Genomic DNA, 56,927 nt, shown 5'->3' with positions numbered 1-56,927 from the left:
ATTTTATTCGGAGGCGAGGCATATGAAAGACCCCATCCGCTGGACACTCAACCACATGCCCAAGAGCGATGACAAGGAGCTGTCCATCATGGCTCTGGACAACGTGGCCAAGGCCCGTTCTTTCCACAGCAGCTTCCCCCAGTACTCCATCACCCCCCTGGCCAAGCTGGACGGCATGGCCAAATACCTGGGTCTTGGCGGCGTGTACGTCAAGGACGAGAGCTACCGCTTCGGGCTCAACGCCTTCAAGGTGCTGGGCGGCTCCTTCGCCATGGCGCGGTACATCGCCAAGGAGATGGGCCGGGACGTGTCCGACATGACCTACGACTATCTCACCAGCGAAGCCTTCCGCAAGGAGTTCGGACAGGCCACCTTCTTCACCGCCACCGACGGCAACCACGGCCGGGGCGTGGCCTGGGCGGCCAACAAGCTGGGCCAGAAGGCCGTGGTCCATATGCCCAAGGGCTCCAGCCAGTCCCGGTATGACAACATCGCCAAGGAGGGAGCCAAGGTCACCATCGAGGACGTCAACTACGACGACTGCGTCCGCATGGCCGCCGCCGAGGCCGAGCAGACCGAGCACGGCGTCATCGTCCAGGATACCGCCTGGGAGGGCTACGAGGAGATCCCCTCCTGGATCATGCAGGGCTACGGCACCATGGCCAGCGAGGCCGCCGAGCAGCTGCGCCAGTGCGAGGTGAACCGCCCCACCCACGTGTTCGTCCAGGCCGGCGTGGGCTCCCTGGCCGGCGCCGTGGTGGGCTACTTCACCAACCTGTTCCCCAACAACCCGCCCAAATTCGTGGTCATGGAGGCCGCTGCCGCTGCCTGCCTGTATAAGGGCGCTGTGGCCGGGGACGGCAAGCCCCGCATCGTCACCGGCGACCTCCAGACCATTATGGCCGGTCTGGCCTGCGGCGAGCCCAACACCCTGTCCTGGGACATCCTGCGCAACCACGTCACCGCCTTTGTCTCCTGCCCCGACTGGGTGAGCGCCAAGGGCATGCGGATGCTGGGCGTGCCCGTGAAGGGCGACCCGGTGGTCATCTCCGGCGAGTCGGGCGCCGTGGGCATGGGCGTGCTGGACGCCATCATGTCCGACGACACCTACAAGGACCTGCGGGAGGCCCTGGAGCTGGACCGCTTCAGCCAGGTGCTCATGTTCTCCACCGAGGGCAACACCGACCCGCTGAAGTTCCGCCGCGTCATTTGGGACGGCGAGTACCCCACCACCGATTCTCCCCAGCGCGCATACTGAGAAGAGAAACCGTTTGTGATGGAACATACTGAAATGGAGGACGAATACCATGGATTTTGAGCAGATCAAGAAGGTTTCCGAGGGCTACCGTGCCGACATGAGCCGTTTCCTGCGGGAGATGATCTCCTACCCCAGCGAGAGCTGCGAGGAGAAGGAGGTCGTGGCCTGCATCAAGCGGGAGATGGAGAAGCTGGGCTACGACGCGGTGGAAGTGGACGGCCTGGGCAACGTCATCGGCTGGATGGGCGAGGGCGACAAGATCATCGCCATTGACTCCCACATCGACACCGTGGGCATCGGCAACATCAACAACTGGACCGCCGACCCCTACAAGGGCTGGGAGGACGACGCCATCATCTTCGGCCGCGGCGGCTCCGACCAGGAGGGCGGCATGGCCTCCGCCGTGTACGGCGCTAAGATCATGAAGGAGCTGGGCCTGATCCCCGCCGGCTACAAGATCATGGTGGTGGGCTCCGTCCAGGAAGAGGACTGCGACGGTATGTGCTGGCAGTACATCGTCAACAAGTTCTTCCCCGCCAAGGGCATCAAGAAGGAGCAGGTGGAGTTCGTCATCTCCACCGAGCCCACCGACGGCGGCATCTACCGCGGCCACCGCGGCCGCATGGAGATCCGCGTGGACGTGAAGGGCGTCTCCTGCCACGGCTCCGCCCCCGAGCGGGGCGACAACGCCATCTACAAGATGGCCGACATCCTCCAGGACGTCCGCGCCCTCAACGAGAACGACGACGCCGACGACAAGGCCGTCAAGGGCCTGGTGAAGATGCTCAACCCCAAGTACAACCCCGAGCACTACGAGGACGCCCGTTTCCTGGGCCGCGGCACCTGCACCACCAGCCAGATCTTCTACACCTCCCCCAGCCGCTGCGCTGTGGCTGACTCCTGCTCCATTTCCATCGACCGCCGCATGACCGCCGGCGAGACCTGGGACTCCTGCCTCCAGGAGATCCGGGACCTGCCCAGCGTGAAGAAGTACGGCGACGACGTGAAGGTGTCCATGTACATGTACGACCGTCCCTCCTGGACCGGCGAGGTGTACGAGACCGAGGCCTACTTCCCCACCTGGATCAACAAGGAGAGCGCCGCCCACGTCCAGGCCCTGGTGGATGCCCACCACGCCCTGTTCGGCGACAAGCGCCTGGGCCATGCCGACGCCGACCCCGCCCGCGACGCCATGCACCTGCGTGACGGCCGTCCCCTGACCGACAAGTGGACCTTCTCCACCAACGGCGTGGCCATCCAGGGCCGGTACGGCATCCCCTGCGTGGGTTTCGGCCCCGGCGCCGAGAGCCAGGCCCACGCCCCCAACGAGATCACCTGGAAGGACGACCTGGTCCGCTGCGCCGCCCTGTACGCCGCCGTGCCCGGCCTGTACAAGGAGGAGAACAAGACCGGCGACGTGTCCCAGTTCCGCGCCGGCAAGACCAATAACGATATTAAGTAAGAAGCGCTGAGTCGTTATGCGCCGCCCGGATGGACCGGAGCGAGGGCGAGCGGAGGGCCGCAGGGCGGCCCGCAGACCAGCCCGAGACGAAGGGAAGCCGGGCGCAGCGCATAGGCGAAGCGTGACAGATAAGAAGCGCTGAACACCCGGGAGCAGGCGCACAGCGAACCGCGAAGACCGAAAAACAGGTCAGCGAAGCCGACGGCATTTTCGGCGGAGCGGTGAGCAGTGTGCCGTCGCGGAGGGTGTGAGGCATGACAAGAAGCGCTGAGCCCCTCATCCGCCCCCTCCGGGGGCACCTTCCCCCCAGGGGGAAGGCTCAGGAAGACAACAACAATAAAATTGAAATAAGAAGGAGAAATATCATATGGACGCCAAACTGCAGGCCTATATCGACAAGCTGAACAAGCTCAACTTCAAGGAGATGTACGAGAACGACTTCTTCCTGACCTGGGAGAAGACCGACGACGAGCTGGAGGCCGTGTTCACCGTGGCCGACGCCCTGCGCTACATGCGTGAGAACAACATCTCCACCAAGATCTTCGAGTCCGGCCTGGGCATCTCCCTGTTCCGGGACAACTCCACCCGTACCCGCTTCTCCTTCGCCAGCGCCTGCAACCTGCTGGGCCTGGAGGTCCAGGACCTGGACGAGGGCAAGAGCCAGATCGCCCACGGTGAGACCGTCCGTGAGACCGCCAACATGATCTCCTTCATGGCCGACGTCATCGGCATCCGGGACGACATGTACATCGGCAAGGGCAACAAGTACATGCACGAGGTGGTGGACGCGGTCACCGCCGGCCACAAGGACGGCGTGCTGGAGCAGAAGCCCACCCTGGTCAACCTGCAGTGCGACATCGACCACCCCACCCAGTGCATGGCCGATATGCTCCACATCATCCACACCTTCGGCGGCGTGGAGAACCTGAAGGGCAAGAAGGTGGCCATGACCTGGGCCTACTCCCCCAGCTACGGCAAGCCCCTCTCCGTGCCCCAGGGCGTCATCGGCCTGATGACCCGCTTCGGCATGGATGTGGTCCTGGCCCACCCCGAGGGCTACGAGGTCATGCCCGAGGTGGAGGAGGTCGCCAAGAAGAACGCCGAGAAGTCCGGCGGCACCTTCACCAAGACCAACTCCATGGCTGAGGCCTTCAAGGATGCCGACATCGTCTATCCCAAGAGCTGGGCTCCCTTCGCCGCCATGGAGGAGCGCACCGACCTGTATGCCAAGGGAGACACCGACGGCATCAAGGCCCTGGAGAAGCGCCTGCTGGCCCAGAACGCCGAGCACAAGGACTGGTGCTGCACCGAGGAGCTGATGAAGACCACCAAGGACGGCAAGGCCCTGTACCTGCACTGCCTGCCCGCCGACATCAACGGCGTCTCCTGCGTGGACGGCGAGGTGGAGGCCACCGTGTTCGACCGCTACCGCGATCCCCTGTACAAGGAGGCCTCCTTCAAGCCCTACATCATCGCCGCCATGATCTTCCTGGCCAAGTGCAAGGACCCCCAGGCCGTGCTGAAGGCCCTGGAGGAGCGCGGTGCCAAGCGTCAGTTCAGCCTGTAATTCCGGCCATGTAATTCGGGGCGGGGAGTCACCCTCTCCCCCGCCCTGGCCCAGCCCCCGGCCCGTCCGCAGATACGGCACTCGGTATGTGCGGCCGGGCCGGGGTTTTCTTTCACAGGAGGTAATATTTTATGGATAAAAAACGTATTGTTATCGCCCTGGGCGGCAACGCCCTGGGCAACAATCTGCCCGAGCAGATGATCGCCGTCAAGCAGACCTCCAAGGCCATCGCCGACCTCATCGAGGAGGGACACGAGGTGGTCATCGCCCACGGCAACGGCCCCCAGGTGGGCATGATCCAGGCCGCCATGACCGAGCTGACCCGCTCCAATCCCGAGAAGTACATCCCCTGCCCCCTGTCCGTGTGCGTGGCCATGAGCCAGGGCTACATCGGCTACGACCTGCAGAACGCCCTCCGGGAGGAGCTGCTGGACCGGGGCATCCGCAAGGGCGTGGCCACCGTGCTCACCCAGGTGGAGGTGGACCCCGCCGACCCCGCCTTCGCCCACCCCACCAAGCCCATCGGCTCCTTCATGACCAAGGAGGAGGCCGACAAGATGGTGGCCGAGCGTGGCTACGACGTAATTGAGGACGCGGGCCGGGGATACCGCCGTGTGGTGGCCTCCCCCAAGCCCCAGGGCATTGTGGAGATCGACACCATCCAGGCCCTGGTGGAGTCCGACCACGTGGTGGTGGCCTGCGGCGGCGGCGGCATCCCCGTGTTCACCACCGAGGGGCACCACCTGAAGGGCGCCGCCGCGGTCATCGACAAGGACTTCGCCTCCTGCGTCCTGGCCCAGCAGCTGGACGCCGACTGTCTCATCATCCTCACCGCCGTGGAGAAGGTGGCCATCAACTTCGGCAAGCCCGACCAGAAGTGGCTGGACTCCCTCACCCCCGACGAGGCCCTCAAGTACATGGAGGAGGGCCACTTCGCCCCCGGCTCCATGCTGCCCAAGGTCCAGGCGGCGGTCCAGTTCGCCGAGTCCAAGGAGGGCCGCACCGCCCTCATCACTCTGCTGGAGAAGGCCAAGGACGGCATCGCCGGCCGCACCGGCACCCGCATCCAGGCCTGAGCAGGTCCTTCCGGTACATAAACGCCCCCGCTGTCCGCGGACAGCGGGGGCGCTTTTTGCAGGCCATAAAAAAGAGGAGGCGCGTCCGGACGGACGCGCCTCCTCTGACAGGCGGATACAGCCGCTTACAGCTTCTCGGTGAAGCTCATGCAGCCGGTGGGGCAGTTTTCCACACAGGTGCCGCAGCCGGTGCACTTCATGGGGTTGACCTGGGCCAGGCAGTGGTCCATGGTGATGGCGCCCTCGGGGCACACCTTGCTGCACTTGGTGCAGCCGATGCAGCCGGCCTTGCACACGTCCATGACAGCCTTGCCCCGGTTGTAGTTGGAGCAGCGGTCGAAGACCTTCTGCTTCTTGGGGAAGATGCCGATGACGTGGTTGGGGCAGGTCTTCTCGCACAGGCCGCAGCCGATGCAGGCGTCACGGTCCACCACGGCCACGCCCTTCTCGATGCGGATGGCCTGCTGGGGGCAGACGGAGACGCAGTCGCCGTTGCCCAGGCAGCCGAAGGCGCAGGCGCCGGCGCCGCCGAAGAGCAGCTTGGCGGCGGCGCAGCTGTGGACGCCCTCATAGTTCATGCGGGCCTGGGTCTTCTCGCAGGTGCCGCCGCAGCAGACCACGGCCACCCGCTCCTCCACGGAGCCGGCCTCAACGCCCAGCACGCCGGCCACCTGGGCGGCGCAGCCGGCGCCGCCGGGGACGCACAGGTTGGTGCGCTTCTCCTCGCCGGAGGCCAGGGCCTTGGCGTAGCCGTCGCAGCCGGCGTAGCCGCAGGCACCGCAGTTGGCGCCGGGCAGGCACTCACGGATGGCGGGGAATATGGGGTCCTCCTTCACCGCCATGACGGTGGACGCGATGACCAGCATGACGGAGCAGATGATCGCGATGATCACGACCAGAATAACTGCAAACAGAATCGGATTCATGCCGTCACCCCCTTAATTTCCAAACAGCGTCTCCACGACGCCGGCGAAGCCGTTGAAGGAGGCGGCCACGATGGCGGCGGAGACCAGGGTGATGGGCAGGCCCTTGAAGGAGTCGGGGGCGTTGCAGCTCTCGGTGCGCATGCGGACGCCGGCGAAGATGACCATGGCCAGGAAGAAGCCCAGGCCGGAACCGAAGGAGTTGGCCATGGACTGGGCGAAGTTGTAGCCCTCGGTGATGTTCAGCACGGTGACGCCCAGCACGGCGCAGTTGGTGGTGATCAGGGGCAGGTAGATGCCCAGGGACTTATACAGGGCGGGAATGTACCGCTTCAGGATGATCTCCACCAGCTGCACCAGGGCGGCGATGACCAGGATGAACACGATGGTCTGGAGATAATCCATGTTGTTGGGGGTGAGCAGATAGGTCTGGATGGGCCAGGTGACGGCAGTGGCCAGCAGCATGACGAAGATAACGGCAATGGACATACCGGTGGCCTGGTCCAGCTTTTTGGACACGCCCAGGAAGGGGCAGATGCCCAGGAAGCGCTGCAGCACGTAGTTGTTGACGAACACAGCGCTCATGATGATAAAGAGGAGGTTTCCCCAATCCAGTTCCATTCCTTAGGCCTCCTTTCCGATCTTACCGCACAGGGCGGCGTTGGGGCAGTTACCGCAGCCGGTGGCGGCGTGCTTCACTTTCCCGTGGGTGATCCTGGCCACCAGGGCGATGAGGCAGCCGAACACAAAGAAGCCGCCGGGCGTCTGAGTCAGGATAGGAATATTGTAGCTGGAGAAGAAGGGCACGGAGATGCCGGCGAAGGTACCGGCGCCCAGCACCTCACGGATGGTGGACATGACCAGCAGGGTCAGGGTGAAGCCGATGCCCATGCCGATGCCGTCCAGGGCGGACTCGCCCACGGAGTGCTTGCTGGCGAACATCTCAGCGCGGCCCAGGATGATGCAGTTGACCACGATCAGGGGCAGGTACACGCCCAGGGCGTTGTACAGGTCCTGGAAGTAGGCCTGCACCAGCATCTGCACCACGGACACGAAGCCGGCGATGACCACGATGTAGCAGGGGATACGGACGGAATCGGGGATGATCTTCCGCAGCAGGGAGATCAGAATGTTGGAGCAGATGAGAACGATGGCGGCCGCGATGCCCATGCCGATGGCGGTGGACACCGAGGTGGTGGTGGCCAGGGTGGGGCAGGTGCCCAGCACCAGGACCAGAACGGGGTTCTCCTTGATAATGCCGTTGGTCAGAATGGAGAGCTTGGAAGGTGCGTTATTCGCTTTCATCTCAGCCCGCCTCCTTTACAGTCTGGAGATTGGCGATGGCCTCATTGACCGCGTCCTTCACGGCGGTGGAGGAGACGGTGGCGCCGGAGATGCTGTCCACCTCGTCAGCGCTGGTCACGCCTGCAAACTGGCTGGTGAAGTCCTCCTCGCCGGCCAGAGTGCCCAGGCCGGGGGTCTCCTGGGAGCAGTCAGCCACAATACCCAGGATGGTGTCGTCGGCGCCGAAGAGCACGGCGACCTTGATCTCGGACATCATGCCCTGCTTGGCAGCGTACACAACGGTGCCCGCGTCGGACACCTTGCCGCCCTCCACATCGGTGAAGGCGGCGCCGGGATAGTACTCAGCCAGCACGTCGTCGGTCAGGTTGGCGGGAGCCGCAGAGGTCTCAGAGGCGGTATCGCCGCCGGTGGTGTTCTCAGCGCCGCCGGAAGTGGTGCCGCCGGTCACAGGCTCGGCGCTCTTCACGGTCTGGAGATTGGCAATGGCAATGTCCACAGCGCCCTTGATGGCGTCGGAGGTGATGGTGGCGCCGGAGACGCCGTCCACCTCATCGCCGCTGGTCACGCCGATGAAGCTGTCCATGAAATCGCCCTCGCCCAGAGGCTGGCCGTAGTCGGGCGTCTCGGAGGAGGTGTCGGCGATGGCGCCGATGATGCTGTCGTTGGCGTCGAAGAACACGGCCACATCCACAGGGCCGCCCATGCCGTTCTCAGAGGCGTACACAACAGTGCCCGCGTCGGACACCTTGCCGCCGACCACGTCGGTGAAGGTGGCGCCGGGGTAATACTCGGCCAGCACGTCGTCGGTCAGATTGGCGGGGGCCTCGTACACAGTGGCCTCCACGGTGCCGCCGGTGGACACCACATAGGCGTCGAACGCGGCCTGGATGGCGGAGATCATGCCGTTGGAGGACACGGTGGCGCCGCTGGTGGCCTGGATGCCGGAGGTATCGGTCATGCCGGGCAGCTGCTGCTGGAAGGCGGAGCCGTCCTCCACGACCTTGGAGCCGATGCCCTGGGTCTCGGAGTTGCTCAGGACCTTAGTGCCGGTGATGGCGCCGTTGGCGTCCAGACCGACCATGACGGAGATGTCGCCGCCGAAGCCCTTGCCGGTGGTGGTGAACACGTAGCCGGCGCCGTTGCCGGCGACCTTGGCGGCGGTGACGCCCTCGGGCAGCTCCACGCCGGTGATGTCGGTGAAGTCGCTGCCGTCAGGCAGGACCACCTTCAGGGCGGCGTCGGCAGCAGCGGCCTGCTGGGCGGCGATAACGGGAGCGGTGAGCTGGTTGGTGACAGCCAGCGCCGCGGTGATGACAAGGCCGATGCAGGTCAGCACCACAATGGGGGCCAGGAGCTTCCAGACCTTGTTCTCCTCCTTGTTTGCCTTCTGGATCATGCCTTTTCACCTCCAAACGCCTTGTGCTTGGTCAGCTTGTCAATGTGGGGCGTGAGAATGTTCATCAGCAGGATGGCATAGCTGACGCCCTCGGGGGTAGCGCCCCAGAGGCGGATCATCATGGTCAGCAGGCCGCAGCCCACGCCGTAGATCAGCTTGCCCACATTGGTCATGGGGGAGGTGGTGTAGTCGGTGGCCATGAAGATGGCGCCCAGGAGCAGGCCGCCGCCCAGGAGCTGGATGGACAGGTCCTGCTGGGCGATCAGGGAGAGGACGGCCACGGTGGCGATATAGGCCACGGGGATGTGCCAGGTGATGACCTTCCGCACCAGCAGGTAGATGCCGCCGATGATGAGGGCCAGGGCGCAGGTCTCGCCCAGGGAGCCGGCGTGGTTGCCCAGGAACATGGTGGCCAGGCCGGGATTGGTGGCGCCGGTGGCCAGGGGGGTGGCGGTGGACACGCCGTCAATGCTGAAGGTGGTCATGGCGCCGTTGAAGCCGCAGATGAGCAGCACCACGCGGGCGGTGATGGCGGGGTTGGCGAAGTTCTGGCCGATGCCGCCGAAGAGCTGCTTGACCACCACGATGGCGATGACGCTGCCCAGGGCGGCGATCCACAGGGGGATGTCGTAGGGCAGGCAGAAGGAGAGCAGCACGCCGGTGACGGCGGCGGACAGGTCGCTGATGGTGACGGGCCGCTTGACGGCCTTCTCAAAGATGAACTCGGACAGCACCGCGGCCACAACACACACGACGGTGACCAGCAGGGCCTGAATGCCGAAAATCACAATGGACGCAATGAACGCAGGAGCAAGAGCGATGAGCACGTCCCGCATGATGGACTGGGTGTCGTCCTTGGCCCAGATATGGGGCGCGGGGGTTACGGAGAGCAGCTTCACGACTTGCTCACCTCCTTCTTGGGCTGGCTGGCCAGGAACCGCTTGGCCAGCTTGTTGTTGGTGACCAGGTCACGGCGGGCGGGGCACACATAGGCGCAGCAGCCGCACTCGATGCACAGGTCGGCGCGGATGCTCCGCAGCCACTCCACATCCCGCTGCTCGTAGGCCTTGGAGATCTCAAAGGCCATCAGGTTCATGGGGCAGTGGTCCACGCACCGGCCGCAGCGGATGCAGGCGGTGGTGGCGGGCTTGGAGGCCTCCTTGGCGTTGAGGGCCACGAAGCCGTTGTTGTTCCACAGCAGGGGGAAGTCCATGTCGGGCAGGGCGATGCCCATCATGGGGCCGCCGGCGAAGATCTTGGCCGGGTCCTCCTTGAAGCCGCCCACAGCGGCGAACAGGTCGCCCACAGGGGTGCCGATGGGGGCGGTCACCACGCCAGGGGTCTTGACGGCGGAGCCGTCCACAGACACGGTCTTGCTCACCAGAGGCATACCGGTGCGCAGGTACCGGGCGATGAAGGCGGCGGTGTTCACGTTGAGCACGATGCAGCCGGCGTCCTTAGGCAGCTTGCCGCCGGGCACGGTGCGGCCGGTGGTCTCGTAGATGAGCATCTTCTCAGCGCCCACGGGGTAGAACTCCCGCAGCTGCTTGACCTCCACGCCGTCCATGCCCTTGAAGGCCTCGGCCAGGCCCTGGGGAGGATGCTTCACGCCCACGATGGCCTTCTCGATGCCCAGCAGCTTCTTGACGATGCGCACGCCCTCGGCCATGTCGGCGGCGTAGTCCCGCATGGTGATGTAGTCCACCGTGCAGTAGGGCTCGCACTCGCTGCCGTTGATGATGAGCCGGTCTACGGTGGCGTTGAGCTTCACCCAGGTGGGGAAGCCGGCGCCGCCCAGGCCCACCAGACCGCTCTTGCGGACGGCGGCCAGCAGCTCCTCCATGTTGGTGACAGTGGGGACCTCGATGCCGTCCCAGACGGTCTGCTGGCCGTCAGAGGCGATGACGATGCAGTCCACAACGCTGCCGTTGGGCATGCGGAGGGAGTCGATGCCCTCCACAGTACCGGACACACTGGCGTACATGGGCACGCCAATGCCCTGTCCCTGGGTGGCGATCGGCTGGCCCACGGCCACCGTGTCGCCCTTCTTCACCAGAATGGTACTGGTGTTGGCGCCCAGAAGCGACAGGGGTATCCGGACCCGCGCGGGCACCGTCATCTGCACGGGGGTGCAGGAGGCGGTGTTTTTATGACCCGCCAGGCGGATTCCTTTTCCCATTCCCATAGTTCTTGACCACTCCTTTTCTAAAAGGCGCGGGGCTTCCCCCGCGATTTGGGACAAATTCTGACACCTTTGCATATGTTCCGCGTTCCGCGGTTATACTGCCGGACGCAGGCGGGCGCCGCTCCCTCTCTCGAAGGGCGCTCAGCCGTTGTTCAGCAGGGTCAGACGATCATTGAGCCCGGACGTCCAGCTGACCTGTTCGTCCCGGGTGATGAACACAGCCTCCACACCGTCCAGAGACTCCACAAACGCCGTCCCATCCTCCAGGCCCATGGCAAACACGGTGGTGGAGAGGGCGTCGGCGTCAAAGGCGTCGCTGGTGAAAATGGTGATACCCGCCAGCTCGTTCTGCACGGGCCAGCCGGTGGAGGTGTCCAGAATGTGGTGGTAGCGCACGCCGTCCAGGTCAAAGCCCCGCTCATAGATGCCGCTGGTGACCACAGCGCTGTCGCTGACCGGCACCACGGCGATGCTCTCGCCGGTGGTGGAGTCGGGGTCCTGGATGCCGATGTTCCAGTCGGAGCCGTCGGGCTTGGAGCCGATGGCCAGCACGTTGCCCCCGAAGTTGAGCATGCCGCAGGTGATCCCCCGGTCCTCCAGGAAATCCTTGATGCGGTCGGTGATGTACCCCTTGGCGATGGCGCCAAGGTCGATGGTCTCCCCCGCGGGGAGCTGGACGCCCTCGTCGTTCACGTCCACCTTGGTGTAGTCCACGTGGGACGCGGCCTCGGCCAGTTCGGCCTCGTCGGGCAGCACGCCCATGTTGTCGCCGGTGAAGTCCCACAGGGCCACGCAGGGCTCGATGGTGATGTCGAACTTGCCGTCGGACAGCCTGGAGTACTCCAGGGCCTTCTCGATGATGTCCCGGGTGTCCTGGCTGACGGCCACCCGCTCCCCGTTGGCGTGGTTGATCTTCCAGACGTCGGAGCCCTCTTTGGTCTTGCTCAGCAGGTCGTCGTACCGCTGGCACTCGGCGATGGCGTCGTCCAGGATGGACTCGTCGTTGGTGTAGGCCTCAATGGTGATGACAGTATCAAAGAAAAAGCCCACCCGGCTCTGCTTGGAAAGGCCGGTCTCCACAGCGGGGGAGGTGGTGGGCGCCGCCGAGCCCTCAGCGCTCTGGGGCTGGCAGCCGGTCAGCAGGCCCGCGGCCAGCACTCCGGCCAGAACGGCGGCAATGGTACGGTGTTTCATTTATGTTCCTCCTGGGGGTGATCCTGTTTGGGTTCCTTGCCCGGCATGGACACGTGCTCCATCCCCGAGGCCTTGAGCCCCTGGATGGCGTACTTGCCCGCAATGCCGGTGAGGACGCCGGTGACCACGGCGGCCACCAGCAGGAAGGGCACATAGCCCATGAGCGCGGCGGTATTGACCATGAACGCGGCCACGGCGGTCTGGCCCACGTTGTGGAACACGGCGCCCACCACGGACACGCCGATGATGGACACGCCGCTGCCGCCCAGCTTCTTGACCAGCAGCATCATCACCAGGCTGCACAGTCCGCCGCCGAAGCTGAACATCATGGCGGACACGCCGCCGTACATCAGGCCGGACAGGCCCACCTTCAAAATCATAAGCAGCCAGGCGCTTCTGGCGTCCAGCAGGTAGATGGCATAGAGCAGCACCGTGTTGGCCAGACCCAGCTTGATGCCGGGGATGCCGCCGGGCATGGGGATCAGGTGCTCAATATAGCCCAGCACCACCGCCACCGCCGTCAGCAGGGCCATGCGGGTCAGCCAGCGGACCGCCTGATGGCTCCCCCGCCGGCTCACGTGGTCTCCTCGCTGGCCAGACGCAGCTCAATGGAGATGCCGTTGGGCAGACACACGATCCAGTTGCGCATGGGCCGGGTGTCCACGTTCTCCTCGGTCATGGTGCCCTGGTCCACGCAGTCCTGGTTCTCACAGGTGGAGTCGGCCATGTACACCTTGCCGTCCTTGATCTGGATGTGGTTGACCATGCCGTTGCCCTGGTCGATCTCGATCAGCTTATCCTCGCTGAGGGGGTCGGCCTCATAGAGCGCGTCATTGACGTAGATGTAGACAAAATCCTCTACAGTATTCTCACGGGACTGGAACAGGTTGACTGCCATAAACGCGGCAAAAGCCACGACCAGGACCGCCACAATAATGATGATGTCGCGTTTCTTCATGGAAGTGCTGTCCTCCAAGCATATGTTTGTTTGGGCATGATAAAGTACCCGCCAAAGCGAGCTGTAATAGTATACCGCGACTCGGCAGGATTCGCAAGCAGTTTAGACAAGATTTGTTCACTTTTCTTGCGCTCTTTTCCCATTTTCACCACAATGCCTTTGTTTCCGGCAAAAAACGTGCCTGCTTTGTGAAATTTATAGCAGAATCAACAGGAAGGCCGGGAACAGTTTCCTTTTTCTGGGTAATTCCGCTTCCGCGCTTGACAAACATCTGTTCTAATGTCATAATATTCGTACAAACGTTCTTACACTTTGGAGGGCTGTGCCATGGAGCTGATGGACAAGCTGACCATACTCACCGATGCGGCCAAATATGACGCCGCCTGCACCTCCAGCGGGCTGGACCGGGCGGGCCGGCCCGGCGCCATGGGCTCCACCATGGCCGCCGGATGCTGCCACTCCTTCTCCGCCGACGGGCGGTGCATCTCCCTGCTGAAGGTGCTGCTCACCAACCGCTGTATCTACGATTGCCAGTACTGCGTCAACCGCCGCTCCAACGACGTGAGCCGGGCGGCCTTCACGCCCCGGGAGCTGTGTGAGCTGACCATGGGCTTTTACCGGCGCAACTATATTGAGGGCCTGTTTTTGTCCTCCGCCGTGTGGGGCAGCCCGGACAGGACCACCGAGCTGATGATCGAGACCCTGCGGCTGCTGCGGGAGGAGTACGCCTTCGGCGGATACATCCACGCCAAGGCCATCCCGGGGGCCGACCCCCTGCTCACCCACCGGCTGGGCCTGCTGGCCGACCGGCTCTCGGTGAACATCGAGCTGCCCTCGGAGCAGTCCCTGGGCCTGCTGGCCCCCGACAAGGCCAAGGCCTCCATCCTCACCCCCATGGCCCAGATCCGGGACGGCATCGCCGCCTCCAAGGGGGAGCTGGCAGTGTACCGGAATGCGCCCAGATTCGCCCCGGCGGGACAGTCCACCCAGATGATCGTGGGGGCCACGCCGGAGACAGATTTTCAAATTCTGAGACTCACCGAGGGGCTGTACAAGAAATACCGGCTCAAGCGGGTGTTCTTCTCCGCCTATATGCCGGTGTCGGACAGCAAGCTCCTCCCCGCGCCCCAGGGCTTCAAGCCGCCCCTGCTGCGGGAGCACCGGCTTTACCAGGCGGACTGGCTGCTGCGGTTTTACCACTTTGAGGCCGGCGAGCTGCTGGACGAGGCCCACCCTAATTTCAACCCCCTGGTGGACCCCAAGTGCTCCTGGGCCCTGGCCCACCCGGCCTTTTTCCCCGTGGAGGTGAACACCGCCGACTACGAGGCCCTGCTGCGGGTGCCCGGCATCGGCGTCACCTCGGCCCGGCGGATCCTCTCCGCCCGGCGGTGGGGGGCCCTCACCTTCCAGGGGCTCAAGAAGCTGGGGGTGGTGCTCAAGCGGGCCCAGTACTTTCTCACCTGCTCGGGGAAAACGGCGGAGGGCCTGCGGGTGAAGGAGGACGGCATCCTCCGCCACCTGGTGGCCCTGGAGCGGCCTATGCTCTCCCGGGAGGCCCCCGAGCAGCTGAGCCTGTTTGAGGAGACGGGATAATGGGAAACTACGACATGACGGGCTGGCCCCAGGTGGCCTACACCTACGACGGCACCTTTGACGGCTTCCTCACCTGCGTCTACGAGAGCTACGTCCACCACGAGCGGGCGGCGGCCTTCTCCGCCCCCGGCCAGGCCCAGCTCTCCCTCTACCCCGAGCGGCCGGTGGACACCCACCCGGACCACGCCCGGCGGGTGCGGCTCTCCCTGCCCCGCCGCCTGTCCCCCCAGGGGGCCCGGCTGGTGACATACGGCTTTCTCACCGCCCTGCCCGACCGGGAACAGAGCCTGTACGACTTTCTGGCTCTGGGGTTCCAGCGGGGGCCGTCGGTGCTCCACGACCTGACCGACCAGCGGGTCTTTACCCTGGACCGGGCGGTGCGCTATCTGACCGGGGAGGCCCATCTTTTCAAGGGCTTTGTCCGCTTCTCCGACCAGAGCGGGGTGCTGACGGCGGAGATCGAGCCCGAGAACCGGGTGCTGCCCCTGCTGCGGCCCCACTTCTGCGCCCGGTATCCGTCGGAGGCCTTCGTCATCTACGACCGCACCCACCGGGAGGCCCTGTTCTACCGGCCGGGGCAGTGGGCCATCGTGCCCCTGGCGGACTTCCGGGTGGCCGGGCCGGACAGGAGCGAGCGGGACTGGCGGGCTCTGTGGCGGCGGTTTTACGACACGGTGGCCATTGAGGGCCGGTACAACCCCCGCTGCCGCATGACCCACATGCCCAAGCGGTACTGGGGCTGCATGACGGAGTTCCAGACCGACCAGCCGGAGAACTCAGCCGCCCTGTCCAGCGGAGCGGGCGGCCCATAACACAAAACCGGGGACCGGAGCAGCCCGCTCCGGTCCCCGGTTTTTACATGTTACTCCTCGTCCCAGTCGGCGTAGTCGTCGTACTCAGAGTGGCAGCAGCAGGCCCTCTTTTCGGCGATTTTGTCCCGGGCACAGCCCAAAAACGCGGAAATCTTGTCCCAATAGGCGATGACGCAGCAGGCAGCGGCGGCCACTACCATGCACACAGCCACCAGTTTCAGCACGAATTGGACGACCTTTCTCATGTCTGTCGCCTCCTGTTATGAAATGATGGTAATAGTGTACACGTTTTTTGGCCAAATTACAATGACCTGTACAAACTTTTTCCCTTGTATTTTGGACAGAAATAGAATAAAATATAGGAACGAATGAGAAGAAACCAGCTGCCTCACGGCAGTCATTCCCCATAGAAAGGAAGGATCCCCATGAAGCTGCAGACCGAGAAGGGCGAGATACGCATCAGCAGCGATGTGTTCAGCAACATCACCGGCGCCGCCGCCACCAATTGCTACGGCGTCAAGGGCATGGCCGTGCGCTCCACCACCGACGGGCTGGTCCATCTGCTGCGCAGAGAATCTATGGCCAAGGGCGTCAAGGTCCGCTATCACGACGACTCCACTGTCTCCATCGAGCTCCATATCATCGTGGACAACGGCGTCAACCTGACGGCTGTGTCCCGCTCCATCATGAGCGAGGTCAAGTACGTGGTCAGCCGCACCACCGGCGTGGAGGTCCGCAACGTGGACGTCTACATTGATTCCATGGTGATCGGCTGAGCACCCGCTCCGCCGGACATGTATGACAGAAAGGAACATCGACATGAGAGATACCATTGACGGGGCGTCGTTTCAGCGGATGGTGATCCACGCCGCGGCCTCCATCAATTCACGCAAACAGGAGATCAACGAGCTCAACGTTTTCCCTGTGCCTGATGGCGACACCGGCACCAATATGTCCCTGACCATCTCCACCGCCGCGGCGGAGATGAAGAAGAAGGCCGCCGCCACCGTGGGCGAGGCCGCCGCCATGAACGCCTCCGCCCTGCTGCGGGGCGCCCGGGGCAACTCCGGCGTGATTCTGTCCCTGCTGTTCCGGGGATTCTCCAAGGCCGTGAAGGACAAGGAGACCATCGACGGCCGGGACCTGGCCGTGGCCCTGGACTGGGGCGTGGCCGCCGCCTACAAGGCGGTCATGAAGCCCGCCGAGGGCACCATCCTCACCGTCTCCCGCCTGGCCGCCGCTCAGGCCGCCGCCACCGCCCGGGAGAACAACAGCGTGGAGGGCGTCCTCCAGGCCGCCATCGAGGAGGGCCACATCGCCCTGGACAACACCATCAACCAGAACCCGGTGCTCAAGAAGGCCGGCGTGGTGGACGCCGGCGGCAAGGGCTTCCTGGTGATCCTCCAGGGCATGCTGGACGAGCTGCGTGGCGAGCCCATGCCCGAGAGCGGCGATGAGAACGCCCCCGCCGCCCCCAAGGACCGGGCCGACTTTGAGAGCTTCTCCGCCGAGGAGATCAAGTTCGGCTACTGCACCGAGTTCATCTGCGCCCGGGACAACAAGAAGAAGGACCCGGAGGCCCTCCGGGGCTTCCTCAACGCCCTGGGCGACTCCCTGGTGCTGGTGGAGGACGACGACATCATCAAGGTCCACGTCCACACCAACCACCCCGGCAAGGTGCTGGAGGAGGCCCTGACCTACGGCGCCCTCCAGACCGTGAAGATCGAGAACATGCGCAACCAGCACAGCGAGATCCTGGAGGAGGCCGCCCAGGCCGCCCCCGCCCAGGAGGAGCACAAGGTGGCCGCGCCGGAGAAGCCCTACGGCTTTGTGGCCGTGTGCGCCGGCGAGGGCGTGTCGGCGGTGTTCCGTGACCTGGGCGCCGACGGCATCATCAGCGGCGGCCAGACCATGAACCCCTCCACCGAGGACATCATGCGTGAGATCGACAAGACCCCCGCCGAGGTGGTCTTTGTCCTGCCCAACAACAAGAACATCATCATGGCCGCGGAGCAGTGCATCCGCCTGGTGGAGGGCAAGCAGGTGGTGGTTCTGCCCAGCAAGACCGTGCCCCAGGGCATCTCCGCCATGCTGGCCTTTGACCCGGACAGCTCCGTGGAGGAGAACACCGAGGCCATGTCCGAGGCCCTCAAGCGGGTGAGCACCTCTGAGATCACCTATGCCGCCCGGGACTCCGACTTTGACGGCTTTGCCATCAAGCAGGGCGACTATCTGGCCCTGGCCGAGCACCAGCTCTTCGGCACCGATCAGGACATCTATGCCCTGCTCCGCCGCCTGGCTGAGGCCCAGCCCCAGCAGGACGCCGAGTTCATCACCGTGTTCTACGGCGAGGACGTCCAGGAGGCCGACGCCCAGAAGGCGCTGGCCATTTTCCAGGAGGCCTGCCCCAAGGCGGAAATCACCCTCCTGGCCGGCGGTCAGCCCGTGTACTACTACATGATCTCCGCCGAATAAGATTCCAGATACAGCGCCAAAGGGGCGGCCGTCAGGCCGCCCCTTTTTTGCATTCCGGCCGGTGCTCCGGCCTGGCTTTTTCGTTTGTGAAATATCTATCGTGTATGTTACTTTTTTGACCTATATTGTCTTATTTTTCGCAATATACGGTTAAAAAATAAACTTATTTCAAAACTATTGACTTCTCTGGAGAGACAGTTATACTTAAAGCAAGGACAGATAAGAATAAAACGGTATCAACATTCACCCGCCGTGCGGGATCTGCCCCATTATTTTTAACGAAGGAGAGGCGTTGAACATGGGAAGTTACGTGATGGCGGAATCCGCTGAAGTTTGCAGCGCGCCCCAGCTGGAGGCGGAGGTCCTGGTCAGTGCTGACGCCGGTGTAAGGCGGAGAAGCGCCGTCCTCACCGGCGCCATGGCCCGGCGGATGGGGATCTACCTGCTGGGCGTTCTGATCCTGGCCGTAGGCAATACCCTGAGTACCCGGGCCCAGCTGGGCGTGTCCCCCATCATCTCCCCTGCCTACGCCATCTCGGAGATCTGGAACATCGACTTCGGCGTGGCCACCATGGGGGTGTACATGGTCTTTATGACCGTGCAGTTCATCCTTCAGGGCAGGCGCACCCGCAAGCTGGACCTGCTGGAGATCCCCTTCTCCCTGGTGTTCAGCTTTATGCTCAACTTCTTCACCGGCGCCTTTGACCGCCTGGCGGTGCCGCTGGGGCTGGACACCCCCGCCCTGTGGCAGAAGATCGTCCTGCTGGCTGGCTCCGTGGTGTGCACCGGCGTGGGAGCGGCCATGATCGTGGCCATGGACCTGGTGACCAGCCCGCCCGACGGCATGGCCCGCGCGGCCGGTGTGGCCATGGGCAAGGGCCTGGGCCTGGGCAAGAACACGGTGGATGTGGCCTGCGTCATTGTGTCGGTGTCCCTGTGCCTGCTGGCTGCCGGCCACGTGGTGGGCATCGGCGTGGGCACCCTGGTGGCCATGGTGGCCATCGGCCGGTGCGTGGCCCTGTTCAACCGCCTGGCCCTGGAGCCCATGCGGAAGGCGGCCGGCCTGTGGCCCGCCTGTCCCGCCGGCGCCGAGTGCAACCTGAACCACAAATAAGCATAAAAAAGTCCCGCAGAAGAGGCTGTCTCTCCTGCGGGACGATTTTTTGCTCTTTTACAGCACCTTGGACAGGAAGTCGATGGTGCGCTGCTCTTTGGGATGGGCGAAAAAGGCGTGGGGCTCGTTCTGCTCCAGGATGTGGCCGCCGTCCATGAACAGCACCCGGCTGCCCACCTCACGGGCAAAGCCCATCTCGTGGGTGACCACCACCATGGTCATGCCCTCGTCGGCCAGCTCCTTCATCACGTCCAGCACCTCGCCCACCATCTCGGGGTCCAGGGCGGAGGTGGGCTCGTCGAAGAGCATCACCTTGGGCTTCATGGCCAGGGCCCGCACAATGGCGATGCGCTGCTTCTGGCCGCCGGAGAGCTGGGCGGGATAGGCGTCCGCCTTTTCCGACAGGCCCACCCGCTTGAGAAGCGTAGTGGCGATGTCGTCGGCCTCGGCCTGGCCCATCAGCTTGGTGCGCACCGGGGCCAGGGTGATGTTCTTCCGAATGGTCATGTTGGGGAACAGGTTGAAGTGCTGGAACACCATGCCCATCTGACGGCGCATCAGGTCGATGTTGGTCTTGGGGGAGGTGATCTCCGTGCCCTCAAAGGTGATGGTGCCGCTGGTGGGGGTCTCCAGCAGGTTCAGGCAGCGGAGGAAGGTGGACTTGCCCGAGCCGGAAGGCCCGATGATAACCACTTTCTCCCCCTGCTCGATGTGCTCGGTGATGTTGTCCAGGACCAGGTGGTCGCCAAAGGACTTGGACAGATTTTTAACGTCGATCACTTTGACGCAGCCTCCTTTCCAGCTTGCCCTGGAGCCAGGTGAGAATGATGACCACCACCAGATACATGATGGCGATGCCGATGTAGGGGGGCATATAGTCGAGGGTCCGGCCTGCGATACGGGACGCCCGGTAGGTCAGCTCGGCCAGGCCGATGGTGTTGACCAGGGAGGTATCCTTGAACAGGGTGATGAACTCGTTGCCCAGAGCGGGCAGGATGTTCTTGAAGGCCTGGGGGATGACGATAAAACGCATGGTGTCCAGGTAGCCCAGGCCCAGGGACCGGCCCGCCTCGCTCTGGCCCACGTCCACGCCCATCAGGCCGCCGCGAACGATCTCCGCCACGTAGGCGCCCGAGTTGATGCCCAGGGCCACCACGCCCACCATGAACTTGTTGCGGCTGGATGCAAAGATGACAAAGCCCCAGATGAGGATCTGGACCAGCATGGGGGTGCCGCGGATGACGGTGGTGTAGATCTTGCAGATCACGTTGAGAAAGCCCAGGAAGACGTTCTTCCGCCGTCCGGGGCGCTGCTGGTCGTGGGCAGTGCGGATCACGGCCACCACCACGCCCAGCACCACGCCCACGATCAGGGCCACCACTGTCAGCTCCAGCGTGGTGAGCAGGCCCTGAAGGTAGAGCTGCCAGCGGTCGCCCTCCACAAAAGCCGCGTGGAGCCGGGGACCCAGCTCAATGACCCAATTGGTCAGATCTTGAAACACAAAATCCCTCCTTGTTCTTACTACGGGAAAAAAGGGCGGCCTGGAGAGGCCGCCCTTTTTCGGAATTTCTTTACTCGGCGGTGATGTACTTGTCCACGATGGCCTGGAAGGTGCCATCAGCCTTCAGCTCGTCCATGGCGGAGTTGATGGCGTCCAGCAGGGCGGTGTTGCCCTTGGCCACGCCGATGGCGTACTCTTCCTCCACCCAGGGAGTCTCCAGGATCTTCAGGCCCTCGTACTGCTCCACAAAAGCCTTGGCGGGCTCGTTGTCGATGATGACCGCGTCGATCTGGTCGTTGACCAGGGCCATGACGGCCAGGGCGCCGCTGTCATAGGCGGTGACGTGGTCCTCGCCGTAGCCGCCGTTCTCGGGGGTGTCGGAGGCGTAGATATAACCGGTGGTGGCGGCTTGGCAGCCGATCATGTCGGCGTTGGCCAGATCATCGATGGTCTGGATGGGGGAGTCCTCCTTGACGATGACCACCTGCACGCCGGTGGCATAGCTCTCGGAGAAGTCCATGACCTCCTCACGCTCGTCGGTGACGGTGATGCCCGCCATGGCAATGTCGCTCTGGCCGGTCTGTACGGCGGTGAGGGCGGCGTCAAAGCCCATGTCGTCCACAACCAGCTCCAGGCCCAGCTTCTCGGCGATGGCCTGGGCCACCTCCACGTCGATGCCCTCAAAGCTGCCGTCATCGGTGGTCATCTCGTAGGGGGGGAAGGTGGCGTTGGTGGACATGTGAAGCTTGCCCTCCTCCACGGTGGTGAAGGAAGCGGTCTGCTCGCCGGAGGGCTGGGCGCTCTCGGAGGGAGCGGTGCTGCCGGAGGGGGCGGGGGAACTGGTGTCGCCGCCGGTGGGGGCGGTGCCGCAGCCGGCGAGCAGGGAAAGGCTCATGCTGGCGGCAAGGGCAAACGCAAGAATCTTCTTCCAGGTTTTCATATTCATTCTCTCCTTAAAATCCTTCGGGATTTTTGATTGACTGGATTATACACCCCATGCAGGGATAAAGCAAGTATTTTTTGAATTTTTGTGGGTTGCATTCAAATGAGACTGAATGAATATTCAATATAAGACATATTGACCATTCAGACCGCCGGCCAGAGCCAAAATCGAGCGCCAGATGCGTCCGAATGGGGCTTTGACAGAGAGAAGGGGGGCTTTGCAGGCGGTCAAGTACAAAAAAGCGCGGCGCCGCATCTGCGGCGCCGCGCCTGTAAGGCTCAGTCAAAGCCCAGGCCGAAGTAGCCCGAGCGCTCCTCGCCCCAGGTCTGACGCAGGTCCTCCCGCAGCCACTTGACCATGGCAAAGGGCTGGATGTAGCTTCCAGGCAACCCGTCCCACAGGGCGGGGGTGCGGATAAAGTACCGGTCGGCCTGGAGTTTCTCCTTTATTAAGGATAAGCCTCCCTCCATCAGGGTGGGCGGGATGAGCAGTTCCTTGATGGCAAGGCTGCTGTCGCTGGTGTACTCGGCGGCGGCGCAGCCCTCCCGGCCGTCGATGACCACCCGGTAGAGCCCGGCGCCGCTGAGCCGGGAGGCGCCCTCCTGGAAGGCCAGCAGCTTCTCGCCGTAGCGGGCGTGGAAGACCCCGGAGAGCAGCCGCTCCCGCAGGGCCCCGTAGGCGGCGGCGTCCATCTCCTCCAGACTGCTCCCCGCCGGAGAGGGGGGCACCATGCTCTCCAGCAGCTCCAGCTTCCGGGTGGAGAAGCACTCGCCGAAGCCCACAGTCTCAAAGAACTTGAACAGGCTGGCCTCGGCGGGCACCACGGTGATGCAGTCCACATTCCGCTCCCGCAGGTACAGCTCCACGTACTGGAGCAGAGCACGGCCATACCCCTGCTTGCGGGCGTTGGGGTCGGTGGCCAGGGCGTACACATAGGCCGAGGTCAGCGTCTCCCCGTTGGGCAGGGACAGCTCCAGGGGCATCAGGGCCAGCATGCTGCACAGGACCCCGTCCTCGGTCAGGATCATGATGTCTTCCGGCTTGGCGCAGGTCTTGTAAAAGAGGTCGATATACGCCTCGTCATCGCCAAAGGCCACCTTCCACAGGGCCTTCTGCTCCTTCAGCTCCTCCGCTCTGGAGGGACGGATCTCTACCATAGTATCACCCATCTTTCTGATTGAATGCACGCCCGTTTCAGGGGGGTGCTTTGTGCCGTTATGCCTGCCAGACCGCGCTGTACTTCTCCACCATCAGGTCGGGGTAGTAGGACTCCTTGGCCTTCCGCAGGCCCTCCACGCCCATGTCGTCCTCCCGGTTCAGGTAGCGGACGTTGGGGTGGTGCTCCCGCACCCAGCGGGAGAACTCCCGGTTGATCATGGTATAGGCGCCCTGAAGCTCTCCGTAGGCCTTCTCGAAGTGGACGTCGTAGGTGTCGGAGGAGAGCATGTCGCCCATGGTGAAGGCCACCACCTCGCCGTACACCCGGATGAGTCCGCCCTCCAGACCCAGCGCGTGGTAGTGTTCCATGGCCAGCCGGAGGGCCCGGCCCTCGTCGCCCAGGTCCCGCTCCTCGGCGGCGCCCTCCCGGATCATGCTCCGCCGGTACCACTCCTTATCCATCTCCAGACACTCGGCCAGACTGTCCGGGGTGATGGGCTCGTAGACCCAGGAGGGGTTGTTCTCCAGGAAGCGGTTGATGTGGTTGCGCTTTCCGTGGAGCTTTTTGCCGCTCAGGTCGGCCAGGCGGTCGATGTCATAGAGGTAATCCCAGCCGTCCCGGTCGGCCTCGAACTGGAACCGGCCGGGGAACAGAGTCTCCAGTTCCTCGGTCTGCTCCTTGGTGAGGCACACCAGCCGCAGAGGCTGGCCACGCTCCTCTGCGTCGGCCCGCAGGGCGTCGATCACCGCGGCCCGGTCCCCGCTGCCGGCGGGGTAGAGGTAGCTGCACCCCAGGCCGCCGCACAGATGCACCAGGAGGAAGTCATCCAGCCGGGCCACCTGGTGGTGGTAGGCATCCTTCCAGGTGTAGAGATTGGTAAAATTATATTCGCAGCCCCGGTAGTCGGAACGGCTGAGCAGCTGGTCCATCCAGCCCTTGTCGGCCAGTTGGGGTATTTGGAAGTCTATCATAGAATATGTGCGCTCCAATGCTAAAGATTATGTGCCGGCTTTCCCGACACTTACATTTTATTGTACCACATTTCCTAGTAGGAAACAATGAATTTGTGTACCGGAGCGTATTTTTTTACCGCCGGATTCCGACAGGCGGCGTTGGCGCGGGCAAAAGAATTGTGAACTTTTTCACGCGATACAGAGGCAAAAAAGAAAAGAATGTGAAGAAAATAACTCTGCTTCACAGGGAGAGAAAAGTGTGCTATGATGGGGCAAAGGAGGGAGCGTATATGACAGTTGTCCGAAAGTTCCGCAGTGCAGAGGAGCTCCGCTGCCTGCGCCGCATGGCCTGTTCCGTCCCCGAGGAGGTCATGCTCCGGGAAACAGATGGAGACGTGCTGGCTGACGCCAAGTCCCTCATCGGCCTCTTTGCGCTGGACTACTCCCGCCCCGTCTGCATCGTGACCGAATCCCAGGAGCTGCTCTCCCAGCTGGACTATCTGGACGAGGAGGCCAAGTGCGCGTCTTTCTGATTTAAGGACGAGCTAAAATGCTGCAATTCTGAGGCTTACTTCCAGATTAATGAAAGACAAAGCCTGAAATAGAGAACAAGATGTTTCTTAACTGAAAAAATACCGGATAATAAGACGTAATGCAGCGCTTAACCTGCACTGAAGATTGTGGAAAGCGACCATTGATTCAGACAAGCCTCCAATGGTATACTGAGGATGCCTAAAGGAGGTGACCTTAAATGGTTTTTGAAGCAAAGTTCGATTCCTTCAACGAGATTGCCGAGGTGCAGAAGCTGGCCCAGGCAGTGGAAGAGCCGGTGTTTTTTGAGTCCGAGGACGGCTCTGTGCGCATTGACGCGGGGTCCTTTATCGGTCTGTTTGTGCTGGACTTCTCCAAGCCGGTCAAGGTCGTCACCGACTCTGTGTATGTGATTCGCCGCCTGGAGCTGGCGAGCAGAGCGAAACTGGCGGCCCAGAAGGTATAAGCGCCTTCTCGCAATAAAAAAATCAAAGTGCGGCGTACTGCGGAAGCGGTGCGCCGCCTTTTATATGCAAAGGGTCCCAGGATGCAAGCCTGGGACCCTTTGCTGTTACTCTGCGCGGAAATAGACGATGCCGGTGGCGCCGGGGCCGGCGTGGGTGCCCACGACGCTTCCGATGTCGCTGGTAAAGACGGTGGCGCCGGCGATGGCGTCGGCGAAGAAGGCCTGGCACTCGGCCATGGCCTCTGGGGCGTTGGAGTGGCCGAAGCCCACAGGCAGGGACAGGTCGGGGGCCTCCTTCTCCATCCGCTTGGCGATCCACTGGAAGGCGGCCTTCCGGCCCCGGGCCTTGCCGATGCCCTCCACCAGGCCGTTCTCAATGGTGATGATGGGCGAGATGCCCAGCAGGCCGCCCACCACAGCGGTGGCCGTGGAGATGCGTCCGCCCATCTTCAGATACTTCAGGGTGTTCACCACGGCCAGCAGGCGGACCCGGCCCGTCAGAGCTTCCAGCCGGGCGGCGATCTCCCCGGCGGACAGCCCCTGATCCCGCAGGGTGGCGGCTACCTCCACCAGCAGGCCCAGGGCAAAGGTGACGGTGCGGGAGTCCACGATGTGGATACGGTCCTCACCGTCCACCATGTCCCGGGCGATGAGGGCACTCTGGCAGGTGCCCGACATGGCCCCGGAGATGAAAATACCCACGATCTCGTCCCCCTGGTCCAGGTACTTCCGGAACAGGTCGGCAAAGACCTCCGGGTTGATCTGGGAGGTGGTGGGCAGGGCCTCCGCCTTGGACAGCCGGTCGTAGAACTCCGCGTTGGTGATGTCCACGCCGTCCCGGAAGATCTCCTGGCCAAACTGGACCGAGAGAGGGATCACATCCACCCCTATGGCCTCCCGGCGCTGGGGGGAGAGATCGCTGGTGCTGTCGGTGATAATACGGATCATTTCAAATACCTCCTGCTGCATTTTGGCAGCATTGCAATGTACATCTGAGAAAAACGGCCTTACGCCTCTGCCTCGGCCTCGGCGCAGGCGGAGAACATCTTCTCCCGGAAAAACAGGGACACCCGCCCCAGCGCCCGGACAAAGACCTGGGCCTCCTCCTGGGTGAGGAAGCTGAGGAGATTTTCCACCATCTCCTCGTGGAAGCGCTCATGGGCGCGGTTGGCCTGGCGGGCCTTCTCGGTGGGGAGAATGCGCACTACCCGCTTGTCGTGCTCATCCCGGCAGCGGATCAGATAGCCCTTCCGCTCCAGCAGAGACACCGCCGTGGTCAGTGTGCCCGCGGTCACCCGCTGGGCCGCGGCAATGGCGGTGGCCCGGTTGTCCAACCCCTGGTCCTCCGCGCGGCAGACCTCTTCGATCAGATGGAGCTCCCGGAGGGACAGCTCCTTCTTTGAACTGGAGAGGGCCAGCTCCTCGGTTTTGAGAATATCGTGAAACACCTCAACCAGAAAGCGGTTGAGCTCCTCACGGTGCTGGTCCACGGCAGTCGCCTCCTTTTTAAAAATGTGTAGAATCAGGCCGCTATTACTGCTCAATAGCCATTATATAGAGCGGAATGTATGAAAGTCAAGCGTGTTTTGAAAATCAAACTAAGTAACCGTCATAGCCCGGCCGCCTGCCGCATAAAATTCCCCCAGGAAGGGATGGGATACGGATGAAAAGGGACAGGCACAGCGGGATTCAGTGGGGCCGGGTGCTCCGGCGGAGCGCGGCGCTGCTGATGGTGACGGCGGCGGTATGGGCGCTGCTGACGGCGGCGGGGGCGGGAGCGGCGGCCGAGGCCTTCAAGGCCATGGGAGAGGACGGCAGCCTGGTGTCCGCCCTGCTGCGGGCGGAGCTGGGAGAGGTGGAGGGAGCCGGGGGCCCTTTTGATACCCTGGACCAGTGGGGCCGGCTGGTGGTGGGCCAGTCGGTTCTGCTGCGGAGCAACGGGGAGGCGGTGGCCCGGCAGCTGGCCGGGGACGCCTATGAGGGGGCGGAGCAGACGGAGCAGGAGGACCCGGCAGAGCCCTCCCCCACCCCGGAGGCCGAGGACCCGGAGGACCCGGCCAATCTGCCCGCGGTCACCACCGCGCCGGACGACATCGTCCCCCGCACCCTGGTGCCCTCCTCGGGCAGCGGGTATACCCAGGCCGACGGGGTGTACATCTACAATCCCACCGGCCTGGACATCGACGCCGCCGCCCTGGCGGCCGCGCCGGTGAACATCACCCTGGGGGACCCGTCGGAGCCCCAGATCCTCATCATGCACACCCACGCCACTGAGGCGTACACCCCCGACGGCACGGACGTCTACGTCCAGACCGACAACAGCCGCACCCTGGACAACACCCAGAACATGGTGCGCATCGGGGAGGAGATGAAGGAGGTCTTTGAGGAGATGGGGCTGTCCGTGGTCCACGACGAGACCCCCTACGACTACCCCCAGTATAGCGGGGCCTATTCCCGCTCCGGGGCGGGGGTGGAGGCGTACCTGGAGCAGTATCCGTCCATCAAGATCGTGCTGGACGTCCACCGGGACGCCCTCATCGGGGAGGACGGCACGGTCTACAAGCCCCTCACCACCGTGGACGGCCAGGACACCGCCCAGGTCATGCTGGTCATGGGCAGCCCGGAGGGGGGCGACTACCCCCGCTGGATGGAGAATCTGACGCTGGCGATGAAAATTCAGAAGAGTATGAACACCCTCTACCCCACCCTGGCCCGGCCCATCACCATGCGCAGCAGCTCGGTGTACAACCAGGCGCTGACCAACGGCTCCCTGCTGGTGGAGGTGGGGGCCCACGGCAACACCCTCCAGGAGGCCATCCGGGGCGCCCGGCTGTTTGCCCGGGCGGCAGGGCAGGTGCTGCTGGAGCTGGAGGAGACGGAGTAGATCCGGAAAGGGGGGATTGGAGAAAGCCCGGAGGACCGCTGAGATCCTCCGGGCTTTTTGCGTCTGATATTCAGAAAGTGCCGCAAGCGCTGCCCGGTAGTCCGGCAGGCCGGAGCTGGGCCGGCGGCGGAAGGGGACGAAATGCCCCTCTGCCGCGGCTGTCCCGGCCCTGCGGCGTTCTGCGTGTCAGCGCCGGTATGGGGTAATGGCCACCTTGACGCAGCCGTCCAGGTGGTGCTCAAAGATGTCATACCCGTGCATGATGTCGTTGAGTGGCATGGTATGGGTGATGAGGGGGCGGCAGTTGAGCTTTCCCCCCTCAATGAGCTTCATCAGCACATCGTTGTGGCAGGCGTCCACACCGCCGGTCTTGAAGGTCAGGTTCTTGCCGTACATCAGGTGGAGGGGCAGGCTCTGGGCCTCCTCGTACATGGCCACCAGGGCCACCACGCCGTTGGGCCGGGCCACCTGCCAGGCGGTCTGGAAGGTATCCTTCCCGCCCGCCGCCTCGATGACCGCGTCGGCGCCCCGCCCGCCGGTGAGGCCCTTTACCACGGCCGCCAGGTCCTCTGTGCTGGGATTGACCGCCACGTCGCACCAGCCGTTTTTCCTGGCAAAGTCCAGCCGCTCCCCAATGGGGTCCACCGCCACGATACAGGCGGGGCCGAAGAGCCGGGCGCTCATCATGGCGGTGCAGCCCACCGGTCCGGCGCCCAGCACCACCACGGTGTCGCCCGGCCTGATCTCGGCCAGCTCAGCGCCGAAATAGCCGCTGGGCAGGATGCAGGAGAGCATGATCACGTCCTCATAGGCCAGGCTGTCGGGGATGACGGTCAGGCCGTTGTCGGCAAAGGGCACCCGGACGTACTCGGTCTGGCAGCCGTCGATGCGGCAGCCCAGCTCCCAGCCGCCCTCCACGCAGTTGTTCACAAAGCCCCGCTTGCAGAACCAGCACGCACCGCAGAAGGTCTCCACGTTGGCGGCCACCCGCTGGCCGGGCCTGATTTTTTTGACTGCGTCGCCCACGGCCACCACCTCGCCGGCAAACTCGTGGCCCAGGATCACGCCCTCCCTGGCCCGGGGGACGACGCCGTTGCGGATGTGGAAGTCGCTGGTACAGATGCTGGACATGCCCACCCTGACGATGGCGTCCCGGGGGTCCAGCAGGGTGGGGACGGGCCGCTCCTCAAAGCGGAGGTCCCCCTTGCCGTGGTACACCACGGCCATCATGGTCCCGCTCACGTCGCCTCACTCCTCTCCTGTTGGCCGGACATCTCTCCGGGCGCTGTATTTTGGGCGATCAGATCCAGAATGGTCTGCCAGGGCAGCACCTCGGCGCAGTAGTTGACCTGGAGCAGGTTCAGGCCGAACTCGTGCTCCACCTGGGTGGTGGAGTCCACGCAGTCCTCCGCCACCAGGATGCGGTAGCCCCGCTGGAAGGCCTCGATGGCGGTCTGGGCCACGCAGACGTGGGTCCGCCAGCCGGTGAAGATGATGGCCTCGGTGCCCAGCTTTTTCAGGGTGGCCTGGAGTTTGGTGCCGATAAAGGCGTTGAAGTAGTTCTTTTTCAGCACATAATCCCCCTGGGCAGGGGCCAGCTGGTCGATGATCTGGGCGCCCCAGGTGCCCTCCAGGCAGTGGTCGGGCCAGATCTCCAGCTCGGGGTCGTTGCGGTGGTGGGAGTCCCGGATGTAGATGACCGGGATGCCCATGGCCCTGGCCCGCTCCAGCATGGCCTTCAGGGGCTCTATGATGTTGCAGATGCGGCGGCAGGACATGGACCCGCCGTCCAGAAATTCGTTCTGCATGTCCGTGCTCACGATGGCGTACCGGCTGCGGTGCTCCGCGTCCCGCACCTTGTCGCCGATAGCGCCCCGGCAGTCGTTCTCCCGCAGCACCCGGTCCAGGGTGTCCCGCACCCGCTCCAGCTCCCGGATCTGGTCCTCCACGTCAAAGAGCTGGCGCTTGAGATAGCTGCGCAGGTCCACATCCGGGTCGTTGAGCATGGCGTCGATGTCCTCCAGAGAGAACTTCTGCTCCCGGTAGAAGTGGATCTGGTGGAGGCGGGCCACGTCCTCCTCCGAATAAAGCCGGTATCCGGCCGGCGAACGCTCCGCCGGCCGGATCAGACCGATTTTCTCATAGAAACGAATTCCCTTGACGGTGAGGCCGGTCTCGTCGGCCGCTGCCTTGACGGTCAGCATTCGCGTCCCCCTCCTCTGCCGTCCGGAATGGCCGCCTGGCGGCGGCAGAGTGGGTTACAGCCGGTCAAGAATGGTGTTGCTGTCGGTGACGGCGCCGAAGTGGGTCTCAATGTCCCACAGGGAGGACTCCTGCTCCCGGGGTCCGGTGGCCCGGACGCAGTCTCTGGGCACCACCACCTGATAGCCCCGGAAGAAGGCGTCGTGGCAGGTGGAGCGGACGCAGATGTTGGTGACCACGCCGGTGACCACCACGGTCTTGCGGCCCAGCTCCCGGAGCACCAGGTCCAGGTCGGTCTGGTAGAAGCCGCTGAAGCGGCGCTTGGGGATCTGGTAGTCCTCGGGCTGGGGGGCCAGCTCGTCGATGACCTTGCCGCCCCAGGTGCCCTCGATGCAGTGGGGGGCGCGCTTGTCGAACTCCTTGTCGTACTTGCCCGCCCGGTGCCAGTCGTTGATGAAGATGATGGGCAGCTTCTTGGCCCGGAAGGCGGCGATGAGCCGCTGGGTGGGCTCCACCGTCTCCATGCCCTCGGGCAGCACCATGGCGCCGCCCTCCTTGCAGAAGTCGTTGACCATGTCCACAATGAGCAGGGCGGGGTCGGTCAGTTCGTAGTTGGAGCCGTCGTCCACAAAATGTTCTGCAAAGCCTTTCATAAATTTAAAATCCTTCCTTTCGCGTGTGGTTGAGGTGAAATTAAGCGCGAGTCTTCACCCCGCTGCCCATGATGGCGCCCAGCACCGCCTTGACCACAAAGGCCACGATGATACCGTTGACCACGGGCATGCCGAAGGGGATGCGGGTGACGATAAAGCCCAGAATCCAGGCGATAAAGCCGGCGATATTGACAGTGGGCAGTTCCGCCTTGTCGGGGTCGGGGTAGTCCTGCTTATAGGTCACCAGGAAGTCGGCAAAGAAGATGCCGCCCAGCGGGGGCACGGTGGCGGACAGAAAATCGATATAGGAGCCGAAGTAGTTGTAGAAGCCGATGATGGCGAAGATAATGCCGATGACGCCGAAGCCGATGACCAGCCAGGTGCGCTTGGCCTTGGGCACCACGCTGTTGAGGGTCATGGAGCCGGAGTAGACGCAGCCCTGGGCAGTGGACCAGATGTTGAGCACCAGCACCAGGAAGGCGGGGGCCAGCAGGCCCTGCATGGACAGCATGATGGCCACGTCGGGGGTGCCGGTGACCACGGAGCCGATGGCGCCGGAGAGGAGCATAAAGGTGTTGCCCAGCATCAGGGTAATAATCATGACGATAATGGCGGAGCGGATGCTCTTGGAGAAGCGCATGATGTCGGGAGTGAACATGACGGCGCCCACCGCGTAGGAGCCCACGCCCAGGCCCACGGCGTAGCTGTAATCAATGGGCTTGGCAGGGACAATGCTGTTCATGCCGACAATGCCGCCGGCGTCGTTGACTGCAATGACCATAGAGATGATGCCGAAGATAATGATGAGGGGCACGGCAATGTTGCTCAGCCAGGTCATCCACTTCATACCCCGCATGGCGGTAAAGGTCATGCCGATGCCGCCCAGGATGGCCACGGGAATGATGGGGACTATGGGGAAGAGGGTATTGGTGGTCTGGCCGATGAGGTAGGCGTCAATGGAGAACCAGCCGATAGTGGTGACCACCACAATGGCCACAGGGACGTAGGTGCCCGCCTTGCCGAAGGAATACTTGCTCAGCAGGCCGGTGCTCATGCCGGTCTTGGCCGAGATAACGCCCATGGCGCAGGCCAGCACCGCAAGAATTACGCTGCTCAGCAGCGTGGCGGTGACGGTGTCGGTAAACGTCAGGCCCACGCCCATGCTGCCGCCGGCCTGCATGCTGGTGACCACGAACACATAGCCCAGGGAGACGGTCAGCAGGCTCAGGGCCGACCTCCGGGCCGATTTGGGAACGCGCGCGTTGCTGTACTCATCGCTGCTGTCAGCCGCGGTGGTCTCGGGGGTTTTCGCTGCGGTGTCTTCCTTTTTCACACAAACACATCCCTTTCTGATTATAAAATAGACTGAACCGAGGCGCGTTCCGCCGTCCTCCGCCACCCGCCATGACACACAACCTGGCCGGGAACCGGGCTGAATTTTTCCAGCCGGGCCAGCGGAGCAGCCCTCCGTCCAACTCAAACTATAAACCATCCTCTTAGGGGAATGTCAAGAAATTTTTGTATAAAATAAATTTAAAACGGAGAAAAAACTTTTTGATTTGCAGCATTTTTAACATAAAAGTGAGAAGGAAGTGTGGGAAACAGGAAAAGAGGACCTGATCTGACGGTTTTTTCACAAATAGGGCGCGTCAAAAGACAAAACCGCCCCGCCTCGCCCGGGAGGGCGAAACGGGACGGAGATCCTGCGGAGAGAGGGGAACCTCAGGCGCCGTAGACAATGGTCACCGCGTGGCGGCAGGCCTGGATCTCGGCCACCTGGGGGGCGCCGCCGTACTCCCCGTCCAGAGTCCAGGGGGTCTCCTCGGCGCAGGTGATCTTCAGCCGGGAGGTGTGGAAGCCCATCACCCCGGCGGCCTCGTCGGTGGTCTGCTTCATCAGGGCGGTGATGGCCCCCTGGAGCTCCATGGGGTTCCGGGGGGTGCGCACCAGCACCACCTCCAGCAGCCCGTCGTCCAGGGCCACCGAGTCGGCGGGCAGGCCCAGCATGCCCCCCACGGAGACGGTGTTGCTCACCATGCCGAAGATGAACTCCTCCTCCAGCACGCCGCCGTCGTACTCCACCCGGGCCTGGTAGCCCTTCAGATTGCCCAGCCGGGAAATGCCCTCCAGCACGTAGGCCAGGTGGCCGAACATGTTCTTCACCTGCTGGGGGGTGTCGTAGGCCACATCGGTGAAGGCGCCGAAGGCGGCCACATAGACGAAATACCGGTCGTTGAACCGGCCGATGTCCACCGGGCGGGGCACGCCCTCCGCCGCCGCTGCCGCCATGGCCTCGTAGCCCTTGGGCAGCTTCAGGTTGCGGGAGTAGTCGTTGGTGGTGCCGGCGGGGATGTACCCCAGCTCAGGTCGGTGGCTGACCTCCATCAGGCCGGTCACCACCTCGTGGAGGGTGCCGTCGCCGCCGCAGCAGACCAGCCGGTCAAACTCGCCCCCCAGCCATGCGGCGGTGTAGGTGGCGTCCGCCTTGCCCTGGGTGGGGCGGACGGTCACCAGCCATCCGGCCTTGGTGAAGATGTCCAGCACGTCGGCCAGCTTGGCGCGGATCTGGCCCTTTCCGGCGTGGGGGTTGTAGATAAAGAGCAGTTTCTTCATAATTCCTCCGAACAGATAAGACTGGGCGGACCCTCCGGGCTGTGGGGAGGGGGAGCGAAAAGATAGTAAAAGCTGCGGCGGTCCGTGGGGGCCGCCGCATGATGGCAAGGATCTGCATCTGTGAGAAAAACACCGGGCGGATGGAGCGGCGTTCCGACTGCCGGCAGGGGCTGAGATCCCCTGTTCAGGCCGGAGCCTCCGCCCGGAGAGTGAATGGTCCTATTATACCGTATCCTATGGGAAATGCAATCAGACTTTGCCCAGGACGGAAAAATTGTAAACCTCTGCTTGCCTTTTTCCTGAAAAAGTACTAAACTATTGCTTTAACAATCTATTGTGTGCAAGTAAACAGAGGAGGAGTTCCCATGAACCGCAAGGCGCTCTCCGCCGCCTTTCCCGTTACCCTGCCGGTGCTGATGGGCTATCTCTCCATCGGCATCGCCTTCGGGCTGATGCTGGAGCGGGCGGGCTACAATTTTATCTGGGCGTTTTTCATGAGCCTGACCATCTACGCCGGGTCGGGCCAGTACCTGGGGGTGGAGCTGCTGGCCACTGCCGCCGGGCTGGGCACTGTGGCGGTGATGACCCTGCTCATCAACTTCCGGCACCTGGTATACGGGCTGTCCATGCTGGAGAAGTTCCGGGGCATGGGCTGGCGGAAGTTCTATATGATTTTTTCCCTCACAGATGAAACCTATGCCCTGCTGGCGGGGGCGTCCGTGCCTGTGGGCGTGCGGCCCAAGGACTTCTACTTCGCCGTGGCCATTCTGGACCACCTGTACTGGATCGCCGGGTCGGTCATCGGCGGCGTGGCGGGCGGCCTGCTGTCCATTGACATCACCGGCATTGACTTCGCCATGACCGCCCTCTTTGTGGTCATCGCGGTGGACCAGTGGAAGGCGGCCAGGGAGCACCTGCCCGCCTTTCTGGGCGCGGGCTGCACCCTGCTCTTCCTCATCCTGGTGGGGGAGGAGCAGATGCTGCTCCCCGCTCTGGGGGCCATCGTGGTGGCACTGCTCCTCCTCCGGCCCAGGCTGGACAAGGGGCAGAACGCCGCTGGAGAGGAGGCGGGCGTATGACACCGGTGATACATGCCGTACTGGCCATCGCGGTGATGGCCGTGGTCACCTTCCTGACCCGGGCGCTGCCCTTCCTGCTCTTTGACCGGGGCGGCAATCCCCCCAAGCTGGTGCTCTACCTGGGCCGGGTGCTGCCCCCCGCCATCATCGCCATGCTCATCGTCTACTGCCTGCGGGGCCTGCGCAGCGCCAGCCTGTTCACCCCCGCCGGATGGCTGCCCCAGGTCATCGCCGTGGCGGCGGTGATCCTGCTCCACCTGTGGAAGCACAACAACCTGCTCTCCATCTTCGGCGGCACCATTCTCTATATGGTGCTGGTGCAGGTGGTATTCGTGTAATAATAAGAAGAGGCGCTGCCGGATGTCCGGCAGCGCCCCTTTCGTCTTCAGGAGAGCAGGTTGGCCATGACCGCCACCACCGGCAGGGTGACGACCGACAGCAGGGTGGACAGTGTGACCATCTGGGCGGCGGAGCCCACGTCCCGGTTGTACTGCTGGGCCAGGATGCCGCTGGTGCCAGCGGTGGGGGTGCCGGCCAGGATGACCATGGAGCAGTACACCAGGGCGGGCAGGTGGAAGGGCAGGAGCACCAGGGCGGTGATCAGGGGGATAACGATCAGCTTGAGGATGGAGGAGGCGTACAGGTCGGGCCGGCGGAAGGTGCGGCCCAGGTCGGTGGAGGCCATCTGGCCGCCGATGACCACCATGGCCAGGGGGGTGTTCAGGTCGCCCAGGAAGTCCACCGCGTTGCCCACCATGGAGGGCAACCGCAGGCCGCTGAGGAACAGCACCAACCCTACGGCCAGGCCGATGGTGCCCGGGTTGATGAGGGCCTGGCGGACCGAGATCTTCTTCTGCCCGCCCACCAGGATCACCCCGTGGGTCCACTGGAAGAGGTTGAAGGTGACGGTGGCCACCACGGCGAAGATGACCGCGCCCTCCCCCAGCACCGCCTGGAGCAGGGGCATACCCATAAAGCCGTTGTTGGCGTACACGGTGCTGAACCGGAGCACTACCCGGGTATCCTCCGGGCTGGAGCGGAAGAGCAGGGGCACCAGAGAGCAGAACACCACGTAGTAGGCCACGGTGATGAGGAACATGATGCCGATGTTCCGGAGAAGGCCGGGGTCAGGGTCGATCTGCATGGAGCTGATGATGACGCAGGGGATGGCCACATAGAGCAGCAGGTTGGACAGCTGCCCCAGGGTGGAGGGGGAGAGACGGCCCAGCTTGGCCATCACGAAGCCCACCCCCATCAGCAGAAAGAGGGTGACCACCTGTCCCGCCACCACCAGCAGGTTGTTGAGAATATCCCACATTCCAAGGACCTCACATCCAAATCATGATATGATTCCGCGTTTGGCAGATATTATATTATTATAATCCGCTCCGACGGCGGACGCAAGGCCCAGACCTGCCCCAAAGGGCGGACCGGAAAAGAAAACGGGCGGGCGGGGATTTCCCCGCCCGCCCGGATGGGGCAGACGATCGGATGTCAGCCGGCGTTGCCGTTTCCGGCGTCGGCGGCCTTGTCGGCGGTGAGGGTGATCACGCCGTCGGCCTGAGTGGCCTGGATGCCCAGCAGGGTGTTGATGGCGCCCAGGGAGACGTAGTAGTTGCCCTGGTACAGCTCGGCGGCCACGTCCACCGGCTTGCCGTCCACCAGGACGGTGATGGTGCCGGAGGCCTCAAAGGCGGGGACGGTGACGGCGGGCAGGGCGGCGGTGGTGTAAGCGGCGCCGGTGGTGATGACCACCTGGCCCTTTACCCACTCCACGTTGAAGCCGGCGGTGGTGCCCGCAAAGGCGGTGGCGATATCGCGCAGGCGGTAGAAGCCCTGGAGCTCGGCGGCGGAGTACAGCTTGCCGTTGACCACCACGTTGTTGGCCTCGTTCAGATTGATGCTCTTGTTGTAGGGGGTGGCCAGCGCGCCGGAGTTGATCTTCTCAATGTAGGCGGCCCGCTCCGGGTTGTCCAGCTGCAGGTCCACGCCGGTGATCTTCCAGTTGTTGTCCACCACGGGCTCCAGGGGATCGTGCTGGGCCAGATAGGCCACCAGCATGTCCCGCACGGAGGAGGAGGACTCCCACTCCTTCTCGCCGGAGATGATGCCCTCGTTCTTCAGGCCGGTGTACCGGTAGTCGTTGACGCACAGGGTCAGGGTCATGTCGTCGGTGAGGGGCGCTCCCTTGAAGGTCACGTTCTCGATCCGCTGCCCGGCGGGCTTGGACAGGTTGACCTCGTAGTTCAGGCCGCAGAAGTGGTCGTGGAGATAGCCGGCCTTGTCGGGGTTGAAGGAGATGTTGATGTCCCCGGGTTGCCACTGGTTCCAGCACTCGGCGGCCCACTCCATGTAGGCCTTCATCTCCGCGCCGGTCACCTTCACGGTGTAGAGCACGTTGGGGTACTTGTAGATGTCGAACATGTTGCCGTAGTTCAGGTCGCCCTTCTTCAGGTCGCTGGTGTCCTTGAACAGGGCCACGGCGGTCACGTCGGCGCCCGAGTTCTCCAGCTGGACGGTGCCGATCAGGTCGATGACGGCGGTGTCCATGATGCGCCCGGCGGGGATGCCCTTGATCTCGTTGACGGGCTGGAAGTCGGCGGCGGCGTGGCCCAGCACGTTGTCCTGGATGAAGGACACGGTCTTCTCCTGGGCGGTCTTGATGGCGGGCACGCTGCGCAGGCCCTGGTCGGGAGCCACGTCCTTCATGGACACGGTCTCCACGGTGGCGGAGGTGATCTCCTTGTCGGCGTTGAGGGTCAGGTCGTAGCGGACCACCTCGCCGGCGTTGTTCTTGGTCTCGCCCACGGGGATGGTGTCGTTGTTGATGTAGCTGGTGTGGGTGTGGCCCATCTGGAGCACGTCCACCTCGGGGCACTTGGCCAGAATGGTCTTGGCGGCGTCGGCGCCGTCGGTGGAGTACTCGGCCTCCAGACCGGCGTGGGCGCAGACCATGATCACGTCGGCCTTGCTGCCGATCTCCTTGATGCACGCGGCCACGGCGTCGGCCAGAGGCTCAAAGGTCAGGGAGTCCACGCCCTGCTTGGTGCCGTCCCAGCGGGGGATGTTGGGGGTGTCCACGCCGATGATGGCCACCTTCACGCCGCCCCGGTCCACAATGGTGTAGCCCGCGCCGGTGAGGTAGGAGCCGTCGGCGTTCTTGATGTTGGCGGCCAGCACGGGCATGTCCGCCTGGGCGATGATGGACTTGAGCTTGTCCACACCGAAGTTGAACTCATGGTTGCCCAGGGTCCAGGCGTCGTACTTCATGTAGTTCAGGGCCGCCGGGACAGGGTGGTTGGCGGTGTCCTTGGAGTAGAGGTCGTCGGTCATGATGGTGCCCTGGATGGTGTCGCCCACGTCCACCAGAATGGTGTTGGGGTTCTCCGCCCGCACCTGGCTGACGTAGGTGGACACCCGGGCCAGACCGTCCCCGGTGCTCTCCTTCATATCCTCATAGGAGTAGCCCCAGATGTTGCCGTGGGTGTCCGAGGTACCGATGATGGTGATGTGGGTCTCGCCGGTGCCGGCGGCCAGGGCCGCGGGGACCAGGGAGACCAGCAGGGCCGCGGCCAGCAGCCCGGCCAGCAGGGTACGGATGCCGCTTCGTCTCTGTTTCATGTTCATCGCTCCTTCTGTCCGTTGTGTAATTTCAGATCCTGAGATCTGTCCCAACTACATTGTAGATGTTTTATACAAAGCACGCAATAGACAGGTGAGGATTTATATGCAATTTTGCGGCTGGCGGTTGGGCCCGCCGGGCGCGCCGCCCGGGGACTGCCGGACGGCCCGGGGGCCGCACCCTGCCAAATACCGGACAGGCTTTCAAAAATCAGAAGGATAGGGGGGCTTTTCCGCCGGATTTCTCCCCTTTGACCGCTGTTTATCCCCCAATGTCGTTGACAAGGGGAGCGGGGAGTGGCTATACTACCCCTGTAATGAAAGAAAAGAAAGGAAGAATTGCGTTGACCTCCAAGCGTAAAGGCAGGCGGGGATATCTCCGCATCTTTGCCTCTTACTACCGGCCGCACTGGAAGCTCTTTGCCCTGGACATGGTGTGTGCCCTGCTCATCTGTATCGTGGACCTGGCCTTCCCCTACTTCTCCCGGCTGGCCATGAAGGACCTGCTGCCCCAGAAGCTGTTCGCCACCTTCTTCACCGTCATGGCCGTGCTGGCGGCGGCCTATGTACTCAAGGGCGTGTTCTACTACATCGTCACCTACTGGGGCCACCTGCTGGGCGTGCGGATGGAGGCGGACATCCGCCAGGACCTGTTCGGCCACATGCAGGACCTGTCTTTCTCCTTCTACGACAAGAACCGCACCGGCCAGCTCATGAGCCGGGTCACCGGCGACCTCTTTGAGATCACCGAGCTGGCCCACCACGGCCCCGAGGACCTGTTCATCTCCGTGGTCACCCTGGCGGGCGCCTTCATCATCATGCTCACCATCCGGTGGGAGCTGGCCCTGATTGTGTTCGCGGTGGTGCCCCTGTTCGCCCTGTTCACCATCTTCCAGCGCAAGCGGATGATGCGCTGCTCCACCGAGGTGAAGGCCAAGCTGGCGGGCATCAACGGGGAGGTGGAGTCCTCCATCTCCGGCATGCGCACCGCCAAGGCCTTTGCCAACGAGGACGCCGAGAGCGCCAAGTTCGCCGCCGCCAACGACCAGTTCCGCAACGCCAAGCGGGGCTACTACAAGGCCATGGCCACCTACCAGTCCGGCCTGGAGCTGGCCATGGGCATGATGAGCGTGCTGGTGATCGCCTTCGGCGGCATGCTCATCATGCAGGGAAAGATGGACCTGGCCGACCTGACCGCCTTCTCCCTCTACGTCACCACCTTCATCACCCCCATCCGCAAGCTGTCCGCCTTTGTGGAGCAGTTCATGCAGGGCATGGCGGGCTTCAAGCGGTTCGTGGAGCTGATGGACGTGGAGCCCGAGATCCAGGACGCCCCCGACGCCGCCGACCTGACCGACGTGAAGGGGGACATTCTGGTGGACGACGTGACCTTCCGGTATGAGTCCTCCGCCGAGGACGTGCTCTCCCATGTGAACCTCCACGTCCATCCCGGCGAGACGGTGGCGGTGGTGGGCCCCTCCGGCGGCGGCAAGTCCACCCTGTGCCAGCTCATCCCCCGGTTCTACGACGTGACCGAGGGCCGCATCCTGGTGGACGGCCACGACGTGCGCACCCTGAAGCAGCACTCCCTGCGGGAGCACATCGGCATCGTCCAGCAGGACGTGTTCCTCTTCGCGGGCACCATCTACGACAACATCCGCTACGGCCGCCCCGACGCCACCAACGCCGAGATCGTGGCGGCGGCCAAGCTAGCGGAGATCTACGACGACATCATGGACATGCCCGACGGCTTCCAGACTCAGGTGGGCGAGCGGGGCGTCATGCTGTCCGGCGGCCAGAAACAGCGGGTGTCCATCGCCCGCATCTTCCTGAAAAACCCGCCCATTCTCATCCTGGACGAGGCCACCTCCGCCCTGGACTCGGTCACCGAGGACCACATCCAGTCCGCCTTTGACGCCCTGGCGGAGGGACGCACCACCCTGATCATCGCCCACCGGCTGTCCACCATCCGCTCCGCCTCCCGCATCATCGTCATCGACGGCGCGGGCATCAAGGAGGAGGGGACCCACCAGGAGCTCCTGGCGGCCGGCGGGGAGTACGCCCGGCTGTGGAACGCCCAGAGGGGCGGACAGACAGCCTGACTTTTCCACCACGGAGGTATTTTTTGTGCATAAATTCAGACGTTTCGGCCTGATGGCCCTGGTACTCACCCTGCTGCTCCTGACCGGCTGCGGAAAGGAGACCGTCGCCGCCGGCGGCTTTGCCGGCTTGGGCGGACGGGCCCGGGAACTGACAGAAGAGGAGACCGCCGCCGCCCGGGAGATGCTGGAGGCCCAGCTGGGCCTGCTGTCCGGAAAGGTGACGGAGGAGGAGTATAACGCCTGCATGGACTTGATGGAGCAGCTCTGGCCCCTGCGCCAGGAGCGGCTGGCCAAGGACGAGTGGGAGAAATCCACCCAGGAGCAGCGGCTTGTGGACAAACTCAACGGCCTCTATGAGGAGTACACCGGCCGCTACATCGGGGAGGCGGGCTCCTGGGCCCCGCCGGAGGACCTGGAGTCCAGGACCCTGGCCGCCTTTGCCATCACGCCGGACGGAGGCCTCCGGGCCGAGGACGGCGCAGCCGCTGCCGCCGCCGGCCAGAGCGGGTACACCGAGGCGGACTATCAGGCCCTGTGGGAGGAGATGAAGACCATCCTGCCCCGGGACGCCTGGGAGGACTTCACCCGCTTCATCGTGTTCACCGACGGGCCGGACGAGACCCTGGCCTATGTCCAGCAGGCGGACGACGAGGGCACCAAGTGGGAGATCGCCGTGGACCCGGTGGACGCAGGAGACGGCCAGACCTTCACCGAGACGGTGATCCATGAGTACAGCCACTACCTGACGCTCAACGCCCAGCAGGTGAAGTACACCACCCGGCAGACCGCCTCCACCTACAACGAGGCGGGCATGGTGTGCCGGGAGGGGTCCTATCTGGACGACTTCTACCAGCAGTTCTGGACCGGGTACCTGGACGACCGCCTGTCCGACCCGGAGAGCTACAAATTTTTCCTCCGCCATGAGGACGACTTTGTCACCAGCTACGCCGCCACCAATCCCTCGGAGGACATCGCCGAGAGCTTCACCTATTTTGTCCTCCAGGACGAGCCCCGGCCGGGGGACGCGGTGTGGGAGCAGAAGCTGAATTTCTTCTTCGACTACCCCGAGATGGTGTCCATCCGGTCGGATATCCGGGCCTGCCTGGGCCTGTCCTGACAGCAAAGTCCCCTGCAAGCCGCACTGAGCGGATTGCAGGGGACTTTTTTGCCTATCAATACCGGTTCACCCAGCCCGAGATGAGCAGGGTGGGCACCAGCCACATGACCATGAAGATCAGCAGGTTGGCAGGGGAGAGGGAGGCGTAGGACTCCCCGAAGGTGAGGTAGAAGGCCAGCAGCACGCCGATGGCCGAGCCCACGGAGGCCAGGGCCGCGCTGCCCCGAACCGCCTGCCGCAGCCTGCGGCCCCCCACCACCGCCTCGGAGAAGGGGCCCAGCCCCTCCCGGCAGAGGACGGCGCACAGGGTGTCGCTGTGCTCCTGGTCCGGGTCGGACAGCTCGGTCCGCCGGGCCATCTCGGGGAACTCCATCTTCTCCACCGGCAGCTTGAACCGCTGGCGGAGCATGGCGGGAATCAGGTTGAAGTCCCGGGTGCACAGCACCGGGCCGATCTTGTTGCGGATCAGGGCGGTGAGGGCGGGCCGCACCGCGCCGTGGAGGTTGTAGTTCAGGGCGAACAGCCCGGCCAGCTCCCCGTCGATGGCGCAGAACACCGCGTTCTTCACGTTGAGGCCCTGGGGCAGGGCCACCTCCATCAGGTGCATGAAGGCCGCCGAGCCCACCAGGATCTGCTCCCCCCGGATGTCGGCGGACAGGCCGCCCTCGCACCGCTCGAAGGCGGAACAGCGGCGGTAGATGGCCCCCTGGGAGCGGAGCAGGTCGTGAAAGATCTTGTCCAGGCCGCTGCCCGAGTCCCGGATCAGGGTGGCGGTGACGGCCACCACCTTCTCCACGGAGAAATTGCCGAAGATCTTGATGCCGTTGAGGGCCACGGCTCCCGGGGGGAAGAGGTCGGCGTCGGTGAGGAGGATGCCCGCGCCGTTGCCGCCGGCCACGCCGTCCCAGCCCGCGATGGCCGCGCCCACGCCGGACAGGCGGCGGCACAGGCTGTTCCAGGGCATGCCGAAGCACAGCGCCGCCGAAAAGGAGGCGGCCGCCGTCAGGGTGGCGGACAGGCACCAGAGGATGAGCTCAGGCCGCTGCCGGCCCAGGGAGGACAGGATGGAGAAGAGAAACGCGGCGATAAAGAGCAGGGGGGAAGTGATACGGAAGATCCGCTGGGCGCCGTCGGCCCCCTGGATCTGGCTGCCGAAGCCCGCAGGCTCCCCCGACCACTTGGTATAGGCCTCCCGGCCGTTCCACTTGCCCGGGTCCAGGGTGACCAGATAGGGCTCGTGGGCCGAGGCGGCGGTGCGGCAGGCGCTGCGCTGGCCCTGGAGCTTGAGCACCGTGCCCCACATGGTCAGGCCCAGGGCCAGGGCGGACACGGCGCAGTAGGGCAGCTGGCCCTCCCGGCCGCCCAGGGAGATCATGGTGAGGGCGTCGGCCAGGGTGGCAATGCAGGAGAAGGACACCAGGGTGTCCATGCCCATCTGGAGCCGCAGCAGGTGGAACAGCCCCCGCAGCAGCACGTCGATGCCCAGCAGCATGGCCACCCCCAGCATGCCCGCCAGGGTGTACACCTGGAGCTCATAGGAGCTGGAGAGCATGCCGGGCAGAGGCAGGCCGAAGAAGGGGGCCAGGGTCAGGTAGAGCAGGGGCAGGGACAGCAGCAGCACCATGGTGGTGCGCATCCGCAGGAACTTGAGGCCCCGGCCGTACCGCTTGAACAGCTCCGCCGGGGGGATGTCGGGGGCGGGAGGGATGACCCGCCGGGGCGGGCGGATGCGGAAGGGAGGGCGCTCCTCCTCCCGGTCCACGCCGGGGAGATACTGCTCCGCCCGGCGGACCTCCTCGTCGTTCTCGATGCCCTCCTCCTCGAACATGTGGTCGGCGTACTCGTCGGCCTTCCGGCGCAGGGCGTCCAGCTTGGCGGAGAAAAAGGACTTCTCCTCTGCGCTGTCCCCGTCCCCATCGCCGTCGCCGGGCGCTGGGGCGGAGTCGTCCTCTTCCGGCGCCTCCTCCTCCGGCTCTTCCGGTTCTTCCGGCTGGCCGGTCCGGCCGTGCGCCTGGTTCTTGCCGGGGAAGGGGGTCACAGGCTCGTCGTCCCCGTCCTCCTCCGGCTGGGGCGCGGGGCGGAGCCGCCGGCCGGGAAAGCGCACCACGTTGTTGCCCGCCTCCTTCCGCCGGCCTGCCCGGTGCTCCGGGGGCAGGTCCTGCTGGGGAATGACGGGCAGGGGGATGGTGTCGTCGTCCAGGCCGCTCTCACGGCGGTCCCGGTACTCGGCCAAAATCTCCTCCAGGGTGAATTCCGGCGTGGGACCGCCATGTCTATTCAGTTCGTCGTCCCGATCCTTCGGCATAGGGCCTTCGTCCTTTTTCTGGGGTGTGGTTGGGGCAGGGCGGGGTTACAGCCCCCGCTGGCGCACCGCCTCGTACAGCAGAATGGCCGCCGCGGCGCTGGCGTTGAGGGAGTTGAGCCTGCCCTTCATGGGGATGCTGACCTTGAAGTCGCACTGCTGGGACACCAGACGGCCCATGCCGTCCCCCTCGCTGCCGATGATAATGGCGGCGGGGCCCTTCAGGTCGGCGTCGTAGAGGTTGGTGTCCCCGTCGGCGGCGGTGCCGAAGATCCACAGGCCCTCGTCCTTGAGCTCCTTGAGCAGGGCGGTCAGGTTGGGCACCCGGGCCACCGGCACGTAGGACACCGCGCCCGCCGAGGTCTTGGCCACCACGGCGGTGAGCCCGGCGGAGCGCCGCTTGGGGATGATGACCCCGTGGGCTCCGGCGCACTCGGCGGTGCGGATGACCGCGCCCAGGTTGTGGGGGTCGCTCAACTCGTCGCACACCACGATGAGAGGGGGCTCCCCCTTCTCCCGGGCGGCGTTGAGGATGTCGTCCACGGTGGCGTACTCCCGCACGGCGGCTATGGCCACCACCCCCTGGTGGGCGTGGGTACGGCTCATGCCGTCCAGCTTCCGCCGGTCGGCCTCCACCACCACGATGCCCTTGTCCCGGGCCGTGGAGGCGATATGGCCCAGGGTGGCATCGGTCTCACCCCTGGCCAGGAAAATCTTGTCGATGGGCGTACCCGCCCGGAGGGCCTCCATGACCGCGTTGCGGCCCTCGATCATGCCGTCGGCCTCGGCCTCCGGCTCTCTTCTGCGGTCCTTCTGCTCTCGCATGGCATGTCCAGCCTTTCTGTTCAGTCCATAGATAGAGACAGTATAGCACATTCCACTGTAGAGAAAAAGACAAAAATCCCCGCCGGATGAAAAAAACGCCGTCCGTCAGGGGGAAAATTCCCGCCGCGAACCCTACCCTTCATAGAAAGTTTACAGCTTTCCGCCGGGGGCTTCCTTGTAATTCATAGTTGTCTGTGGTAAAATGAAAGACAGTTTCCACTAAGAAATATCCTGATTTTCCGGCCTTTGCCGGTTCGGGATTCTGAGAACAAGGAGGGCAAAGTGTTGAAGCCCGATAACCAGAAACGCAACAACCAAAACGGCGGAGGCCCCAACAACAAGAAAAATCTTGTGGGGCTCATCTCCATCATCCTCTGGGCGCTGATTCTGACGCTGCTGCTCCAGTCCGCCTTCTCCCTCTTCGAGGGGTCGGACCACGTGGAGATCCCCTACTCCACCTTCCGGGAGTGGGTGCGGCAGGACTACGTGGAGAGCGTGGACGTCCAGAGCAACCAGCTGGTCATTGACCTGAAGAACGGCCTGGGCGCGGTCCAGAAGACCAAGGACGGGGACGTGACCATCATCGACCTGACCACCGGGGAGGCCCCGGCGGAGGACTGGACGCCCCCCCAGACCAGTGACAGCCAGAGCACCGGCAATCAGCTGACCCAGCAGGTGGGCGGCCTGGCCCTGCTGACCCAGCAGACGGGCGCCTACACCTCGGCGGTCACCGCACCCCCCTTCAACGACTTCTCCATCATCGACCTGCTGGATGAGCACGGCGTGGAGTACGGCACCGCCGTGGTCAGCAGCAGCACCGTCATCCTCAGCGCCCTGGTGCAGATGGTCCTGCCCTTTATCATCATGGTGGTGGCCATGGTGTTCCTGTTCCGCTTCATGTCCAGCAAGATGGGCGGCGGCGGCCTGGGCGGCGTGGGCAAGGCCAACGCCAAGGTGTACGTGGAGAAAAAGACCGGCGTCACCTTCAAGGATGTGGCCGGCCAGGACGAGGCCAAGGAGAGCCTGGTGGAGATCATCGACTTCCTCCACAACCCCCAGAAGTACACCGAGATCGGCGCCAAGCTGCCCAAGGGCGCCCTGCTGGTGGGCCCGCCGGGCACCGGCAAGACCCTGCTGGCCAAGGCGGTGGCCGGCGAGGCGGGAGTGCCCTTCTTCTCCATCAGCGGCTCCGACTTCGTGGAGATGTTCGTGGGCATGGGCGCGGCCCGGGTCCGGGACCTGTTCAAAGAGGCCGCCAAGATGGCCCCCTGCATCATCTTCATCGACGAGATCGACACCATCGGCAAGTCCCGCGACAACCGCATGGGCGGCAACGACGAGCGGGAGCAGACCCTGAACCAGCTGCTGGCCGAGCTGGACGGCTTTGACCCCGGCAAGGGCATCATCGTCCTGGGCGCCACCAACCGGCCCGAGGTGCTGGACAAGGCCCTGCTGCGGCCGGGCCGCTTCGACCGGCGCATCACCATCGACCGGCCCAACCTGGCCGGCCGCCTGGCCACCCTCCAGGTGCACACCCGGAAGATCAAGCTGGCCGAGGACGTGGACCTGAAGAAGATCGCCCTGGCCACCGCCGGGTGCGTGGGCGCCGACCTGGCCAACCTGGTGAACGAGGCCGCCCTCCGGGCGGTGCGCCACGGCCGGAGGCTGGTGACCCAGGAGGACCTGCTGGCCTCCTTCGAGTTCGTCATCGCCGGCAGCGAGAAGAAAAATTCCGTGCTCACCGAGTTCGAGAAGAAGCTGGTGGCCTACCACGAGGTGGGCCACGCCATGGTGGCCTACAAGCAGAAGAACTCCGAGCCGGTGCAGAAGATCACCATCGTGCCCCACACCCAGGGTGCTCTGGGCTACACCCTCCTCATGCCTGAGGAGGACAAGACCGAGTTGCGCACCCGGGATGAGCTGCTGGCCAAGATCACCGTGTCCATGGGCGGCCGTGCCGCCGAGCAGGTGGTGCTCAACACCATGACCAACGGCGCGTCCCAGGACATCCAGGACGCCACCAGCGTGGCCCGCAGCATGGTCACCCTGTACGGCATGAGCGACCGCTTCGGCATGATGGGCCTGGCCTCCCGCCGCAGCCAGTATCTGGACGGCGGATACGGCATGGACTGCGCCCAGAACACCGCCGCCGACGTGGACGCCGCCGTCCACGACATCCTGGAGGAGTGCTACCGCCAGGCCGTCCAGGTCATCAAGGATAACCGGGAGGACATGGACAAGGTGGTGGCCTACCTGCTGGAGAAGGAGACCATCACCGGCGCGGAGATGATCGCCATCCTGGAGGGCCGGGACCCGTCCCAGGCGGACAATTATGCCGCCATGCTGGAGCGGGAGGAGGCCCGCCGGGCCGCCAAGGAGGTCAAGACCCCCGACGTGATCCCCATGCCCGGGGAGACGGAGGACAGCTCCGCCGGGAACAGCCAGATTCCCCCCGAGGGCAAGCCCCGCTCCGGCGGAGACGGGGAGCTGCCCCACTGATACCGTACGCTTCAGAGGCCGGGCCGTGTGGCCCGGCCTCTCAGCTTATTGAAAAGCCTTCGTACAAAAGCGCTTACCTTGGTTGGGGCGGGGGAGCTCGAAGGGGCAGCCGCCCGCCTCGAATGGAATCGAATGCCCCGCAATGCCTTGCCATGCAAGGCTTGCGGCGAGCAGAGCGAGGACTTTTGTGCCGCTGTGCGGTACAAAAGTAACGGCATTTTTGAAGGCTACTGAAAAAGTCCAGAGACTTTTTCGGCAGCCTGAAAGGCCGGGCCGTGTGGTCCGGCCTCTGTCTGTTCTGGGCGGAACGCAAAAGAGGGCGACGCAGATTCCCTGTTTACCTTCCCGCCCTTTTCATGTACAATAAAGGATACCTGATTGGACAAGCTTTCTCTGGAGGTGATTGCATGGCGGCGAATCTGTTTCTTCCCGGCGGGGTGGTGGCCATGCCCGCCGAGGCGGCGGACCGGCTCATCGCGTCGGGCAGCGGAGACGCGGCCCTGCTCTACCTCTGGCTGCTGCGGAAAAACGGCGCCGCCTCTCTGGAGGAGGCGGGCAATGCCCTCCGCTGGGACGGCGGGCGGCTGACTACCGCCTGGGACGTGCTCTCCGGCAAGGGCCTGGCCCCCGCCATGCCCCAGGCCGCGCCCCAGCCCCAGCAGGAGGAGCCCCCGGAGTACACCGCCGAGGACATCGCCCGGGAGCTGGAGGACCAAAATTCCTCCTTCCCCGCTCTGGTGGGGGAGGTCCAGCGGCGGCTGGGCAAGATCCTGTCCACCGCCGACCTGAAGACCCTCTACACCCTCTACGACTTCCTGGCCCTGCCGGCGGAGGTGATCTGCCTGCTGGTGAGCTGGTGCGTGGAGGAGATGGAGCGGAAATACGGCCCCGGCCGCAAGCCCCGCATGAGCCAGATCCGCAAGGAGGCCTTTGTGTGGCGCCGTCTGGGGGTGGACACCGACCAGGCCGCCGACGCCTACATCAAGCGGCAGGCAGAGCTGCGCACCCGGGAGGGCCAGGTGCTCTCCCTGCTGGGCATCACCGGCCGCCCGGCGGTGGACGGTGAGCGGAAGTATATCGCCGCCTGGACCGACATGGGCTTTGGGGACGAGGCCATCCGCATGGCCTACGAGCGGACGGTGCTGAAAAAGCAGACCATGAGCTGGCCCTATATGAACTCCATCCTCCGGTCCTGGCACCAGAAGGGGCTCCACACCCCCGCGGAGATCGAGACCGGGGACGCGGCGCCTGTGCGACCCCAGGGGACTGTGCCCAACGCTCCCGCCCCTGCCGGGCCGGGTTCCGACCGGGACGCGGGCCATATGACCGACGACATCCAGTGGATGAAGGACTTTCTGGCCCGCCAGAAGTCGGAACAGGGAGGGAACTGAGCCATGGCCTATGAACAGAACGTGCTCCGCCGGGCCACTGAGCGGCTGGAGGACCGGCGCCGCCGCCGGGAGGAACAGCAGAACGCCCGCAGGCGGGAGATCTACGCCGCCATCCCCCGGGTGGCCGAGATCGACCGGCAGCTGCGCCGCACCATCGTGGACATCATCGCCGCCTCCCTCCGGCAGGGCAGCGACCCGGTGCCCGCCATCGGGGCGGTGCGGGACAAGAACCTGGATCTCCAGGCCGAGCGGGGCGAGCTGCTGGTGGCCCACGGCTACCCCGCCGACGCCCTGGACGACAAGCCCGCCTGCCCCAAGTGCAACGACACTGGCTGGCGTGGGGCGGTCATGTGCCAGTGCCTGAAAAACCTGTGCGCCCAGGAGCAGATCAAGGAGCTGTCCAAGCTGCTGGACCTGGGGGAGCAGTCCTTCGACACCTTCTCCCTGGACGTGTACTCCCCCTCCCCCTGGCGGGGCAGCGGCATCTCCCCCCGGGAGAACATGGAGATGGTCTACGAGATCTGCCTCAACTACGCCCAGAAGTTTGGCCGCTTCTACTTCAACAACCTGTTCCTCTCCGGTGCGCCGGGGCTGGGCAAGACCTTCCTGTCCGCCTGCATCGCCCGCACCGTGTCGGAGAACGGGTTCTCCGTGGTGTACGATACGGCGGTGAATATCTTCTCCCGGTTTGAGGACAGAAAGTTCTCCCGGGACGCCGAGGACACCCGGGAGGCCCGGGACGAGACCCGGCGCTACCTGTCCTGCGATCTGCTGATCCTGGACGACCTGGGCAGCGAGATGACCACACCCTTTGTCCAGTCCGCACTGTACACCCTCATCAACAGCCGCCTCACCGCCGACCGGCGGACCGTCATATCCTCCAACCTGTCCATGGAGGACGTGCGGCGGCGGTATGCCCCCCAGATCGCCTCACGGCTGGAAGGGGAATACCGGGTGCTCCCCTTCTTCGGGGAGGACATCCGCCTGCTGCGCAAGCAGAAGAGCTGAGCATGGCCGCGCTCCGGCAGAATTTCTGCCGGAGCGCGTTTTTTGCTGCCTGAGTGGTTGACATGTGTAGACCGATATGGTACATTAGGGTTACAAGAGTAGACCAAAAGGGGGAAATCGTATGGAGCGGGTCAATCTGTCCGCCGGAGAGTGGCGGGTGATGGAGGAGCTCTGGAAAGCGCCGGCCACCCTGATGGAGCTGGTGCGGGCCCTGGGTGAGAGCGCCGGATGGGCCAAGAGCACGGTGTCCACAGTGGTGCGCCGGATGGAGGACAAGGGCCTCATTAAGGCAGAGCAGGCGGGGCGGGCCAAGGTGTTCTACCCCGCCGTGGCCCGGGAGGAGGCCGCCGCGGCGGAGACCGAGTCTCTGCTCTCCCGGGTGTACCACGGCAGCGTGGGCCTCATGGTGAGTACCCTGCTGCAAAACCGCCGCATCTCCAGGGAGGAGCTGAAGGAGCTCCAGGCTCTGCTGGACCAGGGAGAGGAGGAGCAGACATGACGGAAATCCTGGTGACCTCGTCGGTGCTCATCGTGGTCATCGCCCTGCTGCGGCTGGTGCTGCGGGGGAAAATCAGCCAGCGGGTACAGTACGCCCTGTGGCTGCTGGTGGCAGTCCGGCTGCTGGTGCCGGTAAGCCTGGTCAGCAGCCCGGTGAGCGTGATGAACGCGGTGGAGCCGGTGACGGAGACCATCCATATTAGCCGCACAGAGCAGCAGTTCCCCGCCGGGACAGGGCAAATCCAGAACGTCACCGGAGGGAACGCCACGCCCCAGACCGGCACGGTAAATGCGCCGTCCCAGCCCCAGACCGGGGATACAACCCAGATTCAGCCCACGGAGCCGGGCGTTGACCTGGGCGCGGTCCTCCGCTGGGTGCGGCTGGCGGGCGCAGTCGTGGTGGGCGGCTGGTTCCTGTTGAGCAATCTGATGTTCCGGCGCAGGCTGGTGCGCTCTGCCCGGCCTCTGGCCGGTGTGGGCTGTCCCCTGCCGGTGTATGTGTCCGCTGGTGCGCCGTCCCCCTGTCTGTCCGGACTGGTTCGGCCCGGCATCTACCTGACCCCGGACTGCTCCACCGAGGGGCCTGGACTAAAGCACATTCTGGCCCATGAGCTGACCCACCGCCGCCAGGGCGACCAGTTCTGGGCCCTGGTGCGGTGCCTCTGCCTGGCCCTCTACTGGTTCAACCCCCTGGTGTGGCTGGCGGCGGTGCTGTCCCGGCGGGACTGCGAGCTGTCCTGCGACGAGGGGGCCATCAGGCTGCTGGGTGAGGAGGAGCGGACGGCCTACGGCCGCACCCTGCTGTCCCTGGTGACCACCGGGGCCAACCCCACCGAGCTGCTGCGGACGGCCACTACCATGTCCTCGGGGGCCAGAGGGCTGCGGGAGCGGATCGCCCTCATTGCAAAGAAGCCTAGACGGGCGGCGGGGGTGCTGGCGGCAGCCCTGGTCGTTGTGGCGGTGGCGGTGGGGTGTACCTTCACCGGCGCACAGCCCCAGGAGACCCCTGAGCCCTCCCCCACCGGAGACATTCAGAGCCCCAGCCCGTCCCCCACGGAGACGGGGACTCCGGACAACTCCGCCGTGTTGGTGGACGATTTCAGTTATACCGGCATCCACCGGGACGTGACCTACTACCCCGACGCCCCCACCGACGGCTCGGAATTTGACGAGAGCACCGCCCGGGCCTATACCATTGTCCTGGCCCAGCCCGTGACCCAGGGCGAAGGGGGTATCTGGTGCGTGGAGCGGTGGTACGACGACCAGGGGGAGCGGCACTTTGTCCTGCCCGACACCGACCTGCCCGCTGAGGAGTTCTACGCCCAGTGCCAGGCACAGGCTGACGAGACGGGCAGCACCGGCAGTTCCTGGGCCGACCTAGAGAGCCATTGGGTGCTGATAAATTTTGTTGAGGATACGTTCCATGTGAGCGGCTTCAGCGGCAGGGAGAGCAGCGACTACCTGGCCGACCGGGGCGGAAGCCGGGAAACCGGCACCAAGCCTGCCGCCTCCACAGACATTGAGCAGGTGCTGGAGGAATTGCTGCCCGAGGGCAGCACTGCCGTCCTGACGCTGGAGCGGCACAGCGGCGGAGAAAACACGGTCAGGACCGCCACGGCTGACCCGTATTACCTCAATATTAGCCTGGATTGGCAGAATTGGAGTTATGCCGACGCCCCAGCGGAGGAGCCGGAATGTGACGCGGCCATCTACCTCAGCGCGGCCAGCGAACCGGCCGACGCCGTCAGCCGGCCCGCCATCGGCGATGACGGGGACTACCTGAAATTCTACCAGGGCAGCGGACTGGTCCGCCGGCACACCGGCGGCAGGGATATCTGGTACTACGCTCAGTCCGACGGCCAGGAGTACGACGCGGGCGCGCAGGCCCGGGGGTGGTATGACAGCGCCGAATTTGAAGCGGCCCTTGCCTTTGCTGTCACGCCCGAGATGCTGGAGGAGGCAAGAGACAAGTACGATATTCCGCCGGTGGATGACGACCCGGCCCATCAGGACTTTGCCCTGGTGGCCCGGGTGTGGAGCGAGCAGCTGGCGGAGAACCTGCGGAATCTGGAGCCGGACAGCCAGTATGCGGTGCTGGACGCCCAGGTGTACAGCGCGAACCTGCCTGGCCCCGATGACTACTACGCCCCCGAGCCGGGGGTGGGGGACAGCTTTGTCTTTACCCAGGTGCTGGCCATCCGGGTGACCGACCTGGAGCGCACCCCCTATCAGGCGGGCAGCGGCCTCTGGGAGATTGAGGACGGCCCCTATACCGGCTGGTATGGCTGGGGGCTGTTCCGGGGCATGGAGAAGCAGGGGGACAACTGGGTGAGCAACGGAGGCTTCACCGGCTGAACCCGATAAAAAGGCCGTGGCCGCTGCAAGTGCAGCGGCCACGGCCTTGCTGTGTCCCCTCAAAAAATGCCTGGATTTTAAACGTTTATGCGCTCTGTGTGTCCCCAAACAGCTTCTTCAGAAAGGACAGCTTTTTGGTGAAGAGCTTCACCAGCTGGCCCACCAGCAGGGCGGAGACCACGGTGCCCTCCCGGACGCCGTTGAGCTTGTGGAAGGCAAAGAGGGCGATGACCACGGCAATGACCGTGAGGGAGCTGTCCACCAGCACCTTCACATTGCCGAACTGGCCCTTGCTCTTCCGGCTCAGGGCCCGGACAAAGGCCTCGCCGGGGAGCATGATCACGTCGGCCAGCACCTCCAGGGTGATGCCCAGGGCCATGACCACGCAGCCGATGGCCAGATAGAGCACGCTCATGGGATAGGGGCCGCCGTACTGGGTAGGGATGAGGGAGAGAGCCACATCCATACACAGGCTGAAGAGGAGGGTTGCGGGGATCTGGAGGGCCTGCTTCCAGGTAAAGCGCCGCACCAGCAGCGCCTCGCCCACCAGAAAGAGCATATTGAACGCAAAGGTGTACACCCCCATGGTGATGGTCACCGTGTGTCCCGCCACGGTGACAGGGGGCGTGATCAGGCTGAGGACAAAGGGAGTGGAGGAGATGGGGGAGGTGCCCAGTCCGGCCCGGGTGATGAAGGAAATTCCGGTGGCGCACACCAGCACGCCCGCCAGGAACATGAGGTAACGCTTGCAGGTCTCGGTTTTTGACATGATGTCTCGCCTCATTTTTGTCATTTTTGCCCGGGATTGGAAAGGACGCCTGGAAGAGGGGCTCTGGGCCGCAGACGCCCAGAGCCCCTGAATTGGGTTGCGCGTTTGTTCTTACTTCACAAGATAGCCGTAGTCCTTGCGCACGGCCAGGATCAGCTGCCGCAGGTCCTCATACAGGCCGCAGGCGGGGTCGGTGACGTTGTACTCCTTCACCGCGCCGCCCAGACGGACGGTGCACACGCCGGAGCCGTCGCCGTGAGGCAGCCAGCCGTCGTTGGTGCTGTTGTCAAAGTCCTCCCGGCTCCAGAACAGGGTGAACTTGTCCTTATAGGGCCGGCTGTCGTAGGGGCAGAAGATGGCGCAGTTGCCGCACTCGTTGCACATGCCGTCCACGTGGATGATCTGCCGCATCCGCTTGCCGGGCACCGCGATGGCGATGTTGGCCCGGTTGGGGCACACCTCGGTACAGGTCTCGCACACGGTGGAGCAGCCCAGGCAGCGGGTGTCGGGGCAGGTGGTCTCAGTGCGCAGGTCCCCGTGCTTGGACAGGGGCTTGTTGTAGTTGGGGTGGACGTTCTTGTCCACATCCAGGTCGGGGTTCATGCCGGCGATGGCCTGGGCGGCGGCGGTGGCGTCGGCAATGGCCTCCACCACAGTGGCGGGGCCCCGGCGGGCGTCGCCCACGGCGTACACGTTGGCCACGCCGGTGGCCATGGTCTCATTGACCACGGGGCGGCCCTTCTTGTCCAGAGCCACGCCGTTGGCGGCAAACAGGGCGTCGTCCACATGCTCGCCCACGGCGGTGATGACGGTATCGGCGGGCACCTCAACGGTGCGGCCGGTGTCCACCGGGCTGCGGCGGCCGGAGGCGTCCCGGTCCCCCAGCTCCATAACGGAGCAGGTGAGCACGCCGTCCTTCACGCCCACAGGGGCCAGCAGCTCCAGGAACTCCACGCCGTCGTCCATGGCCATGTGGAGCTCTTCCTCGTCGGCGGGCATGTTCCGCTGGTCGCGGCGGTACACCAGACGGACGTTCTCCACGCCGGGGATACGCTTGGCGGCACGGGCGGCGTCCATGGCGGTGTTGCCGCCGCCCACCACCACCACGTTGGCGCCCAGCTTCAGGGTGTCGGGGGCCTTTTTGGCCTGCTCCAGGAAGGCGATAACGTTCATGGCCTGGCCGTACTGGAGGCGGGCGTCGCCCGGCTTCCACGCGCCGGTGGCGAAGATGACGTGGGTGAAGCCCTGGTCGAACAGGCTCTGGGCGGAGGAAATTTCCACGCCGGTCTGGAACTGGGCGCCCATGGCCTTGGCCAGGGCGATGTCGGCGTCAATAGCGTCGTCCCCGATGCGGAAGGCGGGGATCACGTGGCGGACGATGCCGCCCAGGGACTCCTTGCGCTCGAAGACGGTGACGGCCACGCCCTCCCGGGCCAGGAAGAAGGCCGCGGCGATGCCGGCGGGGCCGCCGCCCACAACGGCCACCTTCTTGCCGCTCTGGGGGGCGGCGGGCTTCAGGGTGGGCAGCACCTGGGCCATGGCCTCGGTGGCGCACTTGAGCTTCACGCCCCGGATGTCCACGGCGCTCTCGTAGTAGTTGCGCATGCACTTGTCCCCGCAGTGGTGGGGGCAGATGGTGCCGGTGATGAAGGGCAGGGCGTTGCGGCGGAGGATAATCTCCAGGGCCTCGGCGTACTTGCCCTCACCGGCCCGCATCAGGTAGGCGGGGATGTCCTGGTGGATGGGGCAGCCGGTGCGGCAGCCCGCGTCGAAGCAGTCCACCAGGGGCACCTGCCTGCCGTTCTTCCGGTTGGGCAGGGGCTTAATGGGCTTGCGGTAGTGGGGGTTGACGGGCACGTTGTCGCTCAGGGCGTTGACCTTGGCCACGTCCACGCCGGTGAAGGGGGCGCTGCCGCAGTCCATCAGCAGCTCTCCGATCTGGCTCAGGCGCTGATAGCCGCCGGGCTTGAGGATGGTGGTGGCCATGGTGATGGGCCAGATGCCCGCGTCGAACAGGTCCTTGATGTTGGTGTAGTCGGCGCCGCCGGAGTAGGAGATGCGCAGCTTGCCGTCAAACTCGTTGGAGATGCGGGCGGCCAGGGCAATGGTCAGGGGGAACAGGGACCGGCCCGACATGTACATCTCCTGGCTGGGCAGCTCGCCGGCGGCCACGTCCACGGGGAAGGTGTTGGTCAGCTTCACGCCGAACTCCAGGCCCCGCTCCTTGCACAGGGCGATGAGACGGCGCAGCATGGGCACCGCGTCGGCCCACTGGAGGTCCTCCACAAAGTGGTGGTCGTCAAAGACGATGTAGTCGAAGCCCAGGCTGTCCAGCCGCTTGCGGGCGTACTCGTAGCCCAGCAGGGTGGGGTTGCACTTGATGTAGGTGTTGAGCCCCTTCTCGGTGATGAGGTAGGTGGCGATGCGCTCGATCTCGTCGGGGGGGCAGCCGTGGAGGGTGGACTCGGTGATGGAGCGGGACACCACCGGGGAGATGGCCTTCACATAGGCCTCGTCCACCTTCTGGAACTTGCCCAGATTGGCCAGGGCCCAGTCCATGCACTCGGCCCACACGGCGGAGCCGGAGGCGTCCTTCATGCCCTCGATGTAGGCGTCCACCTTGGGGCTCTTGATGCCCTCCAGGTCGTAGCCCACGGACATGTTGAACACGAAGCCGTCCGGGTCGCCCAGACCCAGCTCCCTGGCCATCAGCTTGCAGGCGAACCAGGCCTTGACGTACTCGGCGTAGGCCTGGGGCACGGTCAGCTCGGTGGACCACTCGCAGTTGTAGCACTCGTCCCCGGCGGTGATGCAGGGCTTGGGCACGCACTTGCTCAGCTCCTCGCCATCCATGACCTGGACGGTCTTCAGCTCAAAGAACCGGCAGCCGGCGGCGTAGGCGGCGATGATATTCTGGGCCAGCTGGGTGTGGGGGCCGGCGGCGGGGCCGTAGGGGGACTCGATCTTCTCGTCGAAGATGGGCAGGGCCTGGCCGTTCTCGTGGCGCACCAGCTTGGACACGCCGAACACGCTGCCCTGCTTCTGGTACTCCTCCAGCACCCAGGTCATCAGCTGGGCAAAGGGAATGGGGCGCATAATGTCGCTCATAGTGAAAACCTCCAGTGATTCACAAAGGCTTATATTACAGTTTGTTGTCGGAGTTGGCTGGAATTCAGTAGGTGCGGTGGTTCAGCTCGCCCCACAGCTTCTTGGACTGCTCCATGGTCCAGGCGTTGATCTTGTCTTCATCGATCCCCACGAACTCCCGGTCCTTGTAGAGCACCTTGCCGTTGATGATGGTGGTGCGGCAGTTCTTGCCCATCATGCCGAAGAGCATGTGGCCGTCGATGTTCTCGTCGGAGAAGGGGGTGAAGGGCTTGTAGTCCATGACGATGACGTCGGCGGCGGCGCCCGGCTTGAGGACGCCCAGGGGCTTCTTGAAGTACTTGGCGCCGATGGCCGCGTTGTTTTTGAAGAGCATGTCCATATCCTCGCACCAGGCCACGTTGGGCAGGCAGGCGTTGTGCCGCTGGATGATGAGGAACACCTTCAGGCTCTCCAGCATGTCGTGGGTGTAGGCGTCGGTGCCCATGCCCACGGTGATGCCCTTGGCCATCATCTGGAGCACCGGGGAGCAGCCCACCGCGTTGCCCATGTTGGACTCGGGGTTGTTGACCACCATGGTGCCCGTCTCCTTGATGATGTCCATCTCGGCGGGGTTGATGTGGATGCAGTGGCCCAGGATGGTGCGCTCGCCCAGGATGCCGTGGTTCAGGAGGCGGTTCACAGGGCGGCAGCCGTAGTTGCGCAGGGAGTCGTACACGTCGTTCATGCCCTCGGCCACGTGGATGTGGAAGCCGGTCATGCCGTCGTTGGCCTCCACCATCTTCTCAAAGGTCTTGTCCGACAGGGTGAACAGGGCGTGGCCGCCGAACATGGCCTTGATCATGTCGTCGTCGGCCTCCTTGGCCCACTTGGCAAAGTCGGCGTTCTCCCGGATGGCCTGGTCGCACTTCTCCTGGCCGTCCCGGTCGGAGACCTCATAGCACAGGCAGGCCCGCATGCCCAGCTCCTGGCACACGTCCTTGATGGCGAACAGGGAGCCGGGGATCTCGCAGAAGGAGGCGTGGTGGTCAAA

50 protein-coding genes are annotated in these 56,927 nt (G+C 64.3%); 21 read left to right on the top strand and 29 right to left on the bottom strand.

What is annotated here, in order from left to right:
- The first annotated feature begins 22 nt into the window (after positions 1-22).
- The 4 genes from dpaL (at position 23) to arcC (ending at position 5,363) form a co-directional block, all read left to right on the top strand.
- Complete coding sequence (dpaL, locus tag Q0K23_RS03580) at positions 23-1,258, top strand: diaminopropionate ammonia-lyase (protein ID WP_294517948.1); 1,236 nt, start codon at positions 23-25, stop codon at positions 1,256-1,258.
- A gap of 49 nt (positions 1,259-1,307) precedes the next feature.
- Positions 1,308-2,720, top strand: coding sequence for a YgeY family selenium metabolism-linked hydrolase (locus tag Q0K23_RS03575; protein ID WP_294517946.1), 1,413 nt, complete (start codon positions 1,308-1,310; stop codon positions 2,718-2,720).
- Between the two features lie 367 nt (positions 2,721-3,087).
- Positions 3,088-4,287: a knotted carbamoyltransferase YgeW gene (gene ygeW, locus Q0K23_RS03570; RefSeq protein ID WP_294517944.1), complete on the top strand. Its 1,200-nt coding sequence runs from the start codon at positions 3,088-3,090 to the stop codon at positions 4,285-4,287.
- Between the two features lie 131 nt (positions 4,288-4,418).
- On the top strand, positions 4,419-5,363 hold the full coding sequence (gene arcC / locus Q0K23_RS03565; RefSeq protein ID WP_294517942.1) for a carbamate kinase: 945 nt from the start codon (positions 4,419-4,421) through the stop codon (positions 5,361-5,363).
- Positions 5,364-5,488: 125 nt separating this feature from the next.
- Here the strand turns inward: arcC and Q0K23_RS03560 are convergent, their stop codons facing one another.
- The 9 genes from Q0K23_RS03560 to Q0K23_RS03520 all read right to left on the bottom strand — a co-directional run bounded on the left by Q0K23_RS03560 (position 5,489) and on the right by Q0K23_RS03520 (position 13,324).
- Positions 5,489-6,289 carry an RnfABCDGE type electron transport complex subunit B gene (locus Q0K23_RS03560; RefSeq protein ID WP_294517940.1) on the bottom strand — a complete coding sequence of 267 codons (801 nt, stop codon included), beginning with the start codon at positions 6,287-6,289 and terminating at the stop codon, positions 5,489-5,491.
- Between the two features lie 12 nt (positions 6,290-6,301).
- Positions 6,302-6,907 (bottom strand): electron transport complex protein RnfA, encoded by a 606-nt coding sequence (locus Q0K23_RS03555; protein WP_294517938.1) that lies wholly within the window; start codon positions 6,905-6,907, stop codon positions 6,302-6,304.
- Between the two features lie 3 nt (positions 6,908-6,910).
- Positions 6,911-7,591: an electron transport complex subunit RsxE gene (gene rsxE, locus Q0K23_RS03550; RefSeq protein WP_294517935.1), complete on the bottom strand. Its 681-nt coding sequence runs from the start codon at positions 7,589-7,591 to the stop codon at positions 6,911-6,913.
- A gap of 1 nt (position 7,592) precedes the next feature.
- Positions 7,593-8,987, bottom strand: coding sequence for an FMN-binding protein (locus Q0K23_RS03545; protein ID WP_294517932.1), 1,395 nt, complete (start codon positions 8,985-8,987; stop codon positions 7,593-7,595).
- Positions 8,984-9,886, bottom strand: coding sequence for an RnfABCDGE type electron transport complex subunit D (locus Q0K23_RS03540; protein ID WP_294517929.1), 903 nt, complete (start codon positions 9,884-9,886; stop codon positions 8,984-8,986). Before Q0K23_RS03540 ends, Q0K23_RS03545 begins: the two co-directional genes overlap by 4 nt.
- A complete protein-coding gene (locus Q0K23_RS03535; RefSeq protein WP_294517927.1) occupies positions 9,883-11,172 on the bottom strand; it encodes an RnfABCDGE type electron transport complex subunit C in 1,290 nt (429 codons plus the stop codon). The genes Q0K23_RS03540 and Q0K23_RS03535 overlap by 4 nt, the downstream gene beginning before the upstream one ends.
- Positions 11,173-11,313: 141 nt before the next feature.
- Positions 11,314-12,366: an FAD:protein FMN transferase gene (locus Q0K23_RS03530; RefSeq protein ID WP_294517926.1), complete on the bottom strand. Its 1,053-nt coding sequence runs from the start codon at positions 12,364-12,366 to the stop codon at positions 11,314-11,316.
- Entirely contained in the window at positions 12,363-12,944 is a 582-nt protein-coding gene (locus Q0K23_RS03525; protein ID WP_294517924.1) for a Gx transporter family protein, read from the bottom strand. The genes Q0K23_RS03530 and Q0K23_RS03525 overlap by 4 nt, the downstream gene beginning before the upstream one ends.
- A complete protein-coding gene (locus tag Q0K23_RS03520) occupies positions 12,941-13,324 on the bottom strand; it encodes a NusG domain II-containing protein (protein ID WP_294517923.1) in 384 nt (127 codons plus the stop codon). Before Q0K23_RS03520 ends, Q0K23_RS03525 begins: the two co-directional genes overlap by 4 nt.
- Before the next feature lie 327 nt (positions 13,325-13,651).
- Between Q0K23_RS03520 and Q0K23_RS03515 the strand changes: the two genes are divergently transcribed.
- Together Q0K23_RS03515 and Q0K23_RS03510 are read left to right on the top strand one after the other, a co-directional pair.
- Positions 13,652-14,917, top strand: a complete 1,266-nt coding sequence (locus tag Q0K23_RS03515; RefSeq protein WP_294517922.1) for a putative DNA modification/repair radical SAM protein — start codon at positions 13,652-13,654, stop codon at positions 14,915-14,917.
- Entirely contained in the window at positions 14,917-15,729 is an 813-nt protein-coding gene (locus tag Q0K23_RS03510) for a TIGR03915 family putative DNA repair protein (RefSeq protein ID WP_294517921.1), read from the top strand. The genes Q0K23_RS03515 and Q0K23_RS03510 overlap by 1 nt, the downstream gene beginning before the upstream one ends.
- A 50-nt stretch (positions 15,730-15,779) precedes the next feature.
- On the opposite strand, the gene Q0K23_RS03505 is transcribed toward Q0K23_RS03510, so the two are convergent.
- Positions 15,780-15,974: a hypothetical protein gene (locus Q0K23_RS03505; RefSeq protein WP_294517920.1), complete on the bottom strand. Its 195-nt coding sequence runs from the start codon at positions 15,972-15,974 to the stop codon at positions 15,780-15,782.
- 180 nt (positions 15,975-16,154) lie between these two features.
- Here Q0K23_RS03505 and Q0K23_RS03500 point away from each other — a divergent pair, with 180 nt between their 5' ends.
- The 3 genes from Q0K23_RS03500 to Q0K23_RS03490 all read left to right on the top strand — a co-directional run bounded on the left by Q0K23_RS03500 (position 16,155) and on the right by Q0K23_RS03490 (position 19,318).
- Positions 16,155-16,505: an Asp23/Gls24 family envelope stress response protein gene (locus Q0K23_RS03500; RefSeq protein WP_294517919.1), complete on the top strand. Its 351-nt coding sequence runs from the start codon at positions 16,155-16,157 to the stop codon at positions 16,503-16,505.
- A 43-nt stretch (positions 16,506-16,548) separates the two neighbouring features.
- Complete coding sequence (locus tag Q0K23_RS03495; protein ID WP_294517917.1) at positions 16,549-18,204, top strand: DAK2 domain-containing protein; 1,656 nt, start codon at positions 16,549-16,551, stop codon at positions 18,202-18,204.
- A 298-nt stretch (positions 18,205-18,502) separates the two neighbouring features.
- Positions 18,503-19,318: a YitT family protein gene (locus Q0K23_RS03490; protein WP_294517916.1), complete on the top strand. Its 816-nt coding sequence runs from the start codon at positions 18,503-18,505 to the stop codon at positions 19,316-19,318.
- Between the two features lie 57 nt (positions 19,319-19,375).
- On the opposite strand, the gene Q0K23_RS03485 is transcribed toward Q0K23_RS03490, so the two are convergent.
- The 5 genes from Q0K23_RS03485 to Q0K23_RS03465 all read right to left on the bottom strand — a co-directional run bounded on the left by Q0K23_RS03485 (position 19,376) and on the right by Q0K23_RS03465 (position 23,892).
- Positions 19,376-20,098: an amino acid ABC transporter ATP-binding protein gene (locus tag Q0K23_RS03485; RefSeq protein ID WP_294517914.1), complete on the bottom strand. Its 723-nt coding sequence runs from the start codon at positions 20,096-20,098 to the stop codon at positions 19,376-19,378.
- The gene (locus Q0K23_RS03480; protein ID WP_294517911.1) at positions 20,085-20,819 is read right to left on the bottom strand and encodes an amino acid ABC transporter permease; all 735 of its coding nucleotides are present in this window, start codon (positions 20,817-20,819) and stop codon (positions 20,085-20,087) included. The genes Q0K23_RS03485 and Q0K23_RS03480 overlap by 14 nt, the downstream gene beginning before the upstream one ends.
- 70 nt (positions 20,820-20,889) lie before the next feature.
- Complete coding sequence (locus Q0K23_RS03475) at positions 20,890-21,759, bottom strand: transporter substrate-binding domain-containing protein (RefSeq protein ID WP_294517908.1); 870 nt, start codon at positions 21,757-21,759, stop codon at positions 20,890-20,892.
- Between the two features lie 281 nt (positions 21,760-22,040).
- Positions 22,041-22,919, bottom strand: a complete 879-nt coding sequence (locus Q0K23_RS03470) for a GNAT family N-acetyltransferase (RefSeq protein ID WP_294517905.1) — start codon at positions 22,917-22,919, stop codon at positions 22,041-22,043.
- Between the two features lie 58 nt (positions 22,920-22,977).
- Positions 22,978-23,892, bottom strand: a complete 915-nt coding sequence (locus Q0K23_RS03465; RefSeq protein WP_294517903.1) for a DUF2156 domain-containing protein — start codon at positions 23,890-23,892, stop codon at positions 22,978-22,980.
- A 272-nt stretch (positions 23,893-24,164) separates the two neighbouring features.
- Here Q0K23_RS03465 and Q0K23_RS03460 point away from each other — a divergent pair, with 272 nt between their 5' ends.
- Entirely contained in the window at positions 24,165-24,407 is a 243-nt protein-coding gene (locus Q0K23_RS03460) for a hypothetical protein (RefSeq protein WP_294517900.1), read from the top strand.
- 218 nt (positions 24,408-24,625) lie between these two features.
- On the top strand, positions 24,626-24,871 hold the full coding sequence (locus tag Q0K23_RS03455; protein WP_294517898.1) for a hypothetical protein: 246 nt from the start codon (positions 24,626-24,628) through the stop codon (positions 24,869-24,871).
- A gap of 105 nt (positions 24,872-24,976) precedes the next feature.
- On the opposite strand, the gene Q0K23_RS03450 is transcribed toward Q0K23_RS03455, so the two are convergent.
- Both Q0K23_RS03450 and Q0K23_RS03445 read right to left on the bottom strand, forming a co-directional pair.
- Positions 24,977-25,819, bottom strand: coding sequence for a DegV family protein (locus Q0K23_RS03450; RefSeq protein WP_294517896.1), 843 nt, complete (start codon positions 25,817-25,819; stop codon positions 24,977-24,979).
- A 59-nt stretch (positions 25,820-25,878) separates the two neighbouring features.
- Positions 25,879-26,361: a MarR family winged helix-turn-helix transcriptional regulator gene (locus Q0K23_RS03445; protein WP_294517894.1), complete on the bottom strand. Its 483-nt coding sequence runs from the start codon at positions 26,359-26,361 to the stop codon at positions 25,879-25,881.
- Positions 26,362-26,534: 173 nt separating this feature from the next.
- Between Q0K23_RS03445 and spoIIP the strand changes: the two genes are divergently transcribed.
- Positions 26,535-27,755, top strand: a complete 1,221-nt coding sequence (gene spoIIP / locus Q0K23_RS03440) for a stage II sporulation protein P (RefSeq protein ID WP_294517892.1) — start codon at positions 26,535-26,537, stop codon at positions 27,753-27,755.
- A gap of 186 nt (positions 27,756-27,941) precedes the next feature.
- Here the strand turns inward: spoIIP and Q0K23_RS03435 are convergent, their stop codons facing one another.
- The 5 genes from Q0K23_RS03435 to Q0K23_RS03415 form a co-directional block, all read right to left on the bottom strand.
- Positions 27,942-28,997, bottom strand: coding sequence for an alcohol dehydrogenase (locus Q0K23_RS03435; RefSeq protein ID WP_294517890.1), 1,056 nt, complete (start codon positions 28,995-28,997; stop codon positions 27,942-27,944).
- Complete coding sequence (locus tag Q0K23_RS03430) at positions 28,994-29,959, bottom strand: isochorismatase family protein (RefSeq protein WP_294517886.1); 966 nt, start codon at positions 29,957-29,959, stop codon at positions 28,994-28,996. The genes Q0K23_RS03435 and Q0K23_RS03430 overlap by 4 nt, the downstream gene beginning before the upstream one ends.
- Positions 29,960-30,013: 54 nt before the next feature.
- A complete protein-coding gene (locus tag Q0K23_RS03425; protein WP_294517884.1) occupies positions 30,014-30,610 on the bottom strand; it encodes a cysteine hydrolase family protein in 597 nt (198 codons plus the stop codon).
- A gap of 40 nt (positions 30,611-30,650) precedes the next feature.
- Positions 30,651-31,943: a cytosine permease gene (locus Q0K23_RS03420; RefSeq protein WP_294517882.1), complete on the bottom strand. Its 1,293-nt coding sequence runs from the start codon at positions 31,941-31,943 to the stop codon at positions 30,651-30,653.
- A 389-nt stretch (positions 31,944-32,332) separates the two neighbouring features.
- Positions 32,333-33,223 carry a diacylglycerol kinase family protein gene (locus Q0K23_RS03415; protein WP_294517880.1) on the bottom strand — a complete coding sequence of 297 codons (891 nt, stop codon included), beginning with the start codon at positions 33,221-33,223 and terminating at the stop codon, positions 32,333-32,335.
- 365 nt (positions 33,224-33,588) lie between these two features.
- Here Q0K23_RS03415 and Q0K23_RS03410 point away from each other — a divergent pair, with 365 nt between their 5' ends.
- Complete coding sequence (locus tag Q0K23_RS03410) at positions 33,589-34,302, top strand: AzlC family ABC transporter permease (protein ID WP_294517877.1); 714 nt, start codon at positions 33,589-33,591, stop codon at positions 34,300-34,302.
- Positions 34,299-34,640 carry a branched-chain amino acid transporter permease gene (locus Q0K23_RS03405; protein WP_294517875.1) on the top strand — a complete coding sequence of 114 codons (342 nt, stop codon included), beginning with the start codon at positions 34,299-34,301 and terminating at the stop codon, positions 34,638-34,640. Before Q0K23_RS03410 ends, Q0K23_RS03405 begins: the two co-directional genes overlap by 4 nt.
- A gap of 47 nt (positions 34,641-34,687) precedes the next feature.
- Here Q0K23_RS03405 and Q0K23_RS03400 read toward each other — a convergent pair whose 3' ends face one another.
- Both Q0K23_RS03400 and Q0K23_RS03395 read right to left on the bottom strand, forming a co-directional pair.
- The gene (locus Q0K23_RS03400) at positions 34,688-35,620 is read right to left on the bottom strand and encodes an AEC family transporter (RefSeq protein WP_294517873.1); all 933 of its coding nucleotides are present in this window, start codon (positions 35,618-35,620) and stop codon (positions 34,688-34,690) included.
- A gap of 176 nt (positions 35,621-35,796) precedes the next feature.
- Positions 35,797-37,923 (bottom strand): bifunctional UDP-sugar hydrolase/5'-nucleotidase, encoded by a 2,127-nt coding sequence (locus Q0K23_RS03395; protein WP_294517871.1) that lies wholly within the window; start codon positions 37,921-37,923, stop codon positions 35,797-35,799.
- Between the two features lie 317 nt (positions 37,924-38,240).
- On the opposite strand from Q0K23_RS03395, the gene Q0K23_RS03390 reads away from it, so the two are divergent.
- Positions 38,241-40,025: an ABC transporter ATP-binding protein gene (locus Q0K23_RS03390; RefSeq protein ID WP_294517870.1), complete on the top strand. Its 1,785-nt coding sequence runs from the start codon at positions 38,241-38,243 to the stop codon at positions 40,023-40,025.
- A gap of 25 nt (positions 40,026-40,050) precedes the next feature.
- Positions 40,051-41,142: a hypothetical protein gene (locus Q0K23_RS03385; RefSeq protein ID WP_294517869.1), complete on the top strand. Its 1,092-nt coding sequence runs from the start codon at positions 40,051-40,053 to the stop codon at positions 41,140-41,142.
- 55 nt (positions 41,143-41,197) lie between these two features.
- Here the strand turns inward: Q0K23_RS03385 and Q0K23_RS03380 are convergent, their stop codons facing one another.
- Both Q0K23_RS03380 and rlmB read right to left on the bottom strand, forming a co-directional pair.
- Positions 41,198-43,447 carry a hypothetical protein gene (locus Q0K23_RS03380; protein WP_294517868.1) on the bottom strand — a complete coding sequence of 750 codons (2,250 nt, stop codon included), beginning with the start codon at positions 43,445-43,447 and terminating at the stop codon, positions 41,198-41,200.
- 45 nt (positions 43,448-43,492) lie between these two features.
- The gene (rlmB, locus tag Q0K23_RS03375; protein ID WP_294517866.1) at positions 43,493-44,269 is read right to left on the bottom strand and encodes a 23S rRNA (guanosine(2251)-2'-O)-methyltransferase RlmB; all 777 of its coding nucleotides are present in this window, start codon (positions 44,267-44,269) and stop codon (positions 43,493-43,495) included.
- A 285-nt stretch (positions 44,270-44,554) separates the two neighbouring features.
- On the opposite strand from rlmB, the gene ftsH reads away from it, so the two are divergent.
- From ftsH to Q0K23_RS03350, 5 genes are all read left to right on the top strand, one after another.
- A complete protein-coding gene (gene ftsH / locus Q0K23_RS03370; protein ID WP_294517865.1) occupies positions 44,555-46,768 on the top strand; it encodes an ATP-dependent zinc metalloprotease FtsH in 2,214 nt (737 codons plus the stop codon).
- A gap of 407 nt (positions 46,769-47,175) precedes the next feature.
- A complete protein-coding gene (locus Q0K23_RS03365) occupies positions 47,176-48,159 on the top strand; it encodes a DnaD domain protein (RefSeq protein ID WP_294517864.1) in 984 nt (327 codons plus the stop codon).
- Positions 48,160-48,162: 3 nt separating this feature from the next.
- A complete protein-coding gene (locus tag Q0K23_RS03360; protein ID WP_294517862.1) occupies positions 48,163-49,167 on the top strand; it encodes an ATP-binding protein in 1,005 nt (334 codons plus the stop codon).
- Between the two features lie 121 nt (positions 49,168-49,288).
- Positions 49,289-49,666, top strand: coding sequence for a BlaI/MecI/CopY family transcriptional regulator (locus Q0K23_RS03355; RefSeq protein WP_294517860.1), 378 nt, complete (start codon positions 49,289-49,291; stop codon positions 49,664-49,666).
- Entirely contained in the window at positions 49,663-52,020 is a 2,358-nt protein-coding gene (locus Q0K23_RS03350) for a M56 family metallopeptidase (RefSeq protein WP_294517857.1), read from the top strand. Before Q0K23_RS03355 ends, Q0K23_RS03350 begins: the two co-directional genes overlap by 4 nt.
- Before the next feature lie 85 nt (positions 52,021-52,105).
- On the opposite strand, the gene Q0K23_RS03345 is transcribed toward Q0K23_RS03350, so the two are convergent.
- From Q0K23_RS03345 to ssnA, 3 genes are all read right to left on the bottom strand, one after another.
- Positions 52,106-52,789, bottom strand: coding sequence for a YitT family protein (locus tag Q0K23_RS03345; protein ID WP_294517855.1), 684 nt, complete (start codon positions 52,787-52,789; stop codon positions 52,106-52,108).
- Between the two features lie 111 nt (positions 52,790-52,900).
- Positions 52,901-55,897: a putative selenate reductase subunit YgfK gene (ygfK, locus tag Q0K23_RS03340; RefSeq protein ID WP_294517853.1), complete on the bottom strand. Its 2,997-nt coding sequence runs from the start codon at positions 55,895-55,897 to the stop codon at positions 52,901-52,903.
- Between the two features lie 64 nt (positions 55,898-55,961).
- Positions 55,962-56,927: putative aminohydrolase SsnA (ssnA, locus tag Q0K23_RS03335; RefSeq protein WP_294517851.1), on the bottom strand; the 966-nt coding region annotated here is incomplete at its 5' end.

The sequence above is a fragment of the uncultured Pseudoflavonifractor sp. genome (assembly GCF_944387275.1).
In the GTDB taxonomy this organism is placed as follows: Bacteria; Bacillota; Clostridia; order Oscillospirales; family Oscillospiraceae; genus Pseudoflavonifractor; species Pseudoflavonifractor intestinihominis.
This window is presented reverse-complemented; position numbering and strand designations above follow the sequence as displayed.

Excerpts from the sequence above, each read along its gene's own strand:
- dpaL (WP_294517948.1), top strand. The coding sequence starts at position 23 with ATGAAAGACCCCATCCGCTGGACACTCAACCACATGCCCAAGAGCGAT.
- Q0K23_RS03575 (WP_294517946.1), top strand. The coding sequence starts at position 1,308 with ATGGATTTTGAGCAGATCAAGAAGGTTTCCGAGGGCTACCGTGCCGAC.
- ygeW (WP_294517944.1), top strand. The coding sequence starts at position 3,088 with ATGGACGCCAAACTGCAGGCCTATATCGACAAGCTGAACAAGCTCAAC.
- arcC (WP_294517942.1), top strand. The coding sequence starts at position 4,419 with ATGGATAAAAAACGTATTGTTATCGCCCTGGGCGGCAACGCCCTGGGC.
- Q0K23_RS03560 (WP_294517940.1), bottom strand. The coding sequence starts at position 6,289 with ATGAATCCGATTCTGTTTGCAGTTATTCTGGTCGTGATCATCGCGATC.
- Q0K23_RS03555 (WP_294517938.1), bottom strand. The coding sequence starts at position 6,907 with ATGGAACTGGATTGGGGAAACCTCCTCTTTATCATCATGAGCGCTGTG.
- rsxE (WP_294517935.1), bottom strand. The coding sequence starts at position 7,591 with ATGAAAGCGAATAACGCACCTTCCAAGCTCTCCATTCTGACCAACGGC.
- Q0K23_RS03545 (WP_294517932.1), bottom strand. The coding sequence starts at position 8,987 with ATGATCCAGAAGGCAAACAAGGAGGAGAACAAGGTCTGGAAGCTCCTG.
- Q0K23_RS03535 (WP_294517927.1), bottom strand. The coding sequence starts at position 11,172 with ATGGGAATGGGAAAAGGAATCCGCCTGGCGGGTCATAAAAACACCGCC.
- Q0K23_RS03530 (WP_294517926.1), bottom strand. The coding sequence starts at position 12,366 with ATGAAACACCGTACCATTGCCGCCGTTCTGGCCGGAGTGCTGGCCGCG.
- Q0K23_RS03520 (WP_294517923.1), bottom strand. The coding sequence starts at position 13,324 with ATGAAGAAACGCGACATCATCATTATTGTGGCGGTCCTGGTCGTGGCT.
- Q0K23_RS03515 (WP_294517922.1), top strand. The coding sequence starts at position 13,652 with ATGGAGCTGATGGACAAGCTGACCATACTCACCGATGCGGCCAAATAT.
- Q0K23_RS03510 (WP_294517921.1), top strand. The coding sequence starts at position 14,917 with ATGGGAAACTACGACATGACGGGCTGGCCCCAGGTGGCCTACACCTAC.
- Q0K23_RS03505 (WP_294517920.1), bottom strand. The coding sequence starts at position 15,974 with ATGAGAAAGGTCGTCCAATTCGTGCTGAAACTGGTGGCTGTGTGCATG.
- Q0K23_RS03500 (WP_294517919.1), top strand. The coding sequence starts at position 16,155 with ATGAAGCTGCAGACCGAGAAGGGCGAGATACGCATCAGCAGCGATGTG.
- Q0K23_RS03495 (WP_294517917.1), top strand. The coding sequence starts at position 16,549 with ATGAGAGATACCATTGACGGGGCGTCGTTTCAGCGGATGGTGATCCAC.
- Q0K23_RS03490 (WP_294517916.1), top strand. The coding sequence starts at position 18,503 with ATGGGAAGTTACGTGATGGCGGAATCCGCTGAAGTTTGCAGCGCGCCC.
- Q0K23_RS03475 (WP_294517908.1), bottom strand. The coding sequence starts at position 21,759 with ATGAAAACCTGGAAGAAGATTCTTGCGTTTGCCCTTGCCGCCAGCATG.
- Q0K23_RS03470 (WP_294517905.1), bottom strand. The coding sequence starts at position 22,919 with ATGGTAGAGATCCGTCCCTCCAGAGCGGAGGAGCTGAAGGAGCAGAAG.
- Q0K23_RS03465 (WP_294517903.1), bottom strand. The coding sequence starts at position 23,892 with ATGATAGACTTCCAAATACCCCAACTGGCCGACAAGGGCTGGATGGAC.
- Q0K23_RS03460 (WP_294517900.1), top strand. The coding sequence starts at position 24,165 with ATGACAGTTGTCCGAAAGTTCCGCAGTGCAGAGGAGCTCCGCTGCCTG.
- Q0K23_RS03455 (WP_294517898.1), top strand. The coding sequence starts at position 24,626 with ATGGTTTTTGAAGCAAAGTTCGATTCCTTCAACGAGATTGCCGAGGTG.
- Q0K23_RS03450 (WP_294517896.1), bottom strand. The coding sequence starts at position 25,819 with ATGATCCGTATTATCACCGACAGCACCAGCGATCTCTCCCCCCAGCGC.
- spoIIP (WP_294517892.1), top strand. The coding sequence starts at position 26,535 with ATGAAAAGGGACAGGCACAGCGGGATTCAGTGGGGCCGGGTGCTCCGG.
- Q0K23_RS03430 (WP_294517886.1), bottom strand. The coding sequence starts at position 29,959 with ATGCTGACCGTCAAGGCAGCGGCCGACGAGACCGGCCTCACCGTCAAG.
- Q0K23_RS03425 (WP_294517884.1), bottom strand. The coding sequence starts at position 30,610 with ATGAAAGGCTTTGCAGAACATTTTGTGGACGACGGCTCCAACTACGAA.
- Q0K23_RS03415 (WP_294517880.1), bottom strand. The coding sequence starts at position 33,223 with ATGAAGAAACTGCTCTTTATCTACAACCCCCACGCCGGAAAGGGCCAG.
- Q0K23_RS03410 (WP_294517877.1), top strand. The coding sequence starts at position 33,589 with ATGAACCGCAAGGCGCTCTCCGCCGCCTTTCCCGTTACCCTGCCGGTG.
- Q0K23_RS03405 (WP_294517875.1), top strand. The coding sequence starts at position 34,299 with ATGACACCGGTGATACATGCCGTACTGGCCATCGCGGTGATGGCCGTG.
- Q0K23_RS03400 (WP_294517873.1), bottom strand. The coding sequence starts at position 35,620 with ATGTGGGATATTCTCAACAACCTGCTGGTGGTGGCGGGACAGGTGGTC.
- Q0K23_RS03395 (WP_294517871.1), bottom strand. The coding sequence starts at position 37,923 with ATGAAACAGAGACGAAGCGGCATCCGTACCCTGCTGGCCGGGCTGCTG.
- Q0K23_RS03390 (WP_294517870.1), top strand. The coding sequence starts at position 38,241 with ATGAAAGAAAAGAAAGGAAGAATTGCGTTGACCTCCAAGCGTAAAGGC.
- Q0K23_RS03380 (WP_294517868.1), bottom strand. The coding sequence starts at position 43,447 with ATGCCGAAGGATCGGGACGACGAACTGAATAGACATGGCGGTCCCACG.
- rlmB (WP_294517866.1), bottom strand. The coding sequence starts at position 44,269 with ATGCGAGAGCAGAAGGACCGCAGAAGAGAGCCGGAGGCCGAGGCCGAC.
- Q0K23_RS03365 (WP_294517864.1), top strand. The coding sequence starts at position 47,176 with ATGGCGGCGAATCTGTTTCTTCCCGGCGGGGTGGTGGCCATGCCCGCC.
- Q0K23_RS03360 (WP_294517862.1), top strand. The coding sequence starts at position 48,163 with ATGGCCTATGAACAGAACGTGCTCCGCCGGGCCACTGAGCGGCTGGAG.
- Q0K23_RS03355 (WP_294517860.1), top strand. The coding sequence starts at position 49,289 with ATGGAGCGGGTCAATCTGTCCGCCGGAGAGTGGCGGGTGATGGAGGAG.
- Q0K23_RS03350 (WP_294517857.1), top strand. The coding sequence starts at position 49,663 with ATGACGGAAATCCTGGTGACCTCGTCGGTGCTCATCGTGGTCATCGCC.
- Q0K23_RS03345 (WP_294517855.1), bottom strand. The coding sequence starts at position 52,789 with ATGTCAAAAACCGAGACCTGCAAGCGTTACCTCATGTTCCTGGCGGGC.
- ygfK (WP_294517853.1), bottom strand. The coding sequence starts at position 55,897 with ATGAGCGACATTATGCGCCCCATTCCCTTTGCCCAGCTGATGACCTGG.